This is a genomic window from Angustibacter sp. Root456, from assembly GCF_001426435.1.
In the GTDB taxonomy this organism is placed as follows: Bacteria; Actinomycetota; Actinomycetes; order Actinomycetales; family Angustibacteraceae; genus Angustibacter.
This window is the reverse complement of sequence record NZ_LMER01000017.1, coordinates 56,513-113,058: the sequence shown is the minus strand read 5'-3', so window position 1 is coordinate 113,058 and position 56,546 is coordinate 56,513. Positions and strand designations below refer to the sequence as shown.

The following is a 56,546-nucleotide window of genomic DNA, read 5'->3' as shown; positions in this document are numbered from 1 at the left end:
GGGCTGCCGTGGTTGGTGGGGACCTCGCCTCGGGCCAGGGCGGTTTCGGCGAGGCGTTGCAGGGCGTCGTGGCGGCGTTGGCCGGCGCTGCGGGGGTCGGGGGTGCCGTCGGTGGCGGGTTGAGGGGCGGACCAGGCGTCGATGGCGGTACGCAGCGCCGCACCGGCCTCCTTCGTGAGCAGGCCCTGCAGGAACGTCATGCCGGAGGCCTCGGTCGACAGGATGAGGCAGCGCTGGCGGTGCTGTGCTTTCTCGTCGCGGGCCAGGCGGTCGTCGGCGCTGGGGTCGAGGTGGTGGCGGATCGCGACGGCGCACTTGGTCAGGTCGGGGGCGGGTAGGCGGGTGGCGTCGTCCAGCAGCATGGTCTGGGCGGTGGCGCGGTGGCGCGGTGGTCGGGGTCGATGGCGTCGGGTCCGTCGAGCGGCACGTTCGGTGGCGAGAGCTGCTCGACCATCTCGGTGACCACGCGGGCCTGGTCGACCCGCAGCGCGCCGGCTTCCAGCGCGGCCCGGGTGGGTGCCAGGTCGGGGGACAGCGTGGAGCGGTAGAGGGTGTGGGCCTTCTTGCCTAGCCTGGCGGCCTCGCCCGGCCGCATCGAGGGCACGATGCGACGCAGCCACGCGGCGGGCGAGCCGGTGCCGTCCTGGCCGGGCAGCCCGCGCGCCTCGACCTCGCCGAGCAGGCGCACGGTCTGGCCGTCGGCCAGGCGACGGACCTGGTCGAGCGCATCGGCCAGCACGCCCAGGTCGGCGTCGGCGAGCGGCCACCACGCCGCCCCGGCCAGCTGCTCGAGCCCGGCGAGCGCAGTGGTCACCGCGGCCAGCGCACCCGCGCCACCCGAGGTGTCCACTCTGTCCGTCATGCGCAAATCTGGTAGACGCCACCGACAGAACCCAGCCACTCCAACGCTTCTGTGGACAACGCGACAATTCAGGGCGCCTGTGGACAACGCCGCTGAGGGTCGCCGGGCTCAGGCTCGCCGGGACGTCATCCTGCTGGCGCCCCGACGAGCTCGCTGCTCAGCGTGGTAGCCGGGCGGCAGATGGATGACCGTGAAGTGCTCCCGCTCGTCGGCGTCGCCGCGTGCCCGGCGGGCCGCCAGCTCTGCGTCCTCTGCGTCGAGCGCCTCCAGTGCCTCCGCCTCGTTGTCGAACGCAGCGACCGGCACGTGCCGGCGTTCGTGTCGCTCAGGGTCGTGGCGGTAATGCCGGAGGACGAAACGGTTCAGACTGTCGTCTGTGTCGTCGACGCGTGCCACGGGGCTTCCTCGATTCTCGTCACGAGCAGCGAATGGACACACTTGCGGAACGGTCACCGCCTGACAGGATGCGTGGCGCGTACCCCAGCGGGAAGGTGACGACCGCAGTGCTGTCGAACTGATAGTTGCCGGACGCGCAGGTCACGGCCGCGTTCGATCGAGCGTTGGTACGCCACGTGGTGTCGGCGATCTTGCCAGCCGAGCCCCTGCTTGCGGGGAGAACTCCGCGACAAAAACATCACATCGTGCGTCATCTAGGTGCGGTGGAGGTCCGCCTACCCCCGCCGGCCGATGAGATGCAGGAGCGTCGCCACCCGCCGGTAAGGATCGGTGCGCCCCAGCCGCTCCTCGGCAACCAGGAGCGCGTCGAGCTCGTCGGGATCGGCGGGGGCCGGCTCGTCGACGGCCACGCCATCGGTGACCACCCGCACGCCGTACCACGCCTCGACGTGCATCCGGCGTCCCGAGACGTAGGACGCCAGCTCCTCCAGGCGGTCGGCACGGGCTCGCACCCCGAGCTCGTTCACGTAGTGCGGCGCCGGCTGCTCGGCCTCGTCGAGCAGGTCGAGCACGTCGGCCCACTGGCGGCGCAAGCCCGGGCGCAGCGCCATCGCGGCTGCGTTGCGGGCCAGCAACGACAGCACGCCACCGGGCGCCACCCGGTCGCTCAGCGCCACGACGGCGGGCCCGGGCTCGGGCAGGTACATCAGCACGCCGTGGCACAGCACGATGTCGAAGGTGCGGCCGTCGGCGACGTCGTCGAGCGTCTCCGCTGATCCCTCGACCACCCGCAGCCGCGCTCGGACGTCGTCCGGCTGGCCTTCCGCGGCCGTCGAGAACGCCGCGCGCATGTCCGCGTCGGGCTCCACCGCCAGGACGTCGAAACCCCGCTGCGCCAAGCGAATGCTCTGCGTCCCTTGTCCGGCGCCGACGTCGAGCACCGTGCCAGGTGGCTCGCCGACGTGCCGCGAGAGCTGGCGCGTCACGATCTCCTGGCGCACGACGTTGCGCAGGTTGCCCTGGCGGGCCAGCCAGGGCGCTCTGCCGTCACTGAAGCAGCCGCCGACGACGCCGTCACTGCCGGTCACGGCTCAGACCGGGTGCTCGCCACGCTTGACCGTCGGCCGCGGCACGCGCGTGCGGCGGATCTGGAACGCCCGCATCACGGCGTACCAGGTCAGCCCCTTGGTGTCGGTGTCGGCGCCGAACTTCTCGCGCACCGCCCGCTTCAGGCGCTGGCCCATGAGGAAGGCGTCGGCGGCCGACATCACGACCAGGGTGTACGTGACGGCCAGCGTGCCGCCGTACAGCGCGGGGTTGGTCTTCTGCAGGCCCGACCCCACGAACGACAGCGCCAGCACGATGACCATCACGGGCAGCAGCAGCTCGCCGAGGTTCCAGCGCGCGTCGACGTAGTCGCGGGCGAACCGCCGCACCGGCCCGCGGTCGCGCACCATGAGGTAGCGCTCGTCACCGAGCATCATCCGCTCGCGGGCCCTGACCCGCTCCTCGCGCGCCGCCTGACGAGCCGCCTTGGACCCCCCTGAGCCCTTGGCGCGAGCCGAGGGAACGAGCGGCTGCTTGCGCGCCGCCTCGGCCTCCTTGCGCTTGGGCGTCGGGCGGTTCTTGCCCGGCCCCTCCGGGCGGGCGGACGACTGCTCGACGGCAGTGGTCTCGGCGGTGGTCTTGCGGCGTCCGAACACGCCGTGAGCCTACCTGGGTGGTGCACCCGGTCTGTTCAGTCGGTCGAAGGCGCCCTCGCCGTACCGGCGCGCCACTCGCTCGCGCAGCCGCTCGTCGTGGCGGGGCACCGGCTCGAGGAAGACCTCGACGACGTCGCCGAACTCGCGGCGCAGGGCGCGGTTCATCTCGACCGTCGACTGCTCCACCTGCTGGGCGTCCAAGCCGTCGGCGTAGTCCAGCCGCGCGCACACCAGCACCTGGTCGGTGCCCATCCGCTCGGTCAGCAGGTCGACGACCGCGTCGACCTCCTCGCGCTCGACGAGCCAGCGTGCGATGGCCCCCACCAGTCGAGGATCTGCGGCACTCCCCACGAGCAGGTTCTTGTTGGTGCGCGCCAGCAGGAACGCGATGAAGGCGAGCAGCGCGGCGATGAGCAAGGACGCCACGGCGTCCGGCCACGAGGACCCTGTGAGGTGGTGGCCGTACACGCCACCGAAGGCCAGCAGGATGCCGATGAGGGCCGCCGAGTCCTCGTAGAAGACGGTCTTGATCGTGGGGTCGTCGGTGGAGCGCAGTACCTCGCGAAAGCTCTTGTGCTCCTCGCGGGTCTGAGCGCGCACGCCCTTCACCGCTCGTAGCCAGCTGACCCCCTCGAGCAGGAAGCTCACGCCCAGCACGATCGACGACAGCACCAGGCCGCCGGACTCCTCTCCGCCGCTGAGGAGCTGGCGGATCCCCGCCATGCCAGCGAACACCGCGCCGGACACGAAGATCGACACGGCCGCCACGAACGCCCAGAAGAACCGCTCCGCGCCGTAGCCGAACGGCCGGTGACGGTCGGCGGGTCGCTCGCTGCGTTTGAGCGCCACGAGCAGCAGCACCTCGTTGGCGGTGTCGGCGATCGAGTGGCCCGTCTCGGCGGCCATCGACGCCGAGCCGGACACCACCGCCGCCACTCCCTTGGCGACGGCGATCCCGGCGTTGGCGAGCAGGGCGACGATGACGGTGCCGGTGCTCTCACCGCCGCCGCCTTCGCCGCCGCCGCCTTGGCCGCCGCCGCTTTCGCCGTCCGGATGGTCTGCTTGGTCCTCGCTCACGGCGGCGACGCTACGCCTGGCTAGGGTGGCCCGCATGACCAGCGCACAACCCCCGGCCACGAGCCTGCCCAGCGACCGTCTCGCCGAACTCCGCGAGGCGGTCGCCCGCGAGATGCCCGGCGTCCGCCGCGATCTCGAGGCTCTGGTGCGCATCCCGAGCGTGTCCGAGCGTGCCTTCGACCAGGCCCACGTCGCGGCGAGCGCCACGGCCGTCGCCGACCTGCTGCGCGCTGCCGGACTGCGCGACGTCGACGTCATCGACGAGGGAGGCGCGCCCGCTGTCGTCGGTCACCTCGACGGGCCCGAGGCAGCGCCGACCGTGCTGCTCTACGCCCACCACGACGTCCAGCCGCCCGGCCAGGACGCCGACTGGACGTCCGCGCCGTTCGAGCCCACCGAGCGTGACGGCCGTCTCTACGGTCGCGGTGCCGCTGACGACAAGGCGGGCGTGATGGCTCACCTCGCGGCGATCCGGGCTCACGGCGGGCGACCCCCGGTGAACCTCACGGTCTTCGTCGAGGGCGAGGAGGAGTCGGGTTCGCCGTCCCTCGGCCGCATCCTCGAGGCCCACCGCGACCGGCTCGCCGCCGACGTCCTGGTGCTCGCCGACTCCACCAACTGGAAGATCGGCGTGCCCGCGCTCACCACCAGCCTGCGCGGCCTCGTCGAGGCGTACGTCGAGGTGCGCACGCTCGACCACGCGGTGCACAGCGGCATGTACGGCGGCGCCGCCGTCGATGCCGTGACGGCCCTGATCCGGCTGCTGTCGACGTTGCACGACGACGCCGGAGACGTTGCGGTGCAAGGACTCGTGAGCAGTGAGGCAGCCGACCTCGACCTCACCGAGGACCAGCTGCGCGCGGACGCCGGGGTGCTCGACGGCGTGTCGCTCATCGGCACCGGCAGCCTGACCTCGCGGCTGTGGACCAAGCCGGCTCTGACCGTGGTCGGCTTCGATGCCACACCGACCGACAAGGCGTCCAACACCCTTGCGGCGCAGGCGAAGGCGAAGATCTCGATGCGCGTGGCTCCGGGGCAGGACGCCGACGAGGCCTACGATCTGCTCGCGCGGCACCTGCGCGAGCACGCACCGTGGAACGTGCAGGTCGACGTCCGGGTGCGCGAGACCGGCCAGCCCTTCAAGGCCGACGTCGAGGGGCCTGCGTACGACGCCGCCCGCGCTGCGTTCGCCGACGCCTGGGGCGTCGAACCGGTCGACATGGGCATCGGCGGGTCGATCCCGTTCATCGCCGACTTCGCCGCGATCTACCCCGACGCCGCGATCCTCGTCACCGGCGTCGAGGATCCCGACACCCGGGCCCACGGCGCGAACGAGAGCCTGCACCTCGGGGAGTTCGAGCGCGTGTGCGTCGCCGAAGCGGTGCTGCTGGAGCGCCTGGGCTCACTCCCGCGCTGAGTCCCCGTTGATCACGTCCAGTGGGTGACACTCCGCTTGTCGAGGGTTGCACCCCTCGACAAGCGGGTCGAAGCCTCGACCCGTGCCCGTGCCCGTGCCCGTGCCCGTGCCTCAGCCGAAGTGGGCCTGGGCCCACGCCACGAGCAAGCCCACGGCCGCGATCGCACCGGGCACCAGGGCCACGCTCGGGCGACGCCAGCCCCGGCGGCCCGCAGGTGAGGTGGTGCGCAGCAGCTGCTCGACGGCGAACGCAGCCTGCTCCGGCGTGGGTTCCTGCTCCAGCACGTCGGCGAACCGCCCGACCGCCTGCGGGGGCAGGGCCAGCGCGTCGTCGGGCTCGGCGAGGCGCAGCACCACCGACGCGCGGCCGGCCGTGACCCCTTGGACGCGCTCGATCGGGATGAGCTCGTCCGCCCACCGCCCCCGATGCAGCAGCGCCCCCGGCCGGACCCCCAGCGGTGGCCTCGACAGGCCCGCGAGGAACACCAGCCCCTCGGCGAGCGTGGAACCGCCGAAGACGATCGGCAGGAGCGCATCCCATCCGGCCTCGCCGTCGAGGACCCACCGCGCCGCGGGGTAGACCGCCACCGCCAGCACGTACGCGAGGGGTGCCGCCACGGGGGTGACGACGCGCAGCGCGGTCGTGGCCGCCCACTCCTTGGCCCTCGACCCCTGGGGGCGCCTCGCCTCGGCTGGCGGCGCGTCGGGGGCCGCGTCGGCCGGCGCGCGCTCAGCGCGCTCGCGCACCTGCAGGCGCAGCGCGCGGTCGCGCAGCCGCCCCCAGGTCCACGGGTCGACCACGCCGCTCAGCGACACCAGGGGCGGCGTGCCGTCGACCTGCAGGACGACGGGATCGCCGTCGCGCCGCAACCCGATCACGGTGGCAGGCGCGCCGCCGTCGAGGGCTCGCGGCAGCGGGGGCGGGGGAGGGACGTCGTCGTCGTAGTCCTCGTCGACCAGGCCGTCGGCCCACGCGGCCAGCTCGGCGTCGCTCAAGGTCGCGACGTCCGGCGGCTCCGGCTGCAGCCACGGGTCGCCATCGGGCCCGTCGTCGCGCCCGACGTCGCCGCCCTCGTCATCCTCGGACGCCGCCAGCGCGCTCAGCGGCAGCAGCAGCCCGGACGGGCCGACGTCGCGCACCAGCGCCAGCGGACGATCGAAGCGTGGGTCGTCAAGGGTCGTGAGCAGCACGCGCGCGCCGTCACGGCGGCCGGCCAGCAGCCGCACCGCTGGACCTCCGCGGTGCAGCAGCTCGAACCGCCGCCAGCCCCGGCTCCACAGCCGTGCGGCGACCCCGAGCAGCACCACGAGCAGCAAGGCGGCGACGCCGATCCGCCAGCTCGGGTCGTCCGGCTCCGCCACGAGCGCGACGTGGGCCGGGTCAGCCGGGTCGACCAGCACCGGCACGCTGTCGCCCACGGCGTAGGTGCCCTGCGGCTCGACCCGCACCTGTCGGCCCTGCACGTCGAGCGTGACGGTGTAGCCGTCGGAGCTCAGCTTCGTCACGGTGGCGTCGAGGTGCGTGCTGCGTGCCTCCCGCTCGTGCTGTGCCGCGGTGGCTGCCAGGTGCCAGGCGAGCAGACCCCCGGCCACGGCGACGGCGAAGGCGGCCACCACCAGCGCCGCGAGCCGGGTGTCCTCGTCGCGGGGCAGCCGGTCGGTCACGGACGCGTCCACGCCGGGGTACCGCCGCGTCGGTGCCTGCCACGCCGCCGCCTCTAGCTGTTGCCGCCAGCGCCCGAGCAGGTCGACAGCGCCGACGGCGACGAACCACACCAGCGCCCAGCGCCACAGCGACGGGAACGAGGAGTCGACGGCCACCGGCCCGGCCAGCAGGCCCGCCGCCGCCGCGGCGCCCCACACCGCCGCGCGGGGCAGGAGCAGGGCCAGCACGACCATGCCGATGGCGAGAACCTCGGCGACCGGCACCAGGTGGTAGGCCAGGGTGTCGAGCGGCAGCCGGCAGGGCGCGGACGGCGTGCACTGCGTGCTCTCACTCACCGTCTCGGTGACCACCAGCACGAGCAGCGGGACCGCGACGCCGAGGCTCAGCCCCCAGCGGGGCAGGCGTCGCCGCCAGCGGAGCGCCTGATCCGCCGTGATGGCCGGCGGCACGTCAGTCTCGAGCGGTGATGCCCGGCAGCGCCAGCATCTGGTCGAGCGCGACGCGCGCCCAGTGCGCGACGTCCGGGTCGACGACGATCCGGTTGACCACGCGCCCGGCGGCCAGCGACTCCAGCGACCACACGAGGTGCGGCAGGTCGATGCGGTTCATCGTCGAGCAGAAGCACACGGTCTTGTCGAGGAAGACCACCTGCTTGTCGGGGTGCTGCTTCGCCAGCCGCCGCACGAGGTTCAGCTCGGTGCCGATGGCCCACGATGAGCCGGCGGGAGCTGCCTCGAGGGTCTTGATGATCTTCTCCGTCGAGCCCACGTGGTCGGCCGCGGCGACGACCTCGTGGCGGCACTCGGGGTGCACGAGCACCTGGACGTCGGGGATGCGGGTGCGCACGTCGTCGACCGACTCGAGGCTGAACCGCCCGTGCACCGAGCAGTGCCCGCGCCACAGGATCATCCGCGCGTCCTGCAGCTGCTGGCGGGTGAGGCCGCCGAGCGGCTTGTGCGGGTCGTAGACGACGCAGTCGTCGAGGCTGAGGCCCTGCTCGAGCACCGCGGTGTTGCGGCCGAGGTGCTGGTCAGGCAGGAACAGCACCTTTCCGCGACCCTCCGGCCGCTGGCCGAAGGCCCAGTCGAGCGCCGTCCGCGCGTTCGACGACGTGCAGATCGTGCCGCCGTGCCTCCCGGTGAAGGCCTTGATGGCCGCCGAGGAGTTCATGTACGACACGGGCACCACGTCGTCGGCCACGCCGGCGTCGGCCAGGTCGTCCCAGGCGTCCTCGACCTGCGCGATCGCGGCCATGTCGGCCATCGAGCAGCCCGCGGCGAGGTCGGGCAGCACGACCTGCTGGTGCTCGGCGGTGAGGACGTCGGCGCTCTCGGCCATGAAGTGCACGCCGCAGAACACGATGTACGGCGCATCAGGGCGGGCCGCCGCCTGCTGCGCGAGCTTGAAGGAGTCACCGGTGACGTCGGCGAAGTCGATGACCTCGTCGCGCTGGTAGTGGTGGCCCAGCACGAACACCTCGTTGCCGAGCGCGGCCTTCGCGGCGCGAGCCCGCTGCACCAGGTCGGGGTCCGACGGTGCCGGCAGGTCACCTGGGCACTCGACCCCCCGCTCGGTCTCGAGGTCGCGTCCGCGACCGAGCAGCAGCAACGCGGCCGGCGAGGCTGCCGGCTCCGAGAACGTGGTCACCCGCTGATTTTCCCACAGCGGCCCGCTACCGACGCGCACGCTGGCCACCTGGGAGGATCGCGCCGTGCGCGTGCTCCTCGTCCCCGACTCCTTCGGCCCGCTGACGGCGTCGCAGGCGGCTGACGCGATGGCCTCCGGATGGCGCGCGCAAGCACCCTCCGACACGCTCACCGCGTGCCCGCAGTCCGACGGCGGCGCGGGGTTCGTCGACGTGGTCCTGGCCGCCCGCGGTGGTGATCTCGTGCCGGTCACCGTGAGCGGTCCGCTCGCCGAGCCCGTGCCGGCCACGGTGCTGGTGTGCCCGGCGACCGAGGGGCCTGACGGCGACCCCGTGACGGCCTACATCGAGGCGGCGCAGTCGTGTGGCGCACACCTGCTGGCCGCCGACCAGCGCGATCCGTGGCGGGCGTCGAGCCGCGGACTCGGCGAGCTGCTGCTCGCCGCCGTGGACACGGGCGCGCGGCGGGTCGTCGTCGGTGTCGGTGACACGGCGTCGCACGACGCGGGCGCAGGACTACTGGCCGCCCTGGACGTGGACGGCGACCGGCTGGGCGCCGGCGGCGGCGCGCTCTCGGCGGTCGAGGCCGCCGACCTGGTCGGTCTGGCCGCGGCGCGCGAGCGGTTGCGCGAGGTCGAGCTCGTCGTCGCCACGGCCACCGACATCCCGTTGCTGGGCTTCCACGGCGCCAGTGCCGTCGAGGCGGCCGGACGCGGTGCCAGCCCTGAGCAGGCGCAGGCGCTCGAGGCGTCGCTCGGCCACTTCGCCCAGCTCGCCGAGCGGTCGTTGGTGGCGGGTCGCCCGCTCGCCGGGACGTCGATCGCGGCTCGGCCCGGTGCCGGGGCGGGCGGTGGCGTCGCCTTCGCCTTGATGCTCCTGGGCGCCCAGCAGCTTGACGGCGTGGAGGCGTCGGCCCGCGCGACCCGGCTGGCGGCGCGCCTGCGCGAGTGCGACCTCGTGCTCACGGGGGAGGAGGTGTTCGGCTGGGAGTCCACGCGCGCCGGAGTCGTGAAGCACGTCGCCGCGCTCGCCCTCGAGGTCGGCGTCCCCAGCATCGTGCTCGCCACGCACGTCGAGGTCGGCCGGCGCGAGACCTCCACCCTGGGGCTGTCGGGCGCCTACGCCGTCGTCGAGGGCCCCGCCGGTGCGACGCCACCGTCATCGGACCCGGCCGGCGCCCTCGCCGCGCGGACTCGCCGGGTCGCGCGCACGTGGTCGCACTGACGTCGTACGCTGGGGTGTGTTCAGCGCGGTTTCAGAGCACGGTTCACAGCAAGGATTCAGAGCACGGTTTCACAGCACGGTTTCAAAGCACGGTGCAGACGGGTCCGCTGCGGATCCACGCGACAGGGGAACACCTCACCTGCCTCGGCGGTTGCCGCTGGTGGCCGCGAGTTCGACGAGTCGACGAGTAGACGAGTAGGGATGCCCGCATGACCGACACCACCCAGACCAGCCCGCAGACCACCGAGGCCACCGAGGCCGCGCACGGCGTCGTCCTCACCGACGTGGCCGCGCAGAAGGTCAAGAGCCTGCTCGAGCAAGAGGGCCGCGACGACCTGCGCCTGCGCATCGGCGTCCAGCCCGGCGGCTGCTCCGGCCTGATCTACCAGCTGTACTTCGACGAGCGCTCGCTCGACGGCGACCTGGTCGAGGACTTCGGCGGCGTCGAGGTCGTCGTCGACCGGATGAGCGCCCCGTACCTGTCGGGCGCGACGATCGACTTCGCCGACACGATCGAGAAGCAGGGCTTCACGATCGACAACCCCAACGCCGGCAGCAGCTGCGCGTGCGGTGACAGCTTCAGCTGAGCCGTTGTTCGCGCCGGAGACGACGTGACACGAGGCCGGTCCCTTCGGGGGCCGGCCTCGCTCGTGTCTCAGGTGCCGTACGCCGGCAGCTCGTCGAGCAGGTGACGGGCGTCGTCCGGCACCTCCAGGGCCGACCGCCTCGGGGACGACGGCGGAGCGGGCTGCGCGACCACGCGCGTGAGCACCACCTGCGCGCCGTCGACGCACAGGTCGTGCATCGTGCCCTCGTCGAGGGCCGACCGGGGGCCGATAACCACTGCCGATGCGCTCATGGCAGCGACGCTAGGCCGTTACCGACGAGTACTCCAGGACCATCGTCACCTGCTGCTGCCGGTAGGGTCGTGGGGTGCGCATCGCGATCACCGGCTCCATCGCCACCGACCACCTCATGACGTTTCCGGGGCGGTTCGCCGACTCGCTGGTGGTCGAGCAGCTGGACAAGCTCTCGCTGTCGTTCCTGGTCGAGGAGCTGGACGTCCGGCGGGGGGGAGTGGCCGCGAACATCGCCTTCGGCATGGGCAACCTGGGCCTGCGCCCGTTGCTGGTGGGCGCCGTCGGGCCGGACTTCGTCGACTACCGCGCCTGGCTCGAGCGGCACGGCGTCGACTGCGGCGGCGTGCACACGAGCGAGCTGCGGCACACGGCGCGCTTCATCTGCACCACCGACACCGACCAGGCCCAGATCGCGTCGTTCTACGCCGGTGCGATGAGCGAGGCGCGCGACATCGAGCTGGCGCCGTTGGCCGCCGCGCACGGGGGTCTCGACCTCGTGCTGATCGGCGCCAACGACCCCGAGGCGATGCTGCGGCACACCGAGGAGTGCCGGGCGCGTGGCTTCGCCTTCGCCGCCGACCCCAGCCAGCAGCTGGCCTTCGCCGACGGCCCTTCCATCCGCCGCCTCATCGAAGGTGCGGCGTACCTGTTCAGCAACGAGTACGAGGCCTCGCTCACCCAGCAGAAGGCCGAGTGGAGTGCCGACGACATCCTCGAGCGGGTGGGCACGCGCGTCACCACGCTCGGAGCCAAGGGCGTGCGCATCGAGCGCCGCGGCGAGCCCGTGATCGAGGTGCCGGTCGCCCGCGAGCTGCGCAAGGCCGACCCGACCGGTGTCGGGGACGCGTTCCGCGCCGGCTTCCTCGCCGGTCTGTCGTGGGGCCGCGACCTCACCCGCTGCGCCCAGCTCGGCTCGATGCTGGCGACGTACGTCATCGAGACGATCGGCACGCAGGAGTACGAGCTGGGCCGCGGTGGCTTCCTGGCCCGGTTCGCCGACGCCTACGGCGCCGAGGCCGCCAGCGAGGTCGAGCCGCACCTGGGCATCGCCCGCGCCTGAGCCCGCCCGGTCCGTCGCCGTGCCTGCCCACGAGCCACCGCCGACGCGGTGGGACCTGGACGCCGAGCCCACCGCGGGTGACGACCTCGTCGGCGTCGGCGCCGACCTCGAGCCGGGCACCCTGCTGGCCGCCTACCGCGTGGGGCTGTTCCCGATGGGCGTCGGCGCGAACGGCCGAGCCCCTCTGGGCTGGTGGTCGCCCGACCCCCGCGGGGTGCTGCCCCTGGACGGCGTGCGGGTGACCCGGTCGCTGCGCCGCGTGCTGCCGCGCTTCGAGGTGCGCGTCGACACGGCCTTCGCGGCCGTCGTCCAGGCCTGCGCCGACCCCTCTCGGCCCGGTCGCTGGATCACCCCCGGCGTCGCCGACGCCTACCAGCGCCTGCACGAGCTCGGGTGGGCGCACTCGGTGGAGTGCTGGCACGAGGGCCGGCTCGTCGGTGGCCTGTACGGGGTCGCCATCGGCGGACTGTTCGCCGGGGAGTCGATGTTCCACCGTGAGCGCGACGCCTCGAAGGTCGCCCTCGTGGCGCTCACCGACCTGCTGCGCGAGGGTGGGGACGTCGCTCGTCGGCTGCTCGACGTCCAGTGGCGCACCGACCACCTGGCCACGCTCGGGGTCGTCGAGGTGTCGCGTCAGGAGTACCGGCAGCGGCTGGCGACGGCGCTCACCTTGCCGCTGCCGCCCGCGTTCGCCTAGGACCGCGCGGCGGCCGGCGGCCCGAGCTCGACCGTGATCCGCAGGGTGTCGCCGTCCCGTTCGCTGCCCACGACGCGATGGCCACGCATCCGCGCCCAGGCCGGGACGTCGTGCTCGGCCGCCGGATCGGTGGCCAGCACCTGCAGCAGCGTGCCGGGGGCCGCGCCGTCGGCCGCGCGCGCCAGCCGGATCACGGGCAACGGGCACCGCAGCCCACGGGCGTCCACGACCACCGCGGCGCCGCTCACAGCCGGTCGGCTCCGAGGACGGCGCGCACCTGCGCCACGACCTGCGGCAGGGTCGCGCAGAACGCCTCGACGTCGGACTCGACCGGGTCGAGGGGGAGTGTGATGCGCAGGTTGCCGTGGGTGAGCACGCCCATGGCGGCCAGCACGTGGCTGGGCTCGAGGGTGCTGGCCGTGCACGCCGACCCGCTCGCGACGGCGAAGCCGCGCCGGTCGAGCTCGTGCACCAGGGCCTCGCCGTCGACGAACAGGCTCGAGAAGGTCACGATGTGCGGGAGCCGGTCGTCAGGGTCGCCGACCACCTCGGTGCCGGGCACGGCCGCAGCCGCCGCGCGCAGCTGGTCGACGAGGGCGCGCTGTCGGACCGCGCGGGCCTCACGCCGGCTCTCGGCATCGAGCAGGCCCGCGGCTGCGGCGAGCGCCGCCGGGACGTCGACCTCTCCGGGCACCCGTCCGTGCTCGTTCTCGTCGGACGGCCCGTCGGGGCGCCAGCGCGTGCCCGTGCGCACCACCAGGACGCCGACGCCGGGCCCGGCCCACGACCGGGCGTCCGCCACGACCACGTCGCCGCCGGCCGGCACGCGGTCGCGGCCCAGCACCGCACCGGCGTCGACGAGCAGCGGCACGCCGGCGTCGCGGCACGCCTGCGCCGCAGCGCCCAGCGGCTGTCGGGTGCCCACCTCGCCGTTGGCCGCCTGCAGGCAGGCCGCCGCCACGCCGTCCGCCGCCACCTCGCGGGCCCACGCCTCGAGGTCCACGCGGCCGCGCCGGTCGACGCCGACCACGACGGCGCGCCCGCCCTGGCCCTCCAGCCACTGCCCGGTCTGCAGCAGGGCCGAGTGCTCCACCGCGCTCAGCACGAGCCCGCGACCGACCCGACGCCGACCGTGCAGCAGCCCGCGCAGCCCGATCTGGCGCGCGAGCGTCGCCGACGGCGCGAACGACACCTCGTCGGCCCGTGCGCCGAGCACGCCGGCCACCGCCTCGCGGGCACCGTCGAGCAGCGCCCGGGCCCGACGTCCCTCGGTGTACAGCCGGCGCGGGTCGGCCCACCCGTCGTCGAGGGCGCCGAGCAGCGCCTCGCGCGCGGCGGCGGACAGCGGGGGAGCGGCCGCGTCGAGGTGACGGCGGCCCTGGCTGGCTGGCTGCAGGGGTGACCCGGACGACGTCGGCACGCCGGCCACGCTAGCCCCACCCTCCCCGACCTCGCGGTGGGTGCTGCGGTAGGTTGTGCGGTGTTCGAAGGCATTGCCCTGCCCGCCACCGGTTCTGCCCCAGAGCCGGGTGTCCGGAGGTCGGCGGGACAGCCGTGGGATCCGTCCGAAAGGTGCGCCGTGCGTTCCCTCCCTCGATCGCGACCGAGCCGGTCTCGGCGCGCGACGCGGCTCGCCGTGGTCGTCGGCGCTGCTGCGCTGGCCCTGTCCGGGTGCTCGGCCACCACCGAGCGCGGGTTCCTGCCCAAGGGCGTCACGACCGACGCCGACCGGATCACCAGCCTGTGGAACGGCGCGTGGATCGCCGCCCTGACCGTCGGCGTCCTGGTGTGGGGTCTGACGATCTTCAGCATCGTGGCCTACCGCAAGCGCAAGGACGACGACTCCCTGCCGGTCCAGCTGCGCTACAACCTGCCGATCGAGATCCTCTACTCGGCGGTGCCGCTGTTCATGATCGGCGTGCTGTTCTTCTACACCGCGCGTGACGAGACCGCGCTGCTGAAGACCTCCGCGCAGCCCGACAACGTCGTCAACGTCGTGGGCAAGCGCTGGGCGTGGGACTTCAACTACCTCAGCGACAACGTCTACGACTCGACGACGCAGACCGAGCTCACCGGCTCCGTGGAAGACCTCGACAAGCCCCCGGTGCTCTACCTACCGGTCGACAAGACCACCCAGTTCGTGCTCACCACGCGCGACGTCAACCACTCGTTCTGGGTGCCCGCCTTCCTGATGAAGCTCGACCTCATCGCCGGTCGGGTCAACAAGTTCGAGGTCACGCCCACGACGGTCGGTACCTACCAGGGCAAGTGCGCCGAGCTGTGCGGCGCGTACCACTCCCAGATGCTGTTCCGGGTCAAGGTGGTGCCCCAGGCCGAGTACGACCAGCACGTCGCCGAGCTGAAGGCCAAGGGCCAGACCGGTCAGCTCCCCAACTCCCTCAACCTCGAGAAGCTCGCCCCCGGCGAGACCGAGAAGATCCCGACGCCGGGAGGCAACTGATGACGACGGCGTACCGCGAGGCCGACTGGGTCGAGCCCCGGCGGCCCAGCCTGGGCCGCACGGTCGTGAAGTGGGTGACCAGCACCGACCACAAGGTGATCGGCAACCTGTACTTCATCACCTCGTTCGTCTGGTTCCTCGTCGGCGGACTGCTCGCGCTGCTGATCCGCGCCGAGCTGTTCGAGCCCGGGCTGCAGATCGTGCGCAACCCGGAGGAGTACAACCAGATCTTCACGATGCACGGCACGATCATGCTGCTGTTGTTCGCGACGCCGCTTTTCGCCGCGTTCGCCAACGCGATCATGCCGCTGCAGATCGGCTCGCCGGACGTCGCCTTCCCACGGCTGAACATGTTCGCCTACTGGCTGTACCTGTTCGGCGGCATCATCGCGGCCATCGGGTTCCTGACGCCCCAGGGTGCGGCCGGCTTCGGCTGGACGGCGTACTCGCCGCTGTCGAGCGTGGTCTACTCGCCGGGCCTCGGTGCTGACCTGTGGGTGTTCGGCCTGTCGTTGGCCGGCTTCGGCACGATCCTCGGCGCCGTCAACTTCATCACCACGATCGTGTGCATGCGGGCCCCGGGTATGACGATGTTCCGGATGTCGCTGTTCACCTGGACCGTGCTCATCACGTCGATCCTCGTCCTGATGGCCTTCCCGGTGCTGGCCGCCGCGCTGCTCGCGCTGGGCGCCGACCGACGGCTGGGCGCGCACATCTTCGACCCCGTCAACGGCGGGTCGATGCTCTGGCAGCACCTGTTCTGGTTCTTCGGCCACCCCGAGGTCTACATCATCGCCCTGCCGTTCTTCGGCATCATCAGCGAGATCATGCCGGTCTTCAGCCGCAAGCCGCTGTTCGGCTACAAGGGCATGGTGTTCGCGACGATCGCCATCGCGGCGCTGTCCGTGACGGTGTGGGCGCACCACATGTACGCCACGGGTCAGGTGCTACTGCCCTTCTTCGCGTTCATGACGATGCTGATCGCCGTCCCGACCGGTGTGAAGTTCTTCAACTGGATCGGCACGATGTGGCGCGGTCAGCTGACGTTCGAGACCCCGATGCTGTGGTCGCTCGGCTTCCTGGTCACGTTCTTGTTCGGTGGTCTGACCGGCGTCATCCTGTCGAGCCCGGCCCTGGACTTCCACGTCACTGACACCTACTTCGTCGTGGCGCACTTCCACTACGTCGTCTTCGGCACCGTGGTGTTCGCGATGTTCGCCGGCTTCTACTTCTGGTGGCCGAAGTTCACCGGCCGGATGCTCGACGAGCGCCTGGGCAAGATCCACTTCTGGATGCTGTTCATCGGCTTCCACACCACCTTCCTGATCCAGCACTGGCTGGGTGTCGAGGGCATGCCGCGTCGCTACGCCGACTACATGGCCGGTGAGGGCTTCACCTGGGAGAACCAGGTCTCCACGTTCGGCGCGTTCCTGCTGGGCGCGTCCACGCTGCCCTTCCTCTACAACGTGTGGAAGACCTGGCGCACGGCGCCGATGGTCGAGGTCGACGACCCGTGGGGTTACGGCGCGTCGCTGGAGTGGGCCACCTCGTGCCCGCCGCCGCGGCACAACTTCGTCACGATCCCGCGGATCCGTTCGGAGCGCCCGGCGTTCGACCTGCACCACCCGGAGGTCACGCGCGACGACTCGCCGAAGGCCGACAAGAACGTGCTCGACCACCTGTACGGCGAGCCCGACCTCGACGCCGAGGGCGTGGGGGCGACGTCCGGCGGCACCGGCGGCGGTGACGGTGTGCCCAACGGCCGCAACGGCGTGAACGGCGAGGAGAGCTGACGTGAAGGTCGAGAGCTGGCTGTTCGGGGCGGGGTTCTTCTTCTTCGCGCCGGTCGGCGTCATCTACGGGATCCTGACCCACTGGGACGAGCCGGTCGGTCCGGTCGGCTTGTTCCTGTGCGCCGGCCTGGCCTCCATGGTCGGCTGGTACCTGTGGTTCACCGCCCGTCACGTCGACGAGCGGCCTGAGGACGACCCGGCCGCGTCGATCGAGGCGGGCGCTGGGGAGTACGGCTTCTTCTCGCCGCACAGCTGGTGGCCGCTGCCGCTCGCCGCTGCGGGCGCCGTCGTCTTCCTGGGCCTGGCCGCCGGTTGGTGGCTCATGTACCTCGGGATCGCCCTGGGTGCACTGGCGCTCATCGGCTGGGTCTTCGAGTACTGGCGCGGCGCGCACGCGCACTGAGGGGTTCGGCTCGGTTCCGGGTCACCCGACCCGGTTCGTCACCCAGGTGGCTTACAGTAGAGGGGTCGTCCCCGCCACCTGAGCGGTGTGCCTCGAGTCCTTGAGGTCGATGGCGACGCCGACCGACACACCGCTCTCGGGGGACCGAACGTGCGACAGACCAACCAGGCACCATCCCAGAACCGCCCCGCGTCGGGGCGTCTCGCCCGCCGGGCACTGGTGTGGTCGTCGCTGGTGGCTGCCGCGGCGATCGCCATCGCCGGCTGCCAGAGCAGCACGCCGCAGGCCGCGGCTCACGACCGGCCGAGCGTCACCAGCCCGTCGACGCCTGCGGTGGAGCCTGCATCCCTCACCATCTCGCCCACCGACGGCTCGACGTCCGTGCGCCCCGACGCGACCATCACCGTGAGCGCCGACGGCGGCACGCTGCAGGACGTCTCGGTCCGCTCCGGTGACGGAGCCGCGGTCGAGGGGACGCTGAACGACGCCAAGACCACGTGGACCGCTAAAGGCGGCCTACGCCCTAGTGCGACGTACCAGGTGAGCGCGAGCGCCGTGAACGAGGCGGGGGAGGCGACGTCGCAGACGGCTACCCTCACGACGCTGAAGCCCAGGGACACCGCGACCTACGGCATCATCCCGTCCGGCTCCACGCCGGTGGGGGTGGGTATGCCGGTGGCGATCCAGTTCGTCACGCCGGTGGACGCTGACACGCGGGCTGCGGTCGAGCGCCGGGTCTCGGTGACGTCGACGCCCGCCATGAAGGGTGCTTGGGGCTGGCTCGACGGCCGGCAGCTCATCTGGCGCCCGGCGACGTACTGGAAGCCGGGCACCAAGGTGACGGTGAAGGCGAACATCGCGGGCATCGAGACCCACAACGGGCTGTGGACCGACCACGACGCGTCGAGCACGTTCACCATCGGCGACGCCATGGTCAGCACCGTCAACACCAAGACGCACCGGATGACCGTGACCCGCAACGGCAAGGTCCTGCGGGTGCTCAAGGTGAGCACCGGGCGCCCCGGCAGCGACACAGAAACCCGCAATGGCATCAAGGTCATCTTGTCGCGTGAATCGCAGCACACCATGGACTCGGCGACGATCGGCATCAAGAAGGGCGAGAAGGGCTACTACAACATCGACACCAAGTGGGCCATGCGGCTCACCTGGAGCGGCGAGTTCCTGCACTCCGCGCCGTGGTCGGTGGGCGCTCAGGGCAACGCCAACGTCAGCCACGGGTGCACCAACCTCGCCCCCGCCGACGCCAAGTGGCTGTTCGACCACTCCCGGATGGGCGACGTCGTGAAGTTCGTCGGCTCGACCCGCAAGCTCGAGGAGTACAACGGCTACACGATGTGGAACGAGACGCTGGCCCAGTGGGCCAAGCACTCCGCCCTCTGACCCACTGGCTCTGACCGCCGGCTCCCAGGCGCACCGCGGCCACGTACGCGGCGAGCGGAGGTAGGCGCCACGTGCCGTCGGTGGCCGTCGTCGCAGCCCGTTGGCGTGACCTCGCCCAGGCGCCCCTAGAGCCGCTCGAGCCAGGGGTGCCCAGGATGCGCGGTGGCCAGGGCGTCACGCAGCCAGCCTCGCCGCTCCGGGGCGAGCAACGGGAGGCAGGTGCGGAAGTCGGCTTCGTCCTTGGGGCGCAGCCCCGGTGCCTTGTGCAGCAGCTGGATCTCCGGACGCAGGTACGTGACCCCGCCCTGCGTCCAGAACAGGTCGTCCACCGGGAGGTTGATGCGCCGGTCGCGCTTGTACGTCCAGGTCGCGTCGGTGAGGTCCATGAGGATGACGTCGTACTCCCACGGCTCCGCGCCGCCGGCCCGCAGCCACAGGTTGCTGCAAGACGGTGACAGCCGCTCGTCGGGCGAGAGCACCGGTCGCAAGATGCCGCGGTCGGCCTGCCAGACGTCGAGCTGTCCGGCCACGTGACGGACCAGCTCCGCCACGTCGCTGCGGGGGATGCTCGGGTCGAGGTCGCCGTGCTGCCGCGGCACGCCGGTGAAGGCCTCTACGGCCCAGCCGCCAGCGATCCACCAGCGGCCCGGGTAGTCGACGAGCAGGTCGACCGCGTCGGCCGGGGTGCGGGCGGCCCACGGCCCGTACCTGCGGACGACCTCGTCGTGGGGGAGCACGGCCTGCACGCTAGCCGACGTACCGTCCGGGGACAGAGAGGTGGGGCACCTGACCTCGGTCGGGTGCCCCACTTCTCTGTTGTCGGGAGGCTGACGCCTCGCCGGCGCCTCAGTGGCGGGTGACCGCCCGGGTCTCGACCTCGCCGCCCTCGATGCCGCGTGACTCGTGCGAGGTGTCGAGTGCCTCGTGCTCGCCGTGAGCGTGCGCAGCGGCCAGCTCGGCCGGCGTGACGGTCTCGACTCGGTCCTCGAACCAGAACCGCGACAGCTTGGCCCGCATTCGCTGCGCGCGCAGACCTGGACGGCGCACCCCGTCGGCGTCCGTGGCCTCGGGCTCGGGCAGCGGCCGGTGGGTGTCGTGCTGCACGAGCTCCCAGCGGGCGTACTCGTTGACCGGCTCGTGCACCTCGAGGTACTCACCGTGCGGGAGCCGGACAATGCGCCCGCTCTCGACCCCGTGGAGCACCAGGTCGCGGTCGCGGCGCTGCAGTCCGAGACAGATCCGCTTGGTGATCACGAACACGATCGGCGGGATCACGAAGATCGCCACGCGCAAGAAGTTCGTGATGTCGTTGATCGACAGCTTGAAGTGCGTCGCGATGAGGTCGTTGCCACCGCCGGCGAGCAGCAGCAGGTAGAAGCTGATCGCCATCGCGCCGAGACCGGTGCGGGTCGGGGCGTTGCGCGGGCGGTCGAGCAGGTGGTGCTCACGCTTGTCGCCGGTGACCCAGGCCTCGATGAACGGGTAGAACGCTGCCGCCATGGTGACGATGCCGGGCAGGATGAGGCCACCGAGGGCGATGTTGAAGCTGAACGTCCAGCCGAACACCTGGAACTCGAACCATCCCGGCGTCAGGCGGATCGCCCCCTCCAGCCAGCCCATGTACCAGTCCGGCTGCGAGCCGGCGGTGACAGGGGAGGGGTCGTAGGGACCGTACGCCCAGATCGGGTTGATCTCCGCGATCGCCGCCAGGAGCGTCGTCACACCGAATACGATGAAGAAGAAGCCACCCGCCTTGGCCGCGTACACCGGCATCACGGGGAAGCCGACGACGTTCTTCTCGGTGCGGCCGGGCCCGGGGTACTGCGTGTGCTTCTGCAGTGCCACCAGGGCGATGTGCACTGTGAAGAGCACCACCAGCAGCGCCGGGATGAGCAGCACGTGCACGGTGTAGAGCCGGGGGATGAGCGCCTCGCCGGGGTAGTCGCCGCCGAAGACGAAGGACGACACGTACGAGCCGACGATCGGGATCGACAGGATCATGCCGCGGGCGAACGACAGGCCGGTGCCTGACAGCAGGTCGTCGGGCAGCGAGTAGCCGGCGAAGCCCTCGACCAGCGCGAGCAGCGACAGCACCAGGCCGATGACCCAGTTGATCTCGCGCGGCTTGCGGAAGGCGCCGGTGAAGAACACCCGGAACATGTGGGTCGCGATGGAGGCCACGAACAGCAGCGCCGACCAGTGGTGGATCTGGCGCATGACCAGACCGCCGCGCACCTCGAACGAGATGTCGAGCGTGGACTTGTAGGCCTCGGACATGTCGATGCCCTTGAGCGGCACGTAGGAGCCGTCGTAGATCACGTGGCCGGCCGAGGGGACGAACCAGAAGGTGAGGAACGTGCCCGTGAGCAGCAGCACGATGAGGCTGTACATCGCGACCTCACCGAGCATGAACGACCAGTGGTCGGGGAAGACCTTCTTCAGTCCCCACTTGACCGCCGTGGCCGCGCCGGTGCGGTCGTCGACGTAGCTCGCGACGCCGCCGATACCGCGGTTGGCTGTGCTCTGGCTCATCGGTGACCTCGCTCAGGGAAGCTCGGCCCGACAGCCTCCTGGAACGGCTGACGGGCGACCAGGTAACCCTCGTCGTTGACGGTGATCGCCAGCTGGGGAAGCGGGCGGTGGGCCGGGCCGAAGATCACCTTGGCGTCCTCGGTCACGTCGAACGTCGACTGGTGGCAGGGACACAGCAGGTGATGCGTCTGCTGCTCGTACAGGCCCACCGGGCAGCCGACGTGGGTGCAGATCTTGGAGTAGGCCACGATGCCCTCGTAGCCCCAGTCGCGCTCCTTGGCGCTCTTGATGTCGTTGGGGTTGAGGCGCATGAGCAGCACCGCAGCCTTCGCGCGCTGCTCGAGGATGTCCTCCACCTTGTCGATGCCCTCCGGCATGACGTGGAACACCGAGCCGACGGTGACGTCAGAAGCCTTGATCGGTGCCAGCTCGGGGTCGCTGACCAACCGCATGCCGGCCTTCCACATGGTGTGCGACAGACGGTCGCCGGGAAGCGGCCCGAGGTCGCGCAGCGCCACGATGAACGGCAGACCGAACAGACCGAGGGCACCGCCGAGGGTGGCCTTGATGAGGGGGCGCCGGGCGATGCCGGAGGACTCCGCGCCCTCCTGAAGCGTCTCCACCGCGGCCTCGCGGGTCTGGTCCGAGCTGCGCAGCTGGTGGCGCTCCTCGACGACCTCCTCGTCGGGCATGAGCGTCTTGGCCCAGTGGATGGCGCCGACGCCAATGAAGAACAGGCCGAAGCCCAGGCCCAGGCCGAGCAGGAGGTGCTGCAGGCGGACGGCGCCGATGAACGGGACGTACACCGCCTGGTCCATGCTGACCGCGAAGTACGACACTAGGAACACCAGCGTCGCGAGCATCGACAGCGTGAACATGGCGGCCACCTGGCGCTCCGCGCGCTTGGCGGCGCGCGGGTCGACGTCGGCCATGCGGTGGGGGTGCGGCGGCAGCCCGGGGTTCTCGAACAGCGTGGGTGCCGCCGTGGTGCCCGGCAGCGCGACCGCCCGCTCGGGCGTGGGCACGTCGCTGGTGCGGGCGGGGGTGGTGTCGCTCATGGGAGTCAGTTCCGCATCCTTCTGGCTGCCGGCGTCCGTCTCGTGGCTCATGACCTCATGCCGCCTTCGAGCCCAGCCAGACCGCGCACCCGATGAGGGCACCGATGCCGACGACCCAGGCGAACAGGCCCTCAGGCACGGGACCCAGGTTGCCGAGCGAGGAGCCCCCGGCGTTCGGCTCGTTGCTGGTCGTCTTCAGGTAGGCGATGACGTCGCGCTTGCTCTGCGGCGTGATGTTGGAGTCGTTGAACACCGGCATGGACTGCGGGCCGGTGATCATCGCCTCGTAGATGTGCTTGGGGGTGGTGTTCTCCAGGCTCGGGGCGTACTTGCCGCGCGTCAGAGCGCCACCGGCCCCGGCGAAGTTGTGGCACATGGCGCAGTTGACGCGGAAGATGGCGCCGCCGCGACCGGGGTCGCCGCCCTCGGCGGTGGCGTACTCGGTCGAGGGGATGCTGGGGCCCGGAGCCAGCGAGGCGACGTACGCCGCGAGCTGGGAGATCTCCTTCTGGGAGAACTGGACCTTCTTCTGCTGCGCCTGCGGCCCGGGGGCAGCCAGCGGCATGCGCCCCGTGCCGACCTGGAAGTCGACGGCGGCGGCACCGACGCCGATCAGGCTGGGCGCGGCCACGTCACCCTCGCTGTTGGCCGGCGCCCCCTGGGCGTTGAGGCCGTGGCACGACGAGCAGTTGGCGAGGAACAGCTTCTTGCCCTGCTGGACGTCGTCGGCGCTGGCCGTCGACGCCGCAGCGGGCTGCGGGGCCAGGGCGGCGTACGCACCGCCCGTGGCGAGCAGCCCCAAGGCGATGAGCAGCACCAGGGCCAGCGGGTGGCGCCGGCGGGCGGCGAGAGCGGTCACGTGCGGGTCCTCGTTTCGTGCCGAGCCGGGGTCGGGGACCACGGCTGTGGAGCGAGCCTACGTCGGGGTTCTTGCGCGGGCGCAAGCGACGGCGCGATCCGGGGGGACCGCGCTGCGCGCCGCGCCGAGCCGGTCACTTCAACAGGTAGATCGTCGCGAACAGCGCGATCCACACGACGTCGACGAAGTGCCAGTAGTAAGAGGTCACGATCGCGCCGGTGGCCTCGGCGTGCCCGAACCGGCGCGCGGCGAAGGTGCGGCCGATGATCAGCAGGAAGGCCAGCAGGCCGCCGGTGACGTGCAGGGCGTGGAAGCCGGTGGTGAGGTAGAACACCGAGCCGTACGCGTCGGAGTTGATCTTGACGCCCTCGTGCACGAGGTTCGCGTACTCCAGCACCTGGCCGGACACGAAGACGGCACCGAACAGGTACGTGAGCGCGTACCACTCACGCATGCCCCACTGCCGGAACTTCAGCAGCGAGCCGGTGCGGCCGGGCTGGAACTGCTCGGCCTTCCAGACGCCGAGCTGGCACCAGACCGAGCTGATCACGAGCACGAGCGTGTTGGCCGCGGCGTAGGGGACGTCGAGCTTCTCCGGGCCCGTCACCCACTCCTGCGGCACGACGCTGCGGATCGTGAAGTACATCGCGAAGAGCCCGGCGAAGAACATGAGCTCGCTCGACAGCCACACGATGGTGCCCACCGAGGCCATGTTCGGCCGGCTCACCGCCGGGTGCGCGGGCACGGTCTCAACTGCTGATGCGGTCGCCACGGTCGTCATTATTGCCCTATGGCTCGGCGAACGGGGAAGCGACCCCCCGACGTTCGGTGAAGCCGTCACCAGCGACGATGCGCTGGCCTGCCGTGGACGCCGGGCCGCTACGATCGCGGACGCAGGCTGTCGGCCTGCTGACCCACCGCAGCACCCACCAACGGCACCAGAGGACGACACGCATGAGCGCGACGCAGGCGACCGGCGCGGAGCAGGACACCCGCACCCTGACCGTCCTGGTCTACAGCGACAACGTCGACACCCGCACGCAGGTGCGCATGGCGGTCGGCCGCCGTCCGGCCCCTGACGTGCCGCGCGTGGAGTGGGTCGAGTGCGCGACGCCGGCGGCCGTCGTGAGCGCCATGGACTCCGGGCAGATCGACCTCGCCGTGCTCGACGGCGAGGCCAGCCCGCTGGGTGGTCTGGGGCTGTGTCGGCAGCTGAAGAGCGAGATCTACCGCTGCCCGCCGATCCTGGTGCTCACCGGGCGCCCGCAGGACTCCTGGCTCGCGGCGTGGTCGCTGGCCGACAACGCCGTCTCGCACCCGCTCGACCCGGCCGGCGTCGCCGCCGCCGTGGCCGAGCTGGCGCGCGGCCTGCAGGGCTGAGCGGTGGCCGGCGCGGGGGCGACCGGCGGGGCCTCCGGTTCAGGGGCAGCCACCGAACCCACCTGGCCCGCGTTGCTGCACCGCCTCATCACCGGCGGTGACCTCGCCACCGACGAGACGGCGTGGGCGATGGATCGCATCATGTCGGGCGACGCGTCCGCCGTGCAGGTGGCGGGTTTCCTGGTCGCCTTGCGGGCCAAGGGCGAGAGCGTCGAGGAGCTCGCGGGACTGGTGCGCGCCATGCTGCAGCACGCCGTGCCGATCGACGTTGCGGGCCCGGTGGTCGACATCGTCGGCACCGGCGGTGACCGCGCGCACACCGTGAACATCTCGACGATGGCGGCACTGGTCGTGGCCGGCGCCGGTGAGCGTGTCGTCAAGCACGGCAACCGGGCGGCGTCGAGCGCCTGCGGCTCGGCCGACGTCCTCGAGGCGCTCGGCGTGCGGCTCGACCTCACGCCGGCCCAGGTGGCCGAGGTGGCCGTGGACGCCGGCATCACCTTCTGCTTCGCCACGGTGTTCCACCCCTCGATGCGGCACGCCGCCGTCGCGCGAGGGCAGCTCGGCGTGCCGACGGCCTTCAACTTCCTGGGCCCGCTCACCAACCCCGCGCGCCCGAGCGCGTCCGCGGTGGGGGTCGCCGACCTGCGGATGGCGCCCTTGATGGCCGGGGTCCTGGCCGAGCGCGGTGTCAGCGCGCTGGTCTTCCGCGGCGAGGACGGCCTGGACGAGCTGACGACCTCGGGGCCCTCGACCGTGTGGGAGGTGCGCCAGGGTGAGGTCGTCGAGCAGCGGCTCGACCCGGCCGAACTCGGCGTGCCGCGCTCGCCGGTGTCGGCGCTGCGTGGTGCGGACGCCGACTACAACGCGCGCGTGGCTCGTGACCTCCTGGCGGGCGAGCGCGGGGCGGTACGCGACGCCGTACTCCTCAACGCCGCGGCGGCGCTGGTGGCCGCTGACGCCGTGGGCCGGACGGCGCAGGGCGACCTGGCCGAGCGGCTGGCTCAGGGTCTGGCCCGCGCCGCGGAGTCGGTGGACTCCGGTGCGGCGGCCGACGTGCTGCAGCGCTGGGTGGCCGCGACCGCCGCGCGCTGAGGCTCAGCGGCTGCAGGTCGAGGGGCTGGCGCTCAGCCGTCGAGGCCGAGGGCGAACGCCGCCTCGAGGTCGTGTCGCGAGTAGGCACGGAACGAGATGTGCGTCTGCGTGTTCAGCACGCCCTCGACCTTGTTGAGCCGGTCGGCGATGACGTCGGCGAGCTCCTCGTGCTCGCGGACGCGCACCATGGCGATGAGGTCGACGTCCCCGGTCACGGAGTAGACCTCCGTGACGCCGTCGAGATCGGCGATGGCGGAGGCCACCTCGGGGATGCGGTCGACCTCGGCCTGGACGAGCACGATGGCGGTGATCACAGGCCGCAGCCTAGTCGTCAGCCCGCGGCCGGGTGGCGCAGGCTGCTCGCAACGGGAGCTGTGCCGCGCCGGACGACGCCGGGCTCGTCGAACGGCACCGCGCCGGCAGCAGCCACGGCGAGCGGTTCGAGTCTGGCTCGTTCGGCCCCGGCGCCGTGGACCGGGCAGCTCCACTCGCCCTCGACCTCGACCAGCCGCGTGCCGTCGGCCTCGATCCAGCGCAGCACCTTCTCGGCCTCTTCGGCGCTGGCCGCGGGTGCGGGGAGCGTCGGCGGCTCGGGCACCTCGGCCGTGGCGGCGAGCGCCTCGACGTAGGGCCAGGGGTCGCTTCCGCGGGGAGCCACCGTGGTGCCGGCCAGCCGCCAGTGGCGCACCAGCACGATCTCCCAGCCCCCTTCGGGCCGTCGCCGCGCGGCCACGATCTTCGGGCAGGCGGCGAACGCGCCGAGACGTTGCGCGCGCGCGGCACCGCGCACGAGGGTCACCAACCGGTCGCGGATCGTGGCCGCCTGCTCGAACCGCTCACCGGCGCTCAGCGCGCCGATACGGGCGCGCAGGTCGGCGGCCAGCGACCGGCAGTCACCGGTGAGCACCGCCCGCACCTGGGCGACGAGCACGGCGTAGTCGACGCTCGCCTGCTCGGCGGTGGCGTCGTCGGCCGCCTGCGTGCACGGGGCCAGGCACCGGCGCATGTCGGCCAGCACGCAGCTGCCGCCGCCACCGCGCCGGCCCATGCGCCGGGTGCACTGGCGCAGCGCGAACACCTCGTGCAGCGCGTCGACCGCCAGCTCGGCGGCGCGCCGCCCGCTGAACGGCCCCACGTAGGTGGCGCCGTCGTCGCGCACGGCGTGGACGACCGACAGGCGGGGGAAGGCCTCGGCCGTCAGCTTGACCCACGGCATGCGCTCGGGGAAGCGCGAGCGTCGGTTGTACCGCGGCTTGTGCTCGGCGATCAGGCGCAGCTCGCGCACCTGCGCCTCGAGCGTGGTCTGGCAGACGATGGCGTCGACGCGTTCGGCGATCGCCACCATCTCGCCCATGCGGCTGCGCCGCTCGGAGGCCGTGAAGTACGTGCGGACCCGCGAGCGCAGATCGTGCGACGTGCCGACGTACAGCACGTGGTCGTGCGCGTCGCGGAAGACGTACACCCCGGGGGCGTGCGGGAGGGACTCGGCGAGGTGCCGCTTGCGGCGCTGCGCGGGGGAGACCCGCGAGGTGAAGGTGGTGAGCTCCTCGAGGGAGTGGACGCCGAGGGCACCAACCCGTTCGAGCAGGCCGTGCAGCACGTCGACGGTGGCGCGAGCGTCGGTGAGGGCGCGGTGGTCGGGTGTGGTCGGCGAGCCGAAGAGGCGGGCCAGCGAGCCGAGCTTGCGGTTGGGCACCTCGTCGAGCGTGACGACCTGACGGGCGAGGTGGACGGTGTCGACCACGGTGAACCCGGGCCACGGGTACCCGCACTGGCGTGCCGCGTCCTTGAGGAACGACACGTCGAAGGGTGCGTTGTGGGCCACCAGCACGCTGCCGCGCGCGAACTCGAAGAAGGCCGGCAGCACCGCGTCGATGACCGGTGCGTCCCGCACCATCGCGTCGGTGATACCCGTGAGCAGCGCGATGAAGGCCGGGATCGGGGTGCCCGGGTGCACCAGCGTCTGGAACTCGCCGAGGATCTCGCCGCCGCGCACGCGCACCGCGCCGATCTCGGTGATCGCCGCCGCGCTGGGCGACCCTCCGGTGGTCTCGAGGTCGACCACGACGAAGTCGGTCTCGGCCAGCGGTGTGCCGAGCTCGTCGAGCGTGCCCTGGATCAACCTCACGTTCCGGAGGGTAGATCGGGGTGCCGACAGTCCCGGCGAGGCGCGCTGACCTAGGCTGCCACCGTGTCGTGCGACGCCGGGTCCGGGCCAGCGGCGCTGCCGGACGCCGTGCGCCGGCGCGTGCTGGAGCTGGCCGCTGCCGCCCTCGGCGCGCTGCCGGACGCCGAGGTGCCGTCGAGCCTGGTGCAGGTGCGCCGGTTCGCTCCTGGACGCCGAGCGAGCGCCGGGGCGACTCCGCTGGCGACCGCGCTCGAGCGCGACGAGAGCTTCCGCTCGAGCGTCGCCGCCGCGGTGCGCGAGGCCGAGCCCGACCTCACGCAGACGCTGGACGCCGGCGCGAGCGTGCCGGCCGGTGACCCGGTCGAGGTGGCGGCCGTGGTGTACCTCCTGCGCTCACCGCCCTGGCCCGACCAGCTGCAGACCGCGTTGCAGGCCGTGCGCGATCAGGCGTCCCGGGCTGAGTCGGTGAGCGCGCAGCGCGAGGTCGAGCGGCTGACCCGCGCGCTCGACGACGCCCAGGCCGAGCTGCAGCGGTTGCGCGCTGAGGTGGCCGCCGAGCGCCAGGATCTCACCGACGAGCTGGCCGCCGTGCGCCGCGAGCTGCGTCGGCACCGCTCGGACGCCGACCGGGCCCGGTCGCAGGCACGCAGCACGGCGCAGGACGCCGCCGGTGCGGTCGAGCAGGCCGAGCGCGCTGCGCAGTCCGCCGAGCAGCGGGCCCTTCGGGCCGAGGCCGAGCTGGAGCGCAGCCGTGAGGCCCTCGAGGCGCTGCGCCGCGCTGACCGTGAAGGGCGCTCGCTGGCCGGTTCGCGGGCTCGGCTGCTCCTCGACACCGTCGTGGAGGCGGCCACGGGGCTGCGCCGGGAGCTGGGTCTGGCACCTGCTGACGTCCTGCCCGCCGACCTGGTGGGGGAGGCGGCCGGTGAGGAGCAGGCCGGGACGGCGAGGCCACCGGTCCGGGCCCGAGCGGACGACGACCCGAGCGTGCTGGCCGAGCTGCTCTCGCTGCCGCGCGCCCACCTGATCGTCGACGGCTACAACGTCACCAAGAGCGCGTACGGCGACCTGCCCCTCGCTGACCAGCGCAGCCGCCTGGTGTCGGGCCTGTCGACGTTGCAGGCGCGCACGCGGGCGGAGATCACCTGCTGCTTCGACGGCGCGGTGGTCGAGGGGCGGGTCACCCCGCCGGCGGCGCGGGGCGTGCGGGTGCGCTTCAGCACGCCGGGAGAGATCGCCGACGACCTGATCCGGCGCCTGGTGCGGGCCGAGCCGCGGGGGCGGGTCGTCGTGGTCGTGTCCAGCGACCGGGAGGTAGCGGACGGCGTGCGTGCGGCAGGGGCGCGTCCGGTGCCCAGCCCTGCGCTGGCCCGGCTCCTCGACCGCGGCTGACCCGGCGCCGCGCGACCCACCTCGTCCGGGCGTCGTCTCGTGGTTGTCAGACCCCGCGTCTAGCGTCGCCGTCAGTGAGGTCGGCACGGTGCCGGCCGAAGCGGAGGAGGTGACTGCGATGCACATCGACTGCGACAGCTGCCAGGTCCGAGGGCTCGCCTGCGGTGACTGCGTGGTCACCGTGCTGCTCGGCGCGCCGCCGGAGGGCGTCGAGCTCGACGCCGCCGAGCAGGCGGCGATCGGCGTCCTGGCCGACACCGGGCTGGTGCCCCCGTTGCGCCTTCGCCGCGCGACGGGCTGAGGGCCGTCGCCGGTGCTCGTGCTTACGATGACGCGGTGACCCAGACGCCCGCGCCTGCCGAGCGTCCCGTGCCCGACTCCGGAGGCCGCCGCCCCCCGTGGGGGTCGCGCAGGGTGGGGCGGTGGGCGTCGGTGGTCGTCCTGGTGCTGGCAGGCGTCGCGGTGCTCGCGCTGGCCCTGGCCGGGGTGGTCGGCTCGAACGGCGCCTCGGCGACCCGGCCGCGCCCCAGCACGAGCGGGCCGCCGGGCGACTCGGCGACGCCGGCGCCTGACCGTGACCAGCAGCAGCTCGACGCACTGACCGCCCTGCTCGCCGCCCGACGGCACGCGGTGCTCACCCACGATCGCGCGGCCTGGCTGGCGACCGTCGACCCGCGCGATCCGCGCTTCCAGAACGCGCAGGGCGCGGTGTTCGACCACCTCGCCGGCGTGCCGTTCAGCGACTGGAGCTACCAGTACGTCGGGCGAGCCCCTGACTTGTCGTCCCAGCGACGGCGCGAGCTCGGCGGCGAGGCCTGGGTCGCCCGGGTGCTGGCCGGTTACCGGCTGCGCGGTTTCGACACGACCACGTCGTACGCCGAGCAGGACCTCACGGTCGTGCGGCGCGACACGCAGTGGTTCGTCGCCTCGACGAGCGACGGCGGCACGGCGCCGCAGCCGTGGGACCTCGGAGCGGTTCACGTGGCCCGCGGCGACCACGTCCTCGTGCTGGGCACCGCGGCGCCGGCGACGCTGCGCCAGTACGCGACGCTCGGCGACCGCGCGGTGCGGCAGGTCAGCGGCGTCTGGGGCACCCGGTGGAGCCGCAAGGCCGTGCTGGTCGCCCCGCGCGGACAGCACGAGTTCGGGCAGCTGCTGCTGCGCGACGACGCCGGCCTCGACCAGGTGGCCGCCGTGACGACCGGCGACCTCGGCGGTGGCTCGGGCGCAGCCGAGCCCAGCGGTCGTGCCGGAAACGACCGCGTGGTCATCAACCCCGCCGCGTTCGCCCGGCTCGGCAGTACCGGTCGTCGGGTCGTGCTGACCCACGAGATGACCCACGTCGCGGTGCGCCAGAGCACGACGTCGGCCGTCCCCATCTGGCTGTCGGAGGGCTTCGCCGACTTCGTCGGCTACTCCGGCACGGGGGTGAGCCGGCGGGTCGGCGCGGGCGACCTCCTGGCGCAGGTGCGGGCCGGTCACGGCCCCACGCACCTGCCGTCATCCGACGACTTCGACCCGACCCGCACGACCATCGCGCCGTCGTACTCGGCGTCGTGGCTGGCCTGCTCGCTGATCGCCGACACCTACGGCACCGACCAGCTGGTCGCCCTGTACCGCCGAGCGGCCACCGCCCCGACCGACGGCAGCGCGCCGGACCCCGAGCAGCAGCTCGAGTCGGCCTTCCGCCGGGTGCTGGGCACCACGACCGCGGCCTTCACCCGTGACTGGCTGCGCTACGTCAACCGGCTGGCCCGACCGTGACGGCGCGCGCGCAGCGCCTCGCCCCCTGGGCGGTGCTCGGGGTGCTGACGGTGGCGCTGGTGGCCGTCGCGGTCGTGGTGGTGCCGTGGTCGACCTACCCGGGTGTCGACCCGATGCCGGCCCGCGACTTCACCTCCGCGCAGCTGGCCCGTGACACGGCGTTCCACGCCGACCTGCGGGTGTGGACCTATCCGCGCGTGGCACTCGTGCTGCTGGTGACGCTGGCGCTGGGCCTGACGCCGGCCGGTGGCCGGCTGGTCGCGTGGTGCGGCCGCCGCCTGGGCGGCTCGTGGGTCGCCACGGTGGTCGGCGGGACGGTCGCGCTCACGGCCGTCACGACGGTGGTGGCCCTGCCGCTGTCGGCCGCCGCCGAGGTGGTGCTGCGCCGGTACGGGCTGTCGACGCAGGCCTGGCCGGCGTGGTCGCTCGACGTGCTGAAGGCGACGGCGCTGAGCGCGGTGGTCACCGCCCTCGGTCTGGTGCTGGTCGTGGGGTTCGCGCGCCGCTGGCCGTCGGGATGGTGGCTGCCCGCCGCCGCGGCGGCGGCCGCGCTCGTCGTCATCGGCTCCGTGCTCTACCCGCTCGTCGTCGAGCCGTTGACCAACGACTTCCGGTCGATGCCGCCGTCCGCCCAGCGCACGGCCTTGCTGCAGCTCGCCGCCCGCGACGGGCAGCCGGTGCGCGACGTCCTCGTGGCCGACGCCTCACGGCGCACCACGGCCGAGAACGCCTACGTGTCGGGCCTCGGCGCCACCCGCCGCCTGGTCGTCTACGACACCCTGCTGCGCCGCGCCGACGAGCGCGAGGTCGAGCTCGTGGTGGCCCACGAGCTGGGCCACGTCGCACACCACGACGTCGCCCGTGGCACCGCGCTCGGCGCGCTGGGTGCCGCGTGGGCCGTGGTGGCGCTCGCGCTGCTGAGCCGACGGCGCTGGTGGTGGCGCCGGTCGGGCGCCGCCGGCGTCGGCGACCCGCGGGCGGTGGCGCTGCTTCTCGCCCTGCTGTCCGCCGGCAGCCTCCTCGCCGCGCCCGCCAGCACCCTGGTGTCGCGGCGGATCGAGGCCAGTGCCGACGTCCACGCGCTGGAGCTGACCCGCGACCCCGTCACCTTCGCGGCCATGCAGCGCCAGCTCGCGGTGGCCAACATCAGTGACCTGCAGCCGCGGTGGTATCGCGAGCTGCTGTTCGAGACCCACCCCTCGCCACCGTGGCGGGTGGCGCTGGCTCGAGCGTGGGCGCAGCAGCACGACCTGCCGGCGCCACCGCCCGTGCGCTGAGGCGATGCAGCGCGCCCCGTCCTGCGGTTCGTCGTGACGCCTCCTACGGTGAGGAGCGCACGGTCGTGTCGTCGAGGCGAAGGAGATCAGCATGCCCACCCGTACCGCTCGCACGGCCTGGAACGGCACCCTCAACGAGGGCTCCGGTCAGGTCGAGCTCACCAGCTCGGGCGTCGGCACCTACGAGGTGTCGTTCCCGAAGCGCGCCGCTGACGACGCGGGCGGGACGACCAGCCCGGAGGAGCTCATCGCGGCGGCGCACTCGTCGTGCTACGCGATGCAGCTGTCGGCGCTCGTCGCCCAGGCCGGCGGCACACCGCAGTCCCTCGACGTGCGCGCCGACGTCAGCCTCGGGCCCGACCCGGCCGGCGGGTTCCGGCTCACCGGCATCACGCTGACCGTGCGCGGCGAGGTCGACGGACTGGACGCCGACGGCTTCGCCCGCGCGGCCGAGGAGGCCAAGGCCAGCTGCCCGGTGAGCAAGGCGCTGACCGGCGTCGAGATCACCTTGGACGCCGCGCTCGAGCAGTAGCCGGGGCCGCGGGAGTCGGTGGTGGCGGTCAGTAGGGTCACGGTGTGGCCACCGGACGCACGCTGATCGTCACCAACGACTTCCCGCCCCGCACCGGCGGCATCGAGTCGTTCGTGCTCGCCATGGCCCAGCGGATGGCCGCCGCCGATGTGGTCGTGCACACCGCGCGACAGCGCGGCGACGCCGAGTACGACGCGCAGCTGGACTTCGAGGTCGTGCGCGACCCGTCGCCGATCATGCTGCCGACGCCGCAGATCGCCCGGCGCAGCGCCGAGATCGCCCGCTCACGCGGCTGCGACCGCGTGTGGTTCGGCGCGGCGGCACCGCTCGGCCTCATGGCCCCGACGTTGCGCCGAGCGGGCGTCAGCCGCACCGTGGCCACGACCCACGGCCACGAGATCTGGTGGTCGTCGGTGCCGGGGGCCCGGCAGCTGCTGCGGCGCATCGGCGAGCGCAACGACGTCCTCACCTACCTCGGTGAGTACTGCCGCTCGCGCATCGAGCGGCCACTCACGCCGTCGGCCCGGGCTCGGATGGTCCAGCTCACGCCAGGGGTCGACGACACGGTGTTCCGGCCGGGGTCAGGCGGCGCCGAGGTGCGGGCCGAGCTCGGCCTGGGCGGCCGGCCGGTGGTCGTCTGCATCTCGCGCATGGTGGCGCGCAAGGGGCAGGACGTGCTCGTGGAGGCGCTGCCGCTGATCCGTCGGCGCGTGCCGGACGCCGCCCTGCTGCTGGTCGGCGACGGCCCGCACCGCCGGTCCGTCGAGCGTCGCGTCGCCGCGCTGGGCCTGCAGGACGACGTGGTGCTCACCGGCCGCGTTCCCTGGCAGCGCACGCCGGCGTACTACGACGCCGGCGACGTCTTCGCCATGCCGACCCGCACGCGGCTGATGGGTCTGGAGCCGGAGGCCCTCGGCATCTGCTACCTCGAGGCGGCCGCCACGCAGCTGCCGGTGGTCGTGGGCGACTCCGGCGGGGCTCCGGACGCCGTGCTGGAGGGCGAGAACGGCTTCGTGGTGCCGGGCCGTTCGGTCGAAGCCGTGGCCGACCGGGTCGCCACCTTGCTCGAGGACCGGGCGCTGGCCGAGCGCTTCGGCCGGCGCGGCCGCGAGTGGGTGGCGGCGCAGTGGCGCTGGGACGACCTCGCGCTGCGGCTGCAAGCGCTGCTGGCCGGTCAGCCGGTCTCGCGCGAGCTCGGCTGACTCGAGGGCGCGGCCGCTCGCCGTGCCGGTGACACGGGCGACGCCGCCACCGCGAGCGCGACGAGCGCGCCCACCAGCCAGTACTGGTTGTAGAAGGCCTGCTTGTTGACCAGGTTGGCCACCAGCAGCACCAGCGCCAGCCAGCCGAGCAGCTCGGGCAGGTCCGGACGGCGCCGCCACACCGCTACGCACGCGCCCACGAGGACGCTGAGCACCACCAGGCCGGTGAGCCAGAACGGGGGCGTCCAGCCCAGCTCGGTGCGCGCGGCGATGAACCAGGTGTTCGCGAACCTGATCGGGTGGAACGACACCAGCAGCGAGACGGTGTCGTGCCAGAAGTCGCCGGGGGAGACGACGAACCAGGGCAGCACGAGCAGCCCGGCGAGCCCGCCGCTCGCCACCGCGCGGCGCCAGCCGAACGCCGGCCAGCAGGCCAGCACGGGTAGCAGCACCGCGAGGTGCTGCTTGCTGGCGCAGCCGAGCGCGAGCGGCAGCACGGCCCACCAGGCCCGGCGGCGTTGCACGAGGAGCGCCCAGCCGGCGAGGCACGCGAACAGCAGCGGCTCGGTCCAGGCCTGCTCGGCCTGCGTGACGGCGCCAGGGGCGAGCGCGAGGAGCGTGGCGGCGCCGAGCGACAGGGCCGACCACCGCGGCGCGGGCGGCGCGTCGGCCGCGCGCGGTGCGAGCAGTGCCGTGCAGGCGAGCCCCACGAGCAAGGCCACGAGCAGGGCCCACCGCACGTCACCGGCGAGCCAGCGACCGGGAGCCAGCAGCACGGCCGTCCAGGGCAGGTAGGTGAACGCGTCCTGGATGCCAGGCGAGTTCTGCCACGTCATCGCGTACATGTTGTGGCCGTGCGCCAAGCCGTCGGCGGCCTGCTGCAGGGTCACCCAGACGTCGATGCGTGGCGCGGGCACCACGGCGATCGTCGCGACGGCGACGGCCACGACGCCGAGCGCCGCCACCACAGCGGCGGTCAGCCGCCCGAGCGGCTCGGGCAGCGCCAGCGCGGCCGCGGCGAGCAGCGTGGCGGCAGCGACCAGGTGAGCGAGCAGCCGGCGGTGCCCGGCATCGGCGTGGCTGAAGAACGGGACGGCCTCGGCCACGACGAAGGCCACGACCAGCGCGCCGGCGAGCACCGGACGGGGCAGGGCGCCCAGCCGCCACCGACGCAGCAGCGCCGTGGCCAGCAGCACCATGGCGCTGGTCAGGACGACGACGATGCCGAGCCGGTACCGGACGACGCTCCACTGGAGCGCGGTGAAGTATCCGAGCCAGACGACCAGCAGGCTGGCCGCGGCTGCTGTGGGATTCAGCGGTACAGCTCCTCGACCTCGCCGGCGAAGTCCTTCATCACCACGCTGCGCTTGAGCTTCAGTGACGGCGTGAGGTAGCCGCCCTCCTCGGTGAAGTCGACCGGCAGGATCCGGAACTTGCGGATCGACTCTGCCTTGCTCACCGCCCGGTTGGCGTCGTCGACGGCGCGCTGCACCTCCGCCTGCACGGCGGCGTCGCCCGCAGCGGTGTCGACGTCCATCGCCGACAGGCCGTTGTTCGACAGCCAGACCGGCAGCATCTCGGCGTCGAGGGTGATGAGCGCCCCGATGAACGGCTTCTGGTCGCCGACGACGATGCACTGCGACACCAGCGGGTGCGCGCGGATGCGGTCCTCCAACACCGCCGGCGCGACGTTCTTGCCGCCCGCGGTCACGAGGATCTCCTTCTTGCGGCCGGTGATGCGCAGGTAGCCGTCGGAGTCGAGCGTCCCGAGGTCGCCGCTGTGGAACCACCCGCCGGCCAGGGCCTCGGCCGTGGCCTGCTCGTTGTTCCAGTAGCCCTTCATGACGTGCGGGCCCTTGATGAGCACCTCGCCGTCGTCGGCGATGCGCACCGAGTTGCCGGGCAGCGGCGGCCCGACGGTGCCGATCTTGATCAGGTCGGGGGTGTTCACCGTGGTGGGCGCCGTGGTCTCGGTGAGGCCGTAGCCCTCGAGCACCGTGATCCCGGCGCCGCGGAAGAAGTGGCCGAGGCGCTCGCCGAGCGGTGCGCCACCCGACACCGCGTACTGCACGTGGCCGCCCATGGCTGCGCGCAGCTTCGCGTACACCAGCTTGTCGAACACCGCGTGCTTGAGGCGCAGGCCCAGGCCGCCGCCGCCCTCCTGCTGCGCCTTGCTCCACGCCACGGCGGTGTCGGCCGCAGCGTGGAAGATCCGGCCCTTGCCCTCGCCCTCGGCCTTGGCCTCGGCGGAGTTGTAGATCTTCTCGAACACGCGGGGCACCGAGAGCACGAAGGTCGGCTGGAACTCCGCGAGGTCGTCGAGCAGGCTCTTGATGTCGGCGGTGTGGCCCAACCGGGCCCCGGCCGTCACGGTCAGCACCTGGATGAACCGCGCGAACACGTGGGCGAGCGGGAGGAAGAGCAGCGTCGAGGCGCCCTCGGCGCTCACCACCTGGTTGAGCCGCGCCACCGCGTTGTCGCACAGCGCCATGAAGTTGAGGTGGGTGAGCTCGCAGCCCTTGGGCCGGCCGGTGGTGCCGGAGGTGTAGATGAGGGTCGCGATGTCGTCCGGACGGGCCGCCGCGCGCCGCTCGTCGACGGCGTGGGCGTCCTGGTCGGCCCCGGCGGCGATGACGTCGTCGAGGCCACCGGCGTCGATCTGCCAGACGTCCGAGAGCTCGGGGAGCTCCTGGCGCACCGAGCCGACGGTCTTGGCGTGCGAGGCCGTCTCGACGACGCACGCGACCGCGCCGGAGTCGCTGAGGATCCACGAGACCTGCTCGGCGGAGGACGTCTCGTAGATCGGCACCGTGATGGCACCGGCCGACCAGATGGCGAAGTCGACGAGCGTCCACTCGTAGCGCGTCTTGCTCATCAGGGCCACGCGGTCGCCGGGCTGGATCCCCGCGGCGATCAGGCCCAGGGCGACCTGCTGCACCTGAGTGGCGAACTCGGCGGCGGTGACGTCCTGCCAGCGGCCCTGCACGCGGCGGCTGAACAGCACGCGGTCGGGGCTCTGCGCGGCGTGCTTGACCACCAGCGAGCTGGTGTTCCCGGTGGTGGGCTCGGCGACCAGCGCGGGAACGGAGAACTCGGCCACAGGGTGCCTCCTTGCGAGGGGGGAGCCCCGACCCTACCGGCGAGTAGGGTCCAGGTCACGGCTGGCCGACAGCGTCGTGGCCGCTGTCGTCGTCCCCAGTGTCGCAGTCCTCGGCGGGCCCAGGGGGCACCTCGGACCGCACGGGTGCGCGATGCTGGGGCGGTGCCCGCCATCGACCTCGTCGACGACACCTTCGTCGTGGCCGCTCCCGAGCGGCTGGCCGAGGTGGTGGCCGACCCCGAGCGGTGGCGGGGGTGGTGGCCCGACCTGCAGCTGACGACGACGCGCGACCGCGGGGTCAAGGGCCGGCAGTGGCGGGTGCGGGGCGCGCTCGTCGGCACGGCCGAGGTGTGGCTCGAACCGTGGCGTGACGGCGTGATCGTCCACTGCTACCTGCGGTGCGAGATCCCCGGTGCGGGTGGGGCGACCACGGCCGCACGAGCGGTCGACCGCGAGCGGCGGCGGCGTGCCCAGGCCTGGAAGCGCGTCGTGCACGCCCTCAAGGACGCGCTGGAGGTCAAGGACCAGGCCGTTGCTGCCGACGTGCACCGCGACCGCCCTCAGCAGACAGAGGAGAGCCTGGCCCGATGACGCACGCCCCTTCGGACGACCTGCCGGCGAGCTGCCCGTCGTGCGGTGCGGCGGTGCGCCAGTCCGTGCCCTGGTGCCTGCAGTGCTACTCCACGCTGCGTCCCGAGCCGGACCCCGAGCCGGACCCCGAGCCGGACCCCGAACCGGAGCCGGAGTCGCGGCCGGAGTCAGCGTCAGAGTCAGAGTCGGGGTCGGAGTCGGAGTCGGAGTCGGCAGACCGTGCCGCGGTCGACGTCGATGCTGTCGCCGAGCGCATGCTGGCCGAGCTGCGGGCGACCCAGCGCACCAGTGCGTCGGCGCTGCCGACGTCCCGCGCAGCGCGAGCGGGCGCCGTCGTGGCACTGCTGGTGGCGCTGGTCCTGGGGTTCGTCCTCGTCCTGACCGTCGTCGGCCACCTGCTGTAGTCCCGCACCTGCTGGCCGCCCGGCGGCGCCCGGTAGCCTTCGGAGCGACCGGTGGCGGCCCCGCACCGGACGTTCCGGACGCATCGCCGACGAAGGGCACCGCAGATGGCTGACCGCACCGAGTCGAGCACGGTCGTCGAGGCGGCTCCGGTCGACGTCCTCGCCCTCATCGCGGACTTCGACGCCTACCCCGAGTGGACCGGCGCCGTGAAGTCCGCCGAGGTGCTCGCGCGCGGTGCGGGTGGCCGGGCCAAGCAGGTGCGGTTCGAGCTCGACGCCGGCGCCATCAAGGACACCTACGTCCTGGAGTACGCCTGGAAGGTCGCCAAGGTCGGCACCGGCACCGTCAGCTGGTGGCTGGTCGAGGCCGAGAACGTCCTCAAGGCGCTCGACGGCAGCTACACCCTGTCCGGCGAGCCGGGTGGCCCGACGACGGTGACGTACCAGCTCGCCGTCGACGTGCGCATCCCGATGCTCGGCATGCTCAAGCGCAAGGCTGAGAAGGGCATCATCTCGACCGCCCTGCAGGAGCTGAAGAAGCGGGCCGAGGGCTGATCGCTCGTGCGCGTCCTGGTGTTCACCGGCAAAGGCGGGGTGGGCAAGACCACCGTGTCGGCCGCGACCGCTGCCCACGCGGCGCGCCAGGGGGTCAAGACCCTCGTGGTGTCGACGGACGCCGCCCACTCCCTGGGCGACGCGCTGGGTGTCGACCTCGCACGCGACGCCGTGCACGAGATCGAGCCGGGGCTGTCGGCCGTGCAGGTCGACACCCGAGCCCGGCTCGCCGGCAGCTGGAGCGCGGTGCGGACCTACCTGGTCGACGCCCTGGCGGCGCTCGACGTCGACCCCGCTGACGCCGACGAGCTCGCCGCCCTGCCCGGTGCCGACGACGTCGCGACGCTGCTGGCCCTGCGCGAGCACGCTGCGGACGCTGCGTGGGACCTCGTCGTCGTCGACTGCGCGCCCACGGCCGACACGCTGCGCCTGCTGGCCCTGCCGGAGGCGCTGGGTCGCTTCGTCGACCGCCTGGTGCCGGCCCACCGCCGGCTCGCCCGGGCTCTCGCACCCGCCGTCGGGCTGGCCGCCGGCGTGCCGGCTCCCGGGCGAGACGTGCTCGCGGCCCTGCTGCGACTGCGCGCTGAGCTGCACGACGCGCTGTCCGTCGTGCGCTCGCCACAGGCGTCCGTGCGGCTGGTGCTCACTCCCGAGGCGGTGGTGCTCGCGGAGGCTCGCCGCACTCTCACCGCGTTGTCGCTGCACGGCTTCGTCGTCGACGGCGCCGTCGCCAACCGGGTGATCCCCGACGGTCCGGGATCGGCCTGGCAGCAGCGCTGGGTGCAGGCGCAGGCCGGGGTGCTCGCCGAGGTGCGCGACTCGTTCGGCGCGCTGCCGGTGAGCCTGCTCGGCTACCAGCCGGAGGAGCCCGTGGGAGTCGACGCGCTCGCGGCTCTGGGCGCCGACGTCGTCGGTGCCGCTGGGGTCGAGGGACTGCTGGAGGCGCCGGAGGGCCACGAGCCGCTGCGCGTCGAGCGGCTCGACGACACCTACGAGCTGGTGCTGCGGCTGCCCCTCACCCGCGCCGGTGACGTCGAGCTGGCGCGCCGCGACGACGAGCTGGTGGTCGGCGTGGGATCCCTGCGGCGCGTGCTCGCCCTGCCGTCGGTGCTGCGGCGGTGCGACGTGGCCGGTGCGCGCTTCGTGGGCGAGGCGCTGCACGTGCGTTTCGTCCCCGACGCCGACCTGTGGCCCGCCTCGTGAGCGCCCCCGCCGACGGCGCCGGTCGCGAGCCGCTGGGCTCGGCCGCAGACGAGGCCGCCCGGCTCGCCGAGGCGGTGCACGCCTGGTGGGCAGGGCGCTCGCAGGACGACACGTCTGCACCGTCGGCGCAGGCAGCACCTGGCGGCGAGCCGGCGTCGTCCGGCACCTGCCGCTACTGCCCGCTGTGTCGTGGCGTGGCGGCGGTGCACGCGTTGCGTCCGGAGGTGCTGGCGCACCTGGTCACCGCGGCCGAGTCGGTGGCCGCGGCGCTGCGCGAGCTGGCGCGTGAGGACGCACCGCCCGCGCGCTCGCATGGTGACCAGCCGTCCGGCCGCGCACACCGACCGCGTAGCGTCCGCATTCCGGTCGACGACGGCGAGCGCGCCGCCGAGTCGGGTGCATCGGGTAGCGAGGACGTCGAGTCACAGGAGGGGCACTGAGATGGGTCTGACGATCGGCGTCGACATCGGCGGCACGAAGATCGCCGCTGGCGTGGTCGACGAGAAGGGGACGCTGCTCGCGACGACGCGGCGCGAGACCCAGGCGTCCGACCCCGACGCGATCGAGCGCGAGGTGACCGACGCCGTCGCCGAGCTGCGCCGCGATCACGACGTCGAGGCGGTGGGTGTCGCGGCGGCGGGCTTCGTCGACGCCCACCGCGGCATCGTGCTCTTCGCACCCAACCTGGCCTGGCGCGAGGAGCCACTGCGCGACGAGCTGGCCGCGCGCATCGATCTGCCCGTGGTGGTCGAGAACGACGCCAACGCCGCCGCGTGGGGCGAGTTCACCTTCGGCACGGCCCGCGACGTCGACGACGCCGTGCTGGTCACCGTCGGCACGGGGCTCGGCGGAGGCATCGTCGTCGACGGCCGGCTGCTGCGCGGCCACGTGGGCGTCGGCGGCGAGCTGGGGCACCTGCGGGTCGTGCCCGACGGCATCCGGTGCGGCTGCGGCAACCGCGGCTGCTGGGAGCAGTACGCGAGCGGTTCGGCGCTCGAGCGCGAGGGGCGCGACCTGGTGGCCTCCGGCAGCGTCTACGCGGCCCGGCTCATCGAGTTGTGCGACGGCGACCCGGCCCGGCTGCGCGGGCAGATGATCACCGCCGCGGCGGCCGAGGGGGACGCGGCCGCGGTCGAGCTGCTGGCCGACCTCGGTCGGTGGCTCGGCGAGGGCATGGCATCGGTGGCCGCGGTGCTCGACCCGGCGCTGTTCGTCGTCGGCGGCGGCGTCGTCGAGGCCGGCGACCTGCTGATCGAGCCGGCGCGCGCGGCGCTGGGCCGTCAGCTCACCGGACGCTCGCACCGGCCACCCATCGAGGTGGAGGCGGCCACGCTGGGCAACGCGGCCGGCATGATCGGTGCGGCCGACCTGGCGCGCACGCGGTCGTGAACGAGCCGGCGCGCGCGGTCTGGTCGCGGCCGGCGATCGGGATCGACATCGGCGGCACGAAGGTGGCGGGTGGGCTGGTCGACGTCGACGGCCGCGTGCTGCACCGCGCGCGCCGCGAGACCCCGCACCGCAGCCAGAGCCCGCAGGTGGTCGAGGACACCATCGCGGAGGTGATCGAGGAGCTGCGCGGTCACCGGCAGGCCATCGCCGTCGGCATCGGTGCCGCGGGCTTCGTCGACGCGACGCAGTCGTCGGTGCTGTTCGCGCCGCACCTGTCGTGGCGCCATGAGCCGCTGCGGGACGCCATGCGCCGGCGCGTGGGCCTGCCCGTGGTCGTCGAGAACGACGCCAACGCGTCCCTGTGGGCCGAGGCGCGCTTTGGTGCCGGGCAGGGCGAGCCGATCATCGTGGGGGTCAACCTCGGCACCGGCATCGGTGGTGGCGTGCTCGTCGACGGTCGGCTGTTCCGCGGCAGCTTCGGCGTCGCGGGGGAGTTCGGGCACCTGCAGGTCGTGCCGGGCGGCCACCGCTGCGAGTGCGGCAACCGGGGGTGCTGGGAGCAGTACGCCAGCGGCAACGCGTTGGTGCGCGAGGCGCGCGAGCTCGCGGCAGCGCGCTCGCCAGTGGCCCACGGGCTGCTCGACCGCGTCGACGGCGATCCGGCTCGCATCACCGGGCCGCTGGTCACCGCCGCCGCCAAGGACGGCGACCCGGCGGCCGGCGAGCTGTTCGACGACGTCGGCCGCTGGCTGGGTGTCGGCCTGGCGAACCTCGCGGCCGCGTTCGATCCGGCGCTGTTCGTCATCGGTGGTGGCGTGTCGGAGGCGGGCGAGCTGCTGCTGGCGCCGGCCCGCGAGGCCTTCCGGCGTCAGCTGACCGGTCGTGGCTTTCGGCCCGAGGCGCGGATCGTGCGCGCCGAGCTCGGCAACGACGCCGGCCTGATCGGGGCGGCCGACCTCGCGCGCGACCACTCGCGGCTGTTCCGGCGGCGGCGTCGTCCCCGCCGCACACGACCGCGTGGCTGAGCGGGCGCCGGATCGTCGCGCCGTCGTCCGGGTCGTCACCTACAACGTGCGCGACCTGCTCGACGACCGCGACGCCGTCGCCCACGTGGTGCGCGCGTGCCGCCCGGACGTCCTGTGCCTGCAGGAGGCGCCGCGCCGGCCGCTCACGGCGCACCGGCTGCGCCGGCTGGCGCGCGAGAGCGCGCTGCGCTGGGTCAGTGGCGGCCGGGCCAGCGGCGGCACCGCCGTGCTCGTGCACCCGCGGCTGGACGTCGTCGAGGCCGCGGCGCACCGCCTGCCGGTGACGGGGTGGCTGACGCGGCGGCGCGGCGTCGCGGCCGCGACGGTGGCCACCGCGGACGGCGCCCGGCTGACCGTGGTGTCGGTGCACCTGTCGCTGCGGGCCGAGGAGCGGGTGCGTCACGTCGGCAGGGTGCTCGAGCGCTGGGCGGCGCAGCCCGGGCCGCTCGTGGTCGCCGGTGATCTCAACGAGCTACCGGGCGGCCCCTCGTGGACGGCGCTGGGCGCCCAGCTGCACGACGTGGCCGCGACGGGCGCCGCGACCTTCCCGGCGCGGCGTCCGCGCAGCCGCATCGACGCGGTCTTCGTCGGGCCGGGAGTCGAGGTGGTCGGCGTCCACGTGGCCGGGGCCAGTGAAGGCCTGGACGCCGACGTGCTCACCGCCGCGAGCGACCACCGGCCCGTCGTCGTCGACCTGCGCCTCAGTGGGGGGCGCGTTCGCGCCATCCAGGGTTGAGCTCACCGGCCAGCTGCTCGAGGAACAACCCGATGTCGGTCACCACGCCGCGCGCCTGCGACGACCCGCGGTCGGCCAGCTTGGTCACGGTGGCGGGGTTGATGTCGACGCACACCAGCGGCACCGAGGCCGGCAGCAGGTTGCCGGTCGCCACCGAGTGCAGCATGGTCGCGACCATGATCGCGAAGCCGACGCCGTCGAGGGCCTCACGCATGCGCCGCTGACCCACGATGACGTCGGTGACGACGTCCGGCAGCGGGCCGTCGTCGCGCACCGAACCGACGAGCACGAACGGCTTGCCGGCGCGCACCAGCGCGTGCATCACGCCGGAGGTGAGCACCCCGGACTCCACCGCGGCGCCGATCGACCCCGCGGCGCGGATCTGGTTGATCGCGCGGATGTGGTGCTCGTGACCGTGCTCGACGCCGCGGCCCTTCGACAGGTCGACGCCGAGCGAGGTGCCGTAGAGGGCGGACTCGATGTCGTGCGTCGCGATCGCGTTGCCGCCGAACAGGACGTCGACGAATCCGGCCTCGACCAGCGCGACCATCGCCGGAGCGGCGCCGGTGTGGATCACGGCCGGCCCGGCGACCCACAGCACGTTGCGGCCCGACTCCTTGACCGTCCGCATCTCCTGAGCGATCTGGCGCACGAGCAGCGCCTGCGGCTTCTCGCTGGAGACCTCGGAGTTCATGAACTCGAACACCTGGCCGTCGTCGGGGAAATCCGGTGTCGGCTGGATCACGCGCACGCCGGATGCTCCGCACACGACGAGGTCACCGGTGCGCACGTCGCTCACCGGCACCGTGCGCACGCGCCGCGAGCCGGGATCGCCCGTGACGAGCAGGCCGCAGTCCATCTCGGGCTGGGCGACGTCGACCCAGCGGCCGTCGAGGCGCACCTGGGTGTCGAGGTTGGTGGTGGAGTAGAAGTCGGCGGGGAACACGCCGTCCGCGCTCACCTCGCGCAGCGTCGGATCGCCCGGGTGGGCCAGGTTGATGCCGTAGGTGTTGAGCCGCATGACGATCGAGTCGAGCAGCTGCTCGTCGTCGGCGGTCAGCCTGATCCGCGCGTACGACTCGTCGTGGTGGTCCTTGCCGACGTCGAACCGCTCGATGACGTAGTCGCCGCCGAGCGAGCGGACGTCGTCGACGCACCGCGACAGCACGCCGCTGTCGAGCAGGTGCCCAGTGATCTCCACGGTCTCCGAAGCAGCCACGCGCCGATCCTGCCAGACCCTCGGGTCGGCTCAGACCACCGCGCCGTCGTCGTCGCCGTCGTCGCGGGTCGGGGGCAGCCGCAGCACCAGGACGGCGAAGCCGGCGATGAACGCCAGGGCGGCCAGTCCCAGCCACAGCCGGCTCGTGTCCCGCCAGAACAGCCCTGCGCACAGCAGGAACACCGGACCGAGCAGCACCCCGGCCCAGGCCAGCCCGGTGAAAAGGTCGGTGCGCGGGAGGGGTGGCGGCTCGGGCGGCTGGTAGTGGTCGTCACCTGCCTCGGCGAGCTCCCAGTCGCGGGGGCCCGGTGTCGGAGCCACCGGCCGGGCGCCGTCGTCAGCCCTGTCACTAGCCCCGTCGTCAGCCCTGTCGCCAGTGCGGTCGGGCGGCTGCGTGGTGGTCGGCTCCGGGGTGGGCAGCCCGTGGTCGCGGACGTAGCGGATCTGCTCCATCGACGACGCCCCGGGTGGCTGGTCGCGGGGCGGTGCCGGGGTGTCGGTGTCCTCCGACGCAGGCCAGCGCGGCACGGGGTCGGTCGTCTCGGTGTCCCAGCCCGCAATGATCTCCGCGAACGCGGCATCGAGGTCCGCGTCGCCTCCGGAGTGGTCGCGCTCGGGGGCCATGGCGTCAGCCTGTCAGCCGCTGGACGAAGGCGAGGCTCTCGCGCTCGATGAGGTCCGCGTCGTGGTCCAGGGTCGCGACGTGGAAGCTGCGCTCGAGCAGCAGCTCGGTGACGTCCTTGCTCGACACCCGGGCCAGCACGAGCTCGGAGCTGGCGACCGGCACGACGTGGTCCTGCGGTGAGTGCATGAGCAGCAGCGGCTGGGTCACCTGCGGCAGGTCGCGGGCGACCTCGCGCATGGCGCGCACGAACGAGTGCAGCGCCTTGAGGGGGGTGCGGTCGTAGGCCAGCTCGGTGCTACCCGACGCGGCGATGTCGCTGGCGATGCCCGCGAGCGAGGGCACGAGGTGCTTGAGCACCGGCAGCGCCTTGAGTCGGGGGTCGCCCAGCGTGACGGCGGGGTTGACCAGCATCAGGCCGGTGACGTCGGCGGGCCGGGTCTGGGCGAGGCGCAGGGCGAGGGCGCCGCCCATCGACAGGCCTCCCACGAACACGCGGTCGCACCGGCCGACGAGCTCGGTGAGCGCCCGGTCGACCTCGGCGAACCAGTCCGGCCACTCGGTGCGGTTCATCTCCGGCCAGCTCGTGCCGTGACCGGGCAGCCGGGGCAGTCGCACGGTGTGGCCGGCCGCGGCGAGCGCGCTCGCCCAGGGCCGCAGACTCTGCGGAGTGCCGGTGAACCCGTGGCACAGCAGCACGCCGGTGTCACCACCGTCGTGGGCGAACGGCTCGGCGCCGGGCATCACGGGCACGTGGGCTCCTTCACGGTCTTCCGCCGGCCTTCGCAGCATCGTTCCACGCCCCGTGGCCGTGGTCGAGAGGTGCCCTAGAGTTCGTGCGACAGTTGTGACCGGGGCAACGACCTGAACCGTGCCGCGCCGACGCGGACGAGCGACCCACACGAGCCACGAGGGGAGGAGCGGGCCGGTGTTCTACTGGGTGATGAAGACGATCGTGCTGGGTCCGCTGCTCCGGCTGATCTTCCGGCCGTGGGTCACCGGGGTCGACAACGTGCCCACCGAGGGCGGCGCGATCCTCGCGAGCAACCACCTGTCGTTCTCCGACTCGATCTTCCTGCCGCTGCTGCTCGACCGGAAGGTCACGTTCCTCGCCAAGGCCGACTACTTCACCGGCCGGGGCGCGAAGGGCCGGGCGACGGCGCTGTTCTTCAAGCTCGCCGACCAGCTGCCGGTCGACCGCTCGGGCGGCCGGGCCAGCGAGGCCGCGCTGCGCACCGGGTTGAAGGTGCTGCGCAGGGGTGACCTGCTGGGCATCTACCCCGAGGGCACCCGCTCGCCCGACGGGCGGCTCTACCGGGGCAAGACCGGCGTGGCCCGCATGGCGCTCGAGGGTGGGGTCCCCGTGATCCCCGTCGTGATGGTGGGCACCGACAAGGCGCAGCCGATCGGCCGCAAGCTTCCGCGCATCACCCGAATCGGCGTGCGCATCGGCAAGCCGCTGGACTTCTCCCGCTACGAGGGTCTCGAGGGCGACCGTTTCGTGCTGCGCTCGATCACCGACGAGATCATGTACGAGCTGATGCAGCTGGGCGGCCAGGAGTACGTCGACGTCTACGCGGCATCGATGAAGGAGCGGCTCGCGGCGGCCAAGCGCGGTAAGACCGTGTCGCTGCCCGGCGACCCCGAGGACGAGGACGACGCCCCGCAGGACCTCGAGGCGCCGCTCGACGCCGGGGTCGACACCGACGTCGCGGCTGACAGCACGCACGACGTCGGCGAGCCCACGGACGCCGTCGCCGACCTCGGTGAGGCTGGCGACCAGGCCGGCGTCGACCGCAGCCAAGTCGACCCCAAGTAGCACCGAAGTCACGTCGGTCACTGTCGTCCGCAGGCCGCCACCGAGGGGTGGCGCCACGGACCACAGGAGCACCGCATGACCATCACCCCCACCCCCGCCGAGTCGATCGCCGGGTCGATCGCCGAGTCGATCGCCGACCTGCGTCGCGCCGTCACCGGCGACGTCCTCGTGGCGGGGGACGACGGCTACGAGCAGCACAGCCAGGGCTTCAACCTGGCCCTCGTGCAGCGCCCGGCCGTGGTCGTCGTGGCGGCCGACACCGAGGACGTCGCACGCGCCGTCCGCTTCGCCGCCGACCACGAGCTGCCGCTGGCCGTGCAGGCCACCGGGCACGGCACGGCCCGGGTGGCCGACGGCGCGCTGCTGCTGGTCACCAGCCGGCTCACCGGCGTCCAGATCGACCCGCAGGCCCGCACCGCCCGCATCGAGGCCGGCGCCAAGTTCGCCGCCGTCCTGCCCGCCGCGCAGGAGCACGGCCTCACGCCGCTGCTCGGTTCGACGACGGACGTCGGCGCGGTCGGCTACACCCTCGGCGGGGGTTTCGGCTGGCTGGGCCGCCGCTACGGACTGTGCTCCGACAGCGCCCGCTCCTTCGAGCTGGTCACCGCCACCGGCGAGGTGCTGGTGGCCTGCGCCGAGGAGAACCCCGAGGTCTTCTGGGCCCTCAAGGGTGGTGGCGCCGGTGCGCTGGGCGTCGTGACGAGCATGGTGCTCGAGCTCTACCCGGTGACCGAGGTGTACGCCGGCAACCTGCTGTACCCGGCCTTCATGGCTCGCGACGTGCTGCGCCGCTACCGCGACTGGGTCGACGGAGCCGACGAGCGCCTCACGTCGTCGGTGGTGCTGATGAACTTCCCCCCGATCGACGACGTCCCGGAGCCGCTGCGCGGGCAGTCGTTCGTCATGGTGCGGGGCTGCTGGAGCGGCGACCTCGAGGAGGGCGCGGCGCTCGTGGACGAGTGGCGCGCCTGGCGCCCGCCGGTGATGGACCTCTTCGGGCCTCTGCCGTTCAGCGCTGCCGACAGCATCAGCCAGGACCCGGTCGACCCCCTGCCGGCGATGGTCACGACCGAGTGCTTCGACACGCTCTCGGACGCGGCGATCGACGTCCTCGTGCAGGCCGCGGTGCCTCCGCCCGGCCGAGCCCCGCTGCTGGTCTTCGCCGAGGTCCGCCAGATGGGGGGCGCCGTCCGAGCCGGTGCGGCCCAGGCGGCGAATGACCTCGCCCGCCAGGCGGAGTTCGTGCTGGAGATGGTCGGGATGCCGGTGAACGCGCACGTGGGGCTGGCGCTGGAGGCTCACCTGCGACACACGCGCGCGGCCCTCGCCCCGCACGTCACGGGCGCGACGTACCTCAACTTCACCGAAGGCCAGGAGAAGCAGGAGCGCACCGCGAGCGCGTTCAGCGCGGCGCACCTGGCCCGCCTGCAGGCGGTCAAGGCCGCACTCGACCCGCACGACCGCTTCAGCCACGGCTTGTACCTGAGGGGCTGACGAAAAGGTCCTCCCTCGGCGCCGGGCGCGGCAGTACGCTCGGCGCCGATGGCCACCCTGCAGTACCACGCGTTCGGCGGGCTCGAGGTCGTCGGGCCCGCCGGACACCTCGACCTGGGCACCCGCAAGCAGCGGGCGCTGCTCGCCGTCCTGCTGCTCGAGGAGGGGCGCACCGTCTCGGTCGACCGCCTGGTCGACGACGTCTGGGGCGGCGCGCCGCCTCAGCGGGCCGAGGCGTCGCTGCACGCCTACGTCTCGACGCTGCGACGGGCGCTCGAGCCCGACCGCGCACCTCGCCAACAGGCGCAGGTGCTGGTGCGCCGGGGCGCCGGCTACGCGCTGCTGGTCGGCCCGCAGGACGTCGACTTCCGGCGGTTCAGCCGGCTCGTCGACCAGGCCCGCCGACGGCTCGACGCCGGTGACCTGCCCGGCGCCGCCGCCGACCTCGACGACGCGCTCGGCTCCTACGCCCCGCTGCTGCCGGACTTCGAGGGCGAACCGTGGTGCGAGCCCGACCGCGTGCGCCTGGCCCGGCTGCACCGCGCGGCGGTGCGCCTGTCGTACGACGTGCGCCTGCAGCGCGGCGACCACCGTCTGCTCGAGCCCGAGCTGCGTGCCGCGGCGCTCGCCGACCCCCTCGACGAGGAGCTGTGGGCGATGCTCGCGATCGCCCTGTACCGCAGCGGACGCCAGGGCGACGCCCTGCAGGCGGTGGCCGACTGCAAGCGGGCGCTCGCCGACCAGCTGGGTGTCGACCCTGGCCCCCGGCTGCGGCGGCTCGAGGTCGACCTGCTGGCTCAAGCCCCCGCGCTGGTCGTGGTCGAGGCGCCCACCGCAGCCGCGGTGCCCGCTCAGCGTCACCAGCCGGCCGACGCAGCGGTCGCGAGCCCGGCCGCGCGCGCGGACGTGCCCGGCGGCGACCACCCCACGGTGGGGCGCGTGCACGAGCTGCAGACCCTCGTCTCGGTGGTCGACCGGGCCGTCGACCGCCAGCACGCCGTGGCGGTGGTCGAGGCCGAGGCCGGTGCCGGCAAGACGCACCTGCTCACCGCGGCGTCCACGTACGCCGAGGAGCACGGGGCGCAGGTCGTGTGGGGCCGGTGCAGCCACGGCGCGGGAGCACCGGCCCTGTGGCCGTGGGTGCAGGTGGCAGGCGCGCTGCGCGTCGGGCACGAGCCTGCCGCGGACCCCGCCGACCCTGCCCTGGCGACCCTGCTGGCGCCGGGGGCGCAGACCCCGCCGGGCCCGGCCGACGCTGCCACCGACCCCAGCGCGAGCTTTCGCCAGAGCGAGGCGCTCGTGCAGCTCGTGCACCGGGTCGCCCGTTGCGGCCCGCTCGTCCTGGTGGTCGACGACCTGCACTGGGCCGACGACGCGTCACTGAGCCTGCTGGAGCACCTCGGCGCCCGCCTTCCCCCCGGAACCGCCTTGCTGGTGGGCCTGCGGCCGCCCACCGCCCACGCGGCCCGGCCGCTCGCTGAGGCCCTCGGTGCGCTGGCCCGCTCACGGCACCACGAGCGCATCGCCCTGGAGCCGCTGCCGCTGGAGGGCGTGGCGCGGGTCGTCGAGCAGGAGACGGGTGTGCAGCCCGATGAGGCCACCGCGTCGGCGATCCACGCCCGCACCGGTGGCAACGCCTTCTTCGTGCGCGAGGTGGCCCGGCTGCTGCACCGCACCGGCCGGCTCACCGGTGGCGACACGACGGTGGACGTCGGCTCCGAGGTGCCGAGATCGGTGCTCGACGTCGTCCGGGCGCGGTTGGCGAGCCTGCCTGCGGACTGCGTCGACCTGCTGCGGCTGGCGGCGGTGTCGGGCCGCGACGTCGACCTGCGGGTGCTGGCGGCGGCCGCAGGTGACACGCTGGCGAGCACCTACGAGCGGCTCGGGCCCGCGGTCGACGACGGCGTGCTCGTGAGTCACCCGCAGCGGGCCGGCTGGTGGCGGTTCGCCCACGACCTCGTCCGCGACGCCGTGATCAGCACCACTGCGCCGCTGAGCGCGCCCCGCCTGCACCTGCAGGTGGCCGACGCCTTCGCGGCCGTGCACCCCGACTCCGCCGTCGAACCGCTGGCCTTCCATCTGTGGTCGGCCGGCCCGCTCGCCGACCCCGAGCGCACGGCGGGCGCGCTGCTGGCCGCGGCGCAGGCGGCTCTCGCCAAGAACGCGCACACCGCAGCCCAACAGCATCTGGAGCTGGCGGCCGGGGTGGCGCGGTCCGCGCAGCTCGACGCGCTGGAGCTGCAGGCGTTGACGGCACTGGCCGCCGTCGCCTCCGCCCGCGTGGGCTACGCGGGCGGCGACCCCGAGTGGTTCACCCGAGGTGAGCAGCTCGCGCGTCGCCTCGACCGCCCGCGCGACGTCGGGCACCTGCTGTACGCCAGGTGGGCGGCCGCGTCGCAGTCGCTGCGGCTCGACGAGAGCGCGCGCTGCGTCGAGGCGTTGCGCGAGTACGTCGACGGCCGCGCCGACCCCGTGCTCCACCTCTACGCAGCCCTCGCGTCCGGCATCGACCACTGGGACCGCGGCCGCATCGGCGAGGCCCACCGCTGCCTGCAGCGCGCGACCGCCATCGCCGCAGCGCACGCCGACCTCGTGCGCGGTGACGTCATGCGGTTCGACCTCGAGCTGCTCCTGCCCGCGTTCGTGGGCATCGTGCAGGCCCTGCACGGCGAGGTGGACGCCGCCCGCGCCACGCTCGCCGGGCTCGAACGCGGCGCTGTCGGCGACCCCTACCGCACCGTGCTGTGGGCGCAGTTCGGTGCGATCACCGAGTCGCTGGTGGGTGACGTCGACCGCGCTCTCGCCACCGCGCGGCGCGGCCTGCAGGCCGACCCCGACGGCAGCTTCCCGTTCCTCGGCACACTGATCCTGGTCGAGTACTGGTGGGCCGTCGCCCTGCTGGCGATGCGCGACGGGGCGCCGGACGCGGCGGCGGAGGCCGCGCACGCGTGCCACGAGCTCGAGCAGGTGGTGACCGACATCCGGCACACGGGCACGCTCACCGGCGAGCCCGGCAACCTGGCGCTGCTCGCCGAGGCGCTGCTGGTGTCGGGCCGGCTGGACGACGCCGACGGCGCGCTGGCGCAGGCGAGGGCGTCGATGGAACGGCACGGCCAGCGAGCCGACGAGCCGCTCGTCCTGCTCGTGCAGGCCCGGCTGCAGCGAGCACGCGGCGAGCCGGCGCAAGCCGTGCTCGCGACGATCGGCGCGGCGCGCACGCTCGCCGAGCAGCGGGAGGCGCACCTGTTCGTGCGACAGGCCGACGCGCTCGCCGCCGAGCTGGACGCCCCGGACGCCGCCGCCTCGACGCCGCTCGCGACCGCCTGAGCGCAGCCGCCTGAGCGCAGCCGCCTGAGCGCAGCCGCCTGACGTCCGGCCCGCGTCAGCTCAGGTGCGGCCGAGGCGCAGCTGCTCGAGCACGACAGGGTCGATGCGCCCCGGACGCAGGCGCATCTCGAAGTTCGCCGACCCGGCCCAGTCGTCGAGCAGGGCGTCGAGGTCGCCGCCCTCGTGGCCGAGCCGTGCGAGCAGCGAGCGCACCTCGTCGGCCACCTCACCCTCGAGCGGCAGCAGCGCCTGCGGGTCGGGCTCGCCGAAGTACAGCTCGTGCAGCGCGGCCAGGCGCTCGAGCTCGGCCACCGGCTGCTCGTGGTCGTCGACCCGCAGGTCGAGCGCGGTGTCGTCCCCGCCGTAGCCGGCGCCCGGGCGCACCACGACGATCGCGGCGCTCTGCCGGCCCCGCCGGTCACCGCCCGCCTCGTCGCCGGCCCGCAGCGCGGCGAGCAGCCGCTGGCTGATCGGCGACCCGGCGGACGCCGTCCACGCTGCCTCCATCGCCTCGACCACCTGCTCGCCGACGAGGATGTTGCCCTGCACCGCGTAGTCGTCGCCCGCGCGACCGCCGGCCCAGTCGTGGCAGGCCGGGCCGGTGAACGTCGCGGCGTCGCTCGCCGACACCACGCCCACCTGCCGCTGGTCGCGGCCGTCGTCGGCGCCCGTCAGCCGCTCGACGACGTCGCGGCTGGACGCCCCGCCGGCGAGCAGGTCGAGACCCTGGGGGCGGTAGGCCAGGTTGGCGTAGGCCTGGGTGGCGATCGCGCCCACTCCGGCTCGCGCACCCGGAACCGCGTAGCCCACGGCGAGGAACTTGCTGGCCACGGCGACGCCGTACGCGTCACCGTCGCGACCCACGATCGAGAACGTCATGGCGTGACCCTAGCGGCGGTGGGTGTCCGCGACGTGGTCGGCGGGTGACTGCGGCGCGATCGACGTGGCTAGGGTGAGGGCATGCGCATCGGTCTGCTCACCGGCGGGGGAGACTGCCCCGGCCTCAACGCCGTCATCCGCGCCGTGGTCCTCAAGGGCAGTCGGCTCGGGCACGAGTTCGTCGGCTTCCAGGACGGCTGGCGCGGCCCGCTCGAGGGCCGCTCGCGCCCCCTCGTCGAGGAGGACGTCGAGGACGTCCTCTCTCGCGGCGGCACCATCCTCGGCTCCTCGCGCACCAACCCCTACAAGGTCGACGGCGGCGTCGAGCAGATCCGCCAGAACCTCGAGGCGGCCGGCGTCGACGCGCTCATCGCCATCGGCGGCGAGGACACCCTCGGCGTGGCCAAGCGGCTCACCGACGACGGCATCCCGGTGGTCGGCGTGCCCAAGACCATCGACAACGACCTCGGTGCCACCGACTACACCTTCGGCTTCGACACCGCCGTCTCCATCGCCACCGAGGCGGTCGACCGGCTGCGCACCACCGCCGAGTCGCACCACCGCGCGCTCGTCGTCGAGGTGATGGGTCGCCACGCAGGCTGGATCGCGTTGCACTCGGGCCTCGCGGGTGGCGCGAACGGCATCCTGATCCCCGAGACGCCGTTCGACGTCGACACCGTCTGCGGCTGGGTGCGCTCGCGGTTCGAGCGCGGCCACGCCTCGATCATCGTGGTGGCCGAGGGTGCGGTGCCCGAGGGGGGCGCGGAGGTGCTGGCCACTGGTGAGACCGACGCCTTCGGGCACGTCCGGCTCGGCGGCGTGGGCACGTGGCTGGCCGCCGAGATCGAGCAGCGCACCGGTCACGAGACGCGGGCCGTGGTGCTCGGCCACGTGCAGCGCGGCGGGACGCCCACCGCCTACGACCGGGTGCTCTCGACGCGGTTCGGGCTGCAGGCCATCGACGCCGCGCACGAGGGCGACTTCGGCCTGATGGTCGCCTTGCGCGGCACCGACATCGTGCGCGTCCCGCTGTCTGAGGCCACCGCCGAGCTCAAGACCGTGCCGCCCGAGCGCTACGCCGAGGTCGAGACCTTCTTCGGCTGACGCCTCACCGACGTCCCGTCATCCGGACCGCGCGCGGGAGGGTTCGGGGGCGCGCCTACCCTGGGACCGTGAGCCTCGACAGCGTGAGCACCCTGGGCGACCAGGCCACCGCCGACCGCGAGCGCCGCGTGCTCGAGGGCCTGGACGCCTGGCGCTCGATGCCGGCCGCCCAGCAGCCGACGTGGGGCGACGACGCCGCGCTCGCGCAGGCGGTGCAGACGCTGCGCAAGAGCCCGCCGCTGGTGTTCGCGGGAGAGTGCGACGAGCTGCGGGCCCGGCTGGCGGCCGCCGCCCGCGGTGAGGCCTTCGTGCTGCAGGGTGGGGACTGCGCCGAGACCTTCAGTGGCACGAATGCCGACGACATCCGCGACCGGATCAAGACGATCCTGCAGATGGCCGTCGTGCTGACGTACGGCGCGAGCCTGCCGGTGGTCAAGCTCGGCCGGATGGCGGGCCAGTTCGCCAAGCCGCGCAGCAGCGACGTCGAGACGCGCGACGGCGTGAGCCTGCCTGCCTACCGCGGCGACGCCGTCAACGACTACGCGTTCACCGCCGAGGCGCGCCGGCACGACCCGGCGCGGCTCGTGCAGGCCTACCACGCGAGCAGCTCGACGCTGAACCTCATCCGCGCGTTCACCCAGGGTGGCTTCGCCGACCTGCGCCAGGTGCACGAGTGGAACCGTGGTTTCGTCGGCAACACCGCCAAGGCTCGTTACGAGGTCATGGCCCGCGACATCGACAAGGCCATGCGCTTCATGGACGCGTGCGGCGCCGACTTCGACGCGCTGCGCACGGTCGCCTTCTACGCGAGCCACGAGGCGTTGATCCTGGAGTACGAGCGGGCGCTCACGCGCATCGACTCGCGCACCGGCGACCCCTACGACGTCTCGGGGCACTTCGTGTGGATCGGTGAGCGCACCCGCCAGCTCGACGGTGCGCACGTCGACCTGCTCTCGCGCGTGCGCAACCCGATCGGCGTCAAGCTGGGCCCCAAGACCTCCGCCGACGACGTCCTGCGGCTCATCGACAAGCTCGATCCCGACCGCGAGCCCGGTCGCCTCACCTTCATCAGCCGCATGGGCGCCGAGCGCATCCGCGACGCGCTGCCAGCGCTCGTCGAGACCGTCGCGTCGGCCGAGGGCCAGGTGCTGTGGATCTGCGATCCCATGCACGGCAACGGTTTCGAGTCGCCGTCGGGCTACAAGACGCGCCGGTTCGACGACATCATCGAGGAGCTGCGTGGCTTCTTCGAGGTGCACAAGGCGCTGGGTACCGTGCCGGGTGGCGTGCACCTCGAGCTCACCGGCTCGGACGTCACCGAGTGCCTCGGGGGCTACGAGCAGATCGACGAGGAAGGCCTCGCCATGCGGTACGAGTCGGTGTGCGACCCGCGGCTCAACCACCAGCAGAGCCTCGAGGTCGCGTTCCTCGTCGCGGAGATGCTGGGGGAGCGCTGAGATGAGCGCCGCAGGGGGAGCAGGGGTCGTCGACCTGCGCAGCGACACCGTGACACGGCCGGTGCCGGCGATGCGCCGGGCCATGGCTGAGGCGCCCGTGGGCGACGACGTCTACGGCGAGGACCCCACGGTCAACAGCCTCGAGCGGCGGGTGGCTGGGCTGCTGGGGCACGAGGCGGGGCTGTTCACCCCCTCGGGTTCGCTGGCCAACCAGCTGGGCCTGCGGATGCTCGTGCCGCCCGGCAAGGAGCTGCTCTGCGACGTCACCGCACACGTCGTGCGCGCGGAGCTGGGCGCAGCGGCGGCTCTCAGCGGCATCACCACCCGCACCTGGCACAGCGGCGACGGCCGGCTGGACGCGGCGCTGCCGCTGGCGATGATGCAGCCGGACGCCGGGCCGTACCTCGTCTCGACCGCGGCCATCGCGGTCGAGAACACCCACAACTTCGGTGGCGGCACGGTGCAGTCGCTGGAGCAGGCGAAGGCCTTGCGGGCGGGCGTCGAGGGCACCGGCGTGCGGCTGCACCTTGACGGCGCGCGGTTGTGGAACGCCCATGTCGCCACCGGCGAGTCGCTCGTCGAGTGGGGCGGGTTGTTCGACACCGTGTCGGTGTGCCTGAGCAAGGGTCTGGGTGCACCCGTCGGCTCGGTGCTCGTGGGCTCGGCCGACCTGGTCGCGCAGGCCCGGGTGTGGCGCAAGCGCTACGGCGCCGGCATGCGCCAGGCGGGCATCCTGGCTGCTGCCGGCCTCTACGCGCTCGACCACCACGTCAGCCGGCTGGCCGACGACCACGCTCGCGCTCGCCGGCTGGCCGAGGCCTGCGCGGACGTCCTGCCCGGCGTCGTCGACCCGGCCTCGGTGAGCACCAACATCGTCATCCTCGACCTCGGTGCCGCGCGCGCCGGGGCAGGTGAGGTCGTCGACTCGCTCGCGGCACAGGGAGTCCTCGCCTCGGCGTTCGGACCGCAGCGCATCCGGCTGGTCACCCACCTCGACGTCGACGACGATGCCACCGACCGCGCCGCGCGGGCGCTGCGCCAGGCTCTGTCGGCCTGATGGTGGGTGCCGGCAGCGACTCCGCGAGCGGCTGCCAGGATCGGCGTGTGAATCACGCCGACGACCGGGCGCTCCCCCCGGGCCAGCGTCCGGCCGCGGGGTGGCCGGTGCTGCACTACGGGCCGGTACCCCACGACCGGGGGCAGCGCTGGGACCTTCGCGTCACCGGCGCCACCGAGGACGGCCTGGAGCACGTGCTCGACACCGCGCAGTTCGCGGCCCTGCCCCGTACCGACGTCCAGGGTGACCTGCACTGCGTGACCCGGTGGTCGGTGCCCGACAACCGGTGGTCCGGCGTCGCGGCGCGCACCCTGATCGACCTGTTCCCGCCGGCGCCGGGCGCCGACTACGTGATGGTGTGGGCCGAGTACGGCTACTCGGCCAACCTGCGCTTGGAGGACCTCGCCTCACCGCGCACGGTGCTGGCGACGCACCACGACGGCGAGCCGCTGACGCCCGAGCACGGCTGGCCGGTGCGGCTCGTCGTGCCGCACCTGTACGCCTACAAGGGCCCTAAGTGGCTGCGCGGGGTGGAGTACCTCACCGAGCCCGGTCGGGGCTTTTGGGAGCAGCGCGGTTACCACGCGAGCGGCGACGCCTGGCGAGAGGAACGATGGTCCTACCAGGAGTGAGCTCGACGACGTACATCGCGGCCAGTACGAGCAGCCCGCCGCCCAGCATCCG

57 protein-coding genes (2 of these 57 running past the window's edge) are annotated in these 56,546 nt (G+C 73.2%); 32 read left to right on the top strand and 25 right to left on the bottom strand.

Annotated features, from left to right (window positions below; translation table 11 throughout):
• From ASD06_RS11655 to ASD06_RS11630, 6 genes are all read right to left on the bottom strand, one after another.
• Nucleotides 1–362 carry the start of an HNH endonuclease signature motif containing protein gene (locus ASD06_RS11655; RefSeq protein WP_056677499.1) on the bottom strand. It extends 577 nt beyond the left edge of the window, so only the first 362 of its 939 coding nucleotides appear in the window; the start codon lies at nt 360–362; its stop codon lies off the left edge, out of view.
• Complete coding sequence (locus tag ASD06_RS11650) at nt 320–862, bottom strand: DUF222 domain-containing protein (RefSeq protein ID WP_157371672.1); 543 nt, start codon at nt 860–862, stop codon at nt 320–322. Before ASD06_RS11650 ends, ASD06_RS11655 begins: the two co-directional genes overlap by 43 nt.
• Nucleotides 863–970: 108 nt before the next feature.
• On the bottom strand, nt 971–1,258 hold the full coding sequence (locus ASD06_RS11645; protein WP_056677494.1) for a hypothetical protein: 288 nt from the start codon (nt 1,256–1,258) through the stop codon (nt 971–973).
• Between the two features lie 275 nt (nt 1,259–1,533).
• Nucleotides 1,534–2,346 carry a bifunctional 2-polyprenyl-6-hydroxyphenol methylase/3-demethylubiquinol 3-O-methyltransferase UbiG gene (locus tag ASD06_RS11640; RefSeq protein WP_056677491.1) on the bottom strand — a complete coding sequence of 271 codons (813 nt, stop codon included), beginning with the start codon at nt 2,344–2,346 and terminating at the stop codon, nt 1,534–1,536.
• Between the two features lie 3 nt (nt 2,347–2,349).
• Nucleotides 2,350–2,961, bottom strand: a complete 612-nt coding sequence (locus tag ASD06_RS11635) for a DUF3043 domain-containing protein (protein ID WP_056677488.1) — start codon at nt 2,959–2,961, stop codon at nt 2,350–2,352.
• A 9-nt stretch (nt 2,962–2,970) separates the two neighbouring features.
• A complete protein-coding gene (locus ASD06_RS11630; protein WP_235502315.1) occupies nt 2,971–4,038 on the bottom strand; it encodes a cation diffusion facilitator family transporter in 1,068 nt (355 codons plus the stop codon).
• A gap of 34 nt (nt 4,039–4,072) precedes the next feature.
• On the opposite strand from ASD06_RS11630, the gene ASD06_RS11625 reads away from it, so the two are divergent.
• On the top strand, nt 4,073–5,455 hold the full coding sequence (locus ASD06_RS11625) for a dipeptidase (protein WP_056677484.1): 1,383 nt from the start codon (nt 4,073–4,075) through the stop codon (nt 5,453–5,455).
• Nucleotides 5,456–5,566: 111 nt separating this feature from the next.
• Here the strand turns inward: ASD06_RS11625 and ASD06_RS11620 are convergent, their stop codons facing one another.
• A complete protein-coding gene (locus ASD06_RS11620; protein WP_056677480.1) occupies nt 5,567–7,570 on the bottom strand; it encodes a DUF3592 domain-containing protein in 2,004 nt (667 codons plus the stop codon).
• Nucleotide 7,571: 1 nt separating this feature from the next.
• On the bottom strand, nt 7,572–8,768 hold the full coding sequence (gene nadA / locus ASD06_RS11615; protein ID WP_200942097.1) for a quinolinate synthase NadA: 1,197 nt from the start codon (nt 8,766–8,768) through the stop codon (nt 7,572–7,574).
• Between the two features lie 64 nt (nt 8,769–8,832).
• On the opposite strand from nadA, the gene ASD06_RS11610 reads away from it, so the two are divergent.
• Nucleotides 8,833–9,990, top strand: a complete 1,158-nt coding sequence (locus ASD06_RS11610; protein ID WP_056677477.1) for a glycerate kinase — start codon at nt 8,833–8,835, stop codon at nt 9,988–9,990.
• Nucleotides 9,991–10,199: 209 nt separating this feature from the next.
• Complete coding sequence (locus ASD06_RS11605) at nt 10,200–10,577, top strand: iron-sulfur cluster assembly accessory protein (protein ID WP_056677474.1); 378 nt, start codon at nt 10,200–10,202, stop codon at nt 10,575–10,577.
• Nucleotides 10,578–10,645: 68 nt separating this feature from the next.
• Here ASD06_RS11605 and ASD06_RS11600 read toward each other — a convergent pair whose 3' ends face one another.
• Complete coding sequence (locus tag ASD06_RS11600; protein WP_157371671.1) at nt 10,646–10,849, bottom strand: hypothetical protein; 204 nt, start codon at nt 10,847–10,849, stop codon at nt 10,646–10,648.
• Between the two features lie 74 nt (nt 10,850–10,923).
• On the opposite strand from ASD06_RS11600, the gene ASD06_RS11595 reads away from it, so the two are divergent.
• Both ASD06_RS11595 and aat read left to right on the top strand, forming a co-directional pair.
• On the top strand, nt 10,924–11,910 hold the full coding sequence (locus ASD06_RS11595; RefSeq protein WP_056677468.1) for a carbohydrate kinase family protein: 987 nt from the start codon (nt 10,924–10,926) through the stop codon (nt 11,908–11,910).
• A gap of 19 nt (nt 11,911–11,929) precedes the next feature.
• Complete coding sequence (aat, locus tag ASD06_RS11590; protein ID WP_056677465.1) at nt 11,930–12,607, top strand: leucyl/phenylalanyl-tRNA--protein transferase; 678 nt, start codon at nt 11,930–11,932, stop codon at nt 12,605–12,607.
• Here the strand turns inward: aat and ASD06_RS11585 are convergent.
• Nucleotides 12,604–12,855 carry a sulfurtransferase TusA family protein gene (locus ASD06_RS11585; protein ID WP_056677462.1) on the bottom strand — a complete coding sequence of 84 codons (252 nt, stop codon included), beginning with the start codon at nt 12,853–12,855 and terminating at the stop codon, nt 12,604–12,606. The genes aat and ASD06_RS11585 overlap by 4 nt on opposite strands.
• A complete protein-coding gene (locus ASD06_RS11580) occupies nt 12,852–14,027 on the bottom strand; it encodes a cysteine desulfurase family protein (RefSeq protein WP_200942095.1) in 1,176 nt (391 codons plus the stop codon). Before ASD06_RS11580 ends, ASD06_RS11585 begins: the two co-directional genes overlap by 4 nt.
• Nucleotides 14,028–14,186: 159 nt before the next feature.
• Here ASD06_RS11580 and coxB point away from each other — a divergent pair, with 159 nt between their 5' ends.
• The 4 genes from coxB (at nt 14,187) to ASD06_RS11560 (ending at nt 18,665) form a co-directional block, all read left to right on the top strand.
• Complete coding sequence (coxB, locus tag ASD06_RS11575; RefSeq protein ID WP_056677459.1) at nt 14,187–15,068, top strand: cytochrome c oxidase subunit II; 882 nt, start codon at nt 14,187–14,189, stop codon at nt 15,066–15,068.
• Nucleotides 15,068–16,861: a cytochrome c oxidase subunit I gene (gene ctaD, locus ASD06_RS11570; protein WP_082537962.1), complete on the top strand. Its 1,794-nt coding sequence runs from the start codon at nt 15,068–15,070 to the stop codon at nt 16,859–16,861. Before coxB ends, ctaD begins: the two co-directional genes overlap by 1 nt.
• 1 nt (nt 16,862) lies before the next feature.
• A complete protein-coding gene (locus ASD06_RS11565) occupies nt 16,863–17,264 on the top strand; it encodes a cytochrome c oxidase subunit 4 (RefSeq protein ID WP_056677456.1) in 402 nt (133 codons plus the stop codon).
• Between the two features lie 150 nt (nt 17,265–17,414).
• The gene (locus tag ASD06_RS11560; RefSeq protein ID WP_157371670.1) at nt 17,415–18,665 is read left to right on the top strand and encodes an Ig-like domain-containing protein; all 1,251 of its coding nucleotides are present in this window, start codon (nt 17,415–17,417) and stop codon (nt 18,663–18,665) included.
• Nucleotides 18,666–18,790: 125 nt separating this feature from the next.
• Here ASD06_RS11560 and ASD06_RS11555 read toward each other — a convergent pair whose 3' ends face one another.
• The 5 genes from ASD06_RS11555 to ASD06_RS11535 form a co-directional block, all read right to left on the bottom strand.
• Nucleotides 18,791–19,402 (bottom strand): hypothetical protein, encoded by a 612-nt coding sequence (locus tag ASD06_RS11555; RefSeq protein WP_200942094.1) that lies wholly within the window; start codon nt 19,400–19,402, stop codon nt 18,791–18,793.
• A 109-nt stretch (nt 19,403–19,511) separates the two neighbouring features.
• A complete protein-coding gene (locus tag ASD06_RS11550) occupies nt 19,512–21,197 on the bottom strand; it encodes a ubiquinol-cytochrome c reductase cytochrome b subunit (protein WP_056677450.1) in 1,686 nt (561 codons plus the stop codon).
• Nucleotides 21,194–22,255, bottom strand: a complete 1,062-nt coding sequence (locus tag ASD06_RS11545; RefSeq protein ID WP_056677444.1) for a ubiquinol-cytochrome c reductase iron-sulfur subunit — start codon at nt 22,253–22,255, stop codon at nt 21,194–21,196. The genes ASD06_RS11550 and ASD06_RS11545 overlap by 4 nt, the downstream gene beginning before the upstream one ends.
• A 55-nt stretch (nt 22,256–22,310) precedes the next feature.
• Nucleotides 22,311–23,114: a cytochrome c gene (locus tag ASD06_RS11540; RefSeq protein WP_056677441.1), complete on the bottom strand. Its 804-nt coding sequence runs from the start codon at nt 23,112–23,114 to the stop codon at nt 22,311–22,313.
• Between the two features lie 133 nt (nt 23,115–23,247).
• Nucleotides 23,248–23,895, bottom strand: coding sequence for a heme-copper oxidase subunit III (locus ASD06_RS11535; protein ID WP_056677438.1), 648 nt, complete (start codon nt 23,893–23,895; stop codon nt 23,248–23,250).
• A gap of 173 nt (nt 23,896–24,068) precedes the next feature.
• On the opposite strand from ASD06_RS11535, the gene ASD06_RS11530 reads away from it, so the two are divergent.
• Together ASD06_RS11530 and trpD are read left to right on the top strand one after the other, a co-directional pair.
• The gene (locus ASD06_RS11530; RefSeq protein WP_056677436.1) at nt 24,069–24,494 is read left to right on the top strand and encodes a response regulator transcription factor; all 426 of its coding nucleotides are present in this window, start codon (nt 24,069–24,071) and stop codon (nt 24,492–24,494) included.
• Between the two features lie 3 nt (nt 24,495–24,497).
• Nucleotides 24,498–25,589, top strand: coding sequence for an anthranilate phosphoribosyltransferase (gene trpD, locus ASD06_RS11525; RefSeq protein WP_056677433.1), 1,092 nt, complete (start codon nt 24,498–24,500; stop codon nt 25,587–25,589).
• Between the two features lie 32 nt (nt 25,590–25,621).
• Here the strand turns inward: trpD and ASD06_RS11520 are convergent, their stop codons facing one another.
• Together ASD06_RS11520 and ASD06_RS11515 are read right to left on the bottom strand one after the other, a co-directional pair.
• Nucleotides 25,622–25,903: an Lrp/AsnC family transcriptional regulator gene (locus tag ASD06_RS11520; RefSeq protein ID WP_056677430.1), complete on the bottom strand. Its 282-nt coding sequence runs from the start codon at nt 25,901–25,903 to the stop codon at nt 25,622–25,624.
• A gap of 17 nt (nt 25,904–25,920) precedes the next feature.
• On the bottom strand, nt 25,921–27,717 hold the full coding sequence (locus tag ASD06_RS11515) for a DEDD exonuclease domain-containing protein (protein ID WP_056677425.1): 1,797 nt from the start codon (nt 27,715–27,717) through the stop codon (nt 25,921–25,923).
• A gap of 63 nt (nt 27,718–27,780) precedes the next feature.
• Here ASD06_RS11515 and ASD06_RS11510 point away from each other — a divergent pair, with 63 nt between their 5' ends.
• The 6 genes from ASD06_RS11510 (at nt 27,781) to ASD06_RS11485 (ending at nt 33,881) form a co-directional block, all read left to right on the top strand.
• Nucleotides 27,781–29,106 carry an NYN domain-containing protein gene (locus ASD06_RS11510; RefSeq protein WP_056677422.1) on the top strand — a complete coding sequence of 442 codons (1,326 nt, stop codon included), beginning with the start codon at nt 27,781–27,783 and terminating at the stop codon, nt 29,104–29,106.
• Between the two features lie 118 nt (nt 29,107–29,224).
• A complete protein-coding gene (locus tag ASD06_RS11505; RefSeq protein WP_056677821.1) occupies nt 29,225–29,407 on the top strand; it encodes a hypothetical protein in 183 nt (60 codons plus the stop codon).
• A 35-nt stretch (nt 29,408–29,442) separates the two neighbouring features.
• On the top strand, nt 29,443–30,870 hold the full coding sequence (locus ASD06_RS11500) for a hypothetical protein (RefSeq protein WP_157371669.1): 1,428 nt from the start codon (nt 29,443–29,445) through the stop codon (nt 30,868–30,870).
• Nucleotides 30,867–32,147: a M48 family metalloprotease gene (locus ASD06_RS11495; protein WP_056677417.1), complete on the top strand. Its 1,281-nt coding sequence runs from the start codon at nt 30,867–30,869 to the stop codon at nt 32,145–32,147. Before ASD06_RS11500 ends, ASD06_RS11495 begins: the two co-directional genes overlap by 4 nt.
• Nucleotides 32,148–32,238: 91 nt before the next feature.
• Nucleotides 32,239–32,679 (top strand): OsmC family protein, encoded by a 441-nt coding sequence (locus ASD06_RS11490; protein WP_056677414.1) that lies wholly within the window; start codon nt 32,239–32,241, stop codon nt 32,677–32,679.
• Nucleotides 32,680–32,723: 44 nt separating this feature from the next.
• Nucleotides 32,724–33,881: a glycosyltransferase family 4 protein gene (locus ASD06_RS11485; RefSeq protein WP_056677410.1), complete on the top strand. Its 1,158-nt coding sequence runs from the start codon at nt 32,724–32,726 to the stop codon at nt 33,879–33,881.
• On the opposite strand, the gene ASD06_RS11480 is transcribed toward ASD06_RS11485, so the two are convergent.
• Both ASD06_RS11480 and ASD06_RS11475 read right to left on the bottom strand, forming a co-directional pair.
• Nucleotides 33,854–35,080, bottom strand: a complete 1,227-nt coding sequence (locus ASD06_RS11480; RefSeq protein WP_157371668.1) for a hypothetical protein — start codon at nt 35,078–35,080, stop codon at nt 33,854–33,856. The two genes, ASD06_RS11485 and ASD06_RS11480, sit on opposite strands and share 28 nt — an antisense overlap.
• A gap of 113 nt (nt 35,081–35,193) precedes the next feature.
• Nucleotides 35,194–36,981 (bottom strand): long-chain fatty acid--CoA ligase, encoded by a 1,788-nt coding sequence (locus ASD06_RS11475; protein ID WP_056677407.1) that lies wholly within the window; start codon nt 36,979–36,981, stop codon nt 35,194–35,196.
• 162 nt (nt 36,982–37,143) lie between these two features.
• Between ASD06_RS11475 and ASD06_RS11470 the strand changes: the two genes are divergently transcribed.
• From ASD06_RS11470 to ASD06_RS11435, 8 genes are all read left to right on the top strand, one after another.
• On the top strand, nt 37,144–37,572 hold the full coding sequence (locus tag ASD06_RS11470) for a polyketide cyclase / dehydrase and lipid transport (protein ID WP_200942092.1): 429 nt from the start codon (nt 37,144–37,146) through the stop codon (nt 37,570–37,572).
• Complete coding sequence (locus ASD06_RS11465) at nt 37,569–37,976, top strand: hypothetical protein (protein WP_056677404.1); 408 nt, start codon at nt 37,569–37,571, stop codon at nt 37,974–37,976. Before ASD06_RS11470 ends, ASD06_RS11465 begins: the two co-directional genes overlap by 4 nt.
• Before the next feature lie 105 nt (nt 37,977–38,081).
• Nucleotides 38,082–38,531: an SRPBCC family protein gene (locus tag ASD06_RS11460; RefSeq protein WP_056677401.1), complete on the top strand. Its 450-nt coding sequence runs from the start codon at nt 38,082–38,084 to the stop codon at nt 38,529–38,531.
• Between the two features lie 6 nt (nt 38,532–38,537).
• Nucleotides 38,538–39,734 carry an ArsA family ATPase gene (locus ASD06_RS11455; protein ID WP_056677397.1) on the top strand — a complete coding sequence of 399 codons (1,197 nt, stop codon included), beginning with the start codon at nt 38,538–38,540 and terminating at the stop codon, nt 39,732–39,734.
• A complete protein-coding gene (locus ASD06_RS11450) occupies nt 39,731–40,174 on the top strand; it encodes a hypothetical protein (protein WP_157371667.1) in 444 nt (147 codons plus the stop codon). The genes ASD06_RS11455 and ASD06_RS11450 overlap by 4 nt, the downstream gene beginning before the upstream one ends.
• 1 nt (nt 40,175) lies before the next feature.
• A complete protein-coding gene (locus ASD06_RS11445) occupies nt 40,176–41,123 on the top strand; it encodes an ROK family glucokinase (RefSeq protein ID WP_056677391.1) in 948 nt (315 codons plus the stop codon).
• A complete protein-coding gene (locus tag ASD06_RS11440; protein WP_056677389.1) occupies nt 41,120–42,148 on the top strand; it encodes an ROK family glucokinase in 1,029 nt (342 codons plus the stop codon). The genes ASD06_RS11445 and ASD06_RS11440 overlap by 4 nt, the downstream gene beginning before the upstream one ends.
• Nucleotides 42,141–42,884: an endonuclease/exonuclease/phosphatase family protein gene (locus tag ASD06_RS11435; RefSeq protein WP_056677387.1), complete on the top strand. Its 744-nt coding sequence runs from the start codon at nt 42,141–42,143 to the stop codon at nt 42,882–42,884. The genes ASD06_RS11440 and ASD06_RS11435 overlap by 8 nt, the downstream gene beginning before the upstream one ends.
• Here the strand turns inward: ASD06_RS11435 and ASD06_RS11430 are convergent.
• Genes ASD06_RS11430 through ASD06_RS11420 form a run of 3 tightly spaced genes read right to left on the bottom strand, consistent with a single transcriptional unit; the run spans nt 42,850 to nt 45,478 of the window.
• Entirely contained in the window at nt 42,850–44,103 is a 1,254-nt protein-coding gene (locus ASD06_RS11430) for a TIGR00300 family protein (protein WP_056677385.1), read from the bottom strand. The genes ASD06_RS11435 and ASD06_RS11430 overlap by 35 nt on opposite strands.
• A 30-nt stretch (nt 44,104–44,133) precedes the next feature.
• Nucleotides 44,134–44,727, bottom strand: a complete 594-nt coding sequence (locus tag ASD06_RS11425) for a hypothetical protein (RefSeq protein ID WP_056677383.1) — start codon at nt 44,725–44,727, stop codon at nt 44,134–44,136.
• 4 nt (nt 44,728–44,731) lie between these two features.
• Nucleotides 44,732–45,478, bottom strand: a complete 747-nt coding sequence (locus ASD06_RS11420; protein ID WP_157371666.1) for an alpha/beta fold hydrolase — start codon at nt 45,476–45,478, stop codon at nt 44,732–44,734.
• A 175-nt stretch (nt 45,479–45,653) separates the two neighbouring features.
• On the opposite strand from ASD06_RS11420, the gene ASD06_RS11415 reads away from it, so the two are divergent.
• From ASD06_RS11415 to ASD06_RS11405, 3 genes are all read left to right on the top strand, one after another.
• Nucleotides 45,654–46,544: a 1-acyl-sn-glycerol-3-phosphate acyltransferase gene (locus ASD06_RS11415; RefSeq protein ID WP_082537961.1), complete on the top strand. Its 891-nt coding sequence runs from the start codon at nt 45,654–45,656 to the stop codon at nt 46,542–46,544.
• A gap of 75 nt (nt 46,545–46,619) precedes the next feature.
• On the top strand, nt 46,620–48,038 hold the full coding sequence (locus tag ASD06_RS11410; RefSeq protein WP_056677378.1) for an FAD-binding oxidoreductase: 1,419 nt from the start codon (nt 46,620–46,622) through the stop codon (nt 48,036–48,038).
• Between the two features lie 48 nt (nt 48,039–48,086).
• Nucleotides 48,087–51,365, top strand: coding sequence for a BTAD domain-containing putative transcriptional regulator (locus tag ASD06_RS11405; RefSeq protein ID WP_056677375.1), 3,279 nt, complete (start codon nt 48,087–48,089; stop codon nt 51,363–51,365).
• A 60-nt stretch (nt 51,366–51,425) separates the two neighbouring features.
• On the opposite strand, the gene ASD06_RS11400 is transcribed toward ASD06_RS11405, so the two are convergent.
• Nucleotides 51,426–52,244, bottom strand: a complete 819-nt coding sequence (locus ASD06_RS11400; protein ID WP_056677371.1) for a DUF1028 domain-containing protein — start codon at nt 52,242–52,244, stop codon at nt 51,426–51,428.
• A gap of 81 nt (nt 52,245–52,325) precedes the next feature.
• Between ASD06_RS11400 and ASD06_RS11395 the strand changes: the two genes are divergently transcribed.
• The 4 genes from ASD06_RS11395 (at nt 52,326) to ASD06_RS11380 (ending at nt 56,494) form a co-directional block, all read left to right on the top strand.
• Complete coding sequence (locus tag ASD06_RS11395; RefSeq protein WP_056677368.1) at nt 52,326–53,348, top strand: 6-phosphofructokinase; 1,023 nt, start codon at nt 52,326–52,328, stop codon at nt 53,346–53,348.
• A gap of 128 nt (nt 53,349–53,476) precedes the next feature.
• Complete coding sequence (locus ASD06_RS11390) at nt 53,477–54,805, top strand: class II 3-deoxy-7-phosphoheptulonate synthase (RefSeq protein WP_056677815.1); 1,329 nt, start codon at nt 53,477–53,479, stop codon at nt 54,803–54,805.
• A gap of 1 nt (nt 54,806) precedes the next feature.
• Nucleotides 54,807–55,862, top strand: a complete 1,056-nt coding sequence (locus ASD06_RS11385; RefSeq protein WP_056677364.1) for a low specificity L-threonine aldolase — start codon at nt 54,807–54,809, stop codon at nt 55,860–55,862.
• A gap of 2 nt (nt 55,863–55,864) precedes the next feature.
• Entirely contained in the window at nt 55,865–56,494 is a 630-nt protein-coding gene (locus tag ASD06_RS11380) for a molybdopterin-dependent oxidoreductase (RefSeq protein ID WP_369853734.1), read from the top strand.
• Here ASD06_RS11380 and ASD06_RS11375 read toward each other — a convergent pair.
• A protein-coding gene (locus ASD06_RS11375) for a DMT family transporter (protein WP_200942090.1) crosses the window boundary here: on the bottom strand, nt 56,403–56,546 show its 3' portion. Its footprint extends 840 nt past the window's final position; 144 of the gene's 984 nt are visible here — the last part of the coding sequence; its start codon lies off the right edge, out of view; its stop codon occupies nt 56,403–56,405. The genes ASD06_RS11380 and ASD06_RS11375 overlap by 92 nt on opposite strands.

Excerpts from the sequence above, each read along its gene's own strand:
- ASD06_RS11650 (WP_157371672.1), bottom strand. The coding sequence starts at position 862 with ATGACGGACAGAGTGGACACCTCGGGTGGCGCGGGTGCGCTGGCCGCG.
- ASD06_RS11625 (WP_056677484.1), top strand. The coding sequence starts at position 4,073 with ATGACCAGCGCACAACCCCCGGCCACGAGCCTGCCCAGCGACCGTCTC.
- ASD06_RS11605 (WP_056677474.1), top strand. The coding sequence starts at position 10,200 with ATGACCGACACCACCCAGACCAGCCCGCAGACCACCGAGGCCACCGAG.
- ASD06_RS11600 (WP_157371671.1), bottom strand. The coding sequence starts at position 10,849 with ATGAGCGCATCGGCAGTGGTTATCGGCCCCCGGTCGGCCCTCGACGAG.
- ctaD (WP_082537962.1), top strand. The coding sequence starts at position 15,068 with ATGACGACGGCGTACCGCGAGGCCGACTGGGTCGAGCCCCGGCGGCCC.
- ASD06_RS11550 (WP_056677450.1), bottom strand. The coding sequence starts at position 21,197 with ATGAGCCAGAGCACAGCCAACCGCGGTATCGGCGGCGTCGCGAGCTAC.
- ASD06_RS11545 (WP_056677444.1), bottom strand. The coding sequence starts at position 22,255 with ATGAGCGACACCACCCCCGCCCGCACCAGCGACGTGCCCACGCCCGAG.
- ASD06_RS11535 (WP_056677438.1), bottom strand. The coding sequence starts at position 23,895 with ATGACGACCGTGGCGACCGCATCAGCAGTTGAGACCGTGCCCGCGCAC.
- ASD06_RS11530 (WP_056677436.1), top strand. The coding sequence starts at position 24,069 with ATGAGCGCGACGCAGGCGACCGGCGCGGAGCAGGACACCCGCACCCTG.
- ASD06_RS11505 (WP_056677821.1), top strand. The coding sequence starts at position 29,225 with ATGCACATCGACTGCGACAGCTGCCAGGTCCGAGGGCTCGCCTGCGGT.
- ASD06_RS11490 (WP_056677414.1), top strand. The coding sequence starts at position 32,239 with ATGCCCACCCGTACCGCTCGCACGGCCTGGAACGGCACCCTCAACGAG.
- ASD06_RS11480 (WP_157371668.1), bottom strand. The coding sequence starts at position 35,080 with ATGGTGCTGCTGGCCACGGCGCTGCTGCGTCGGTGGCGGCTGGGCGCC.
- ASD06_RS11465 (WP_056677404.1), top strand. The coding sequence starts at position 37,569 with ATGACGCACGCCCCTTCGGACGACCTGCCGGCGAGCTGCCCGTCGTGC.
- ASD06_RS11460 (WP_056677401.1), top strand. The coding sequence starts at position 38,082 with ATGGCTGACCGCACCGAGTCGAGCACGGTCGTCGAGGCGGCTCCGGTC.
- ASD06_RS11445 (WP_056677391.1), top strand. The coding sequence starts at position 40,176 with ATGGGTCTGACGATCGGCGTCGACATCGGCGGCACGAAGATCGCCGCT.
- ASD06_RS11425 (WP_056677383.1), bottom strand. The coding sequence starts at position 44,727 with ATGGCCCCCGAGCGCGACCACTCCGGAGGCGACGCGGACCTCGATGCC.
- ASD06_RS11410 (WP_056677378.1), top strand. The coding sequence starts at position 46,620 with ATGACCATCACCCCCACCCCCGCCGAGTCGATCGCCGGGTCGATCGCC.
- ASD06_RS11405 (WP_056677375.1), top strand. The coding sequence starts at position 48,087 with ATGGCCACCCTGCAGTACCACGCGTTCGGCGGGCTCGAGGTCGTCGGG.
- ASD06_RS11400 (WP_056677371.1), bottom strand. The coding sequence starts at position 52,244 with ATGACGTTCTCGATCGTGGGTCGCGACGGTGACGCGTACGGCGTCGCC.
- ASD06_RS11395 (WP_056677368.1), top strand. The coding sequence starts at position 52,326 with ATGCGCATCGGTCTGCTCACCGGCGGGGGAGACTGCCCCGGCCTCAAC.
- ASD06_RS11385 (WP_056677364.1), top strand. The coding sequence starts at position 54,807 with ATGAGCGCCGCAGGGGGAGCAGGGGTCGTCGACCTGCGCAGCGACACC.